Annotated in this window: 55 protein-coding genes, 1 tRNA gene and 1 pseudogene (2 of these 57 running past the window's edge); 21 read left to right on the top strand and 36 right to left on the bottom strand. The window is 54.6% G+C overall.

Annotation, left to right across the window (positions count from 1 at the left end; genetic code table 11):
* Positions 1-775: the 5' portion of a TRAP transporter substrate-binding protein gene (locus ACFQ14_RS03055; protein ID WP_377211222.1), read on the bottom strand. Its footprint begins 218 nt before the window's first position; only the first 775 of its 993 coding nucleotides appear in the window; it begins with the start codon at positions 773-775; its stop codon lies off the left edge, out of view.
* A 125-nt stretch (positions 776-900) separates the two neighbouring features.
* Between ACFQ14_RS03055 and ACFQ14_RS03050 the strand changes: the two genes are divergently transcribed.
* From ACFQ14_RS03050 to ACFQ14_RS03035, 4 genes and pseudogenes are all read left to right on the top strand, one after another.
* On the top strand, positions 901-1,689 hold the full coding sequence (locus ACFQ14_RS03050) for a cupin domain-containing protein (protein ID WP_377211221.1): 789 nt from the start codon (positions 901-903) through the stop codon (positions 1,687-1,689).
* Positions 1,658-2,281, top strand: coding sequence for a hypothetical protein (locus tag ACFQ14_RS03045; RefSeq protein WP_377211220.1), 624 nt, complete (start codon positions 1,658-1,660; stop codon positions 2,279-2,281). The genes ACFQ14_RS03050 and ACFQ14_RS03045 overlap by 32 nt, the downstream gene beginning before the upstream one ends.
* A 279-nt stretch (positions 2,282-2,560) precedes the next feature.
* A pseudogene (locus ACFQ14_RS03040) lies at positions 2,561-2,692 on the top strand (IS3 family transposase); the annotation flags it as partial.
* A 21-nt stretch (positions 2,693-2,713) separates the two neighbouring features.
* Positions 2,714-2,854: a hypothetical protein gene (locus tag ACFQ14_RS03035; protein ID WP_377211219.1), complete on the top strand. Its 141-nt coding sequence runs from the start codon at positions 2,714-2,716 to the stop codon at positions 2,852-2,854.
* 46 nt (positions 2,855-2,900) lie between these two features.
* Here ACFQ14_RS03035 and ACFQ14_RS03030 read toward each other — a convergent pair whose 3' ends face one another.
* The gene (locus tag ACFQ14_RS03030; protein WP_377211218.1) at positions 2,901-3,707 is read right to left on the bottom strand and encodes a hypothetical protein; all 807 of its coding nucleotides are present in this window, start codon (positions 3,705-3,707) and stop codon (positions 2,901-2,903) included.
* Between the two features lie 87 nt (positions 3,708-3,794).
* On the opposite strand from ACFQ14_RS03030, the gene ACFQ14_RS03025 reads away from it, so the two are divergent.
* Together ACFQ14_RS03025 and ACFQ14_RS03020 are read left to right on the top strand one after the other, a co-directional pair.
* The gene (locus ACFQ14_RS03025) at positions 3,795-4,010 is read left to right on the top strand and encodes a hypothetical protein (RefSeq protein WP_377211217.1); all 216 of its coding nucleotides are present in this window, start codon (positions 3,795-3,797) and stop codon (positions 4,008-4,010) included.
* Positions 4,007-5,164: a tyrosine-type recombinase/integrase gene (locus ACFQ14_RS03020; RefSeq protein ID WP_377211216.1), complete on the top strand. Its 1,158-nt coding sequence runs from the start codon at positions 4,007-4,009 to the stop codon at positions 5,162-5,164. Before ACFQ14_RS03025 ends, ACFQ14_RS03020 begins: the two co-directional genes overlap by 4 nt.
* Positions 5,165-5,259: 95 nt before the next feature.
* Here the strand turns inward: ACFQ14_RS03020 and ACFQ14_RS03015 are convergent.
* Positions 5,260-5,334 (bottom strand) — tRNA-Val (locus ACFQ14_RS03015).
* Positions 5,335-5,465: 131 nt separating this feature from the next.
* Positions 5,466-5,828: a cell cycle two-component system response regulator CpdR gene (cpdR, locus tag ACFQ14_RS03010; protein ID WP_377211215.1), complete on the bottom strand. Its 363-nt coding sequence runs from the start codon at positions 5,826-5,828 to the stop codon at positions 5,466-5,468.
* Positions 5,829-6,003: 175 nt separating this feature from the next.
* On the opposite strand from cpdR, the gene ACFQ14_RS03005 reads away from it, so the two are divergent.
* From ACFQ14_RS03005 to hisN, 3 genes are all read left to right on the top strand, one after another.
* Complete coding sequence (locus tag ACFQ14_RS03005) at positions 6,004-6,801, top strand: phytanoyl-CoA dioxygenase family protein (protein WP_377211214.1); 798 nt, start codon at positions 6,004-6,006, stop codon at positions 6,799-6,801.
* Positions 6,802-6,901: 100 nt separating this feature from the next.
* Positions 6,902-7,807, top strand: coding sequence for an N-formylglutamate amidohydrolase (locus tag ACFQ14_RS03000; RefSeq protein ID WP_377211213.1), 906 nt, complete (start codon positions 6,902-6,904; stop codon positions 7,805-7,807).
* Positions 7,808-8,599: a histidinol-phosphatase gene (gene hisN, locus ACFQ14_RS02995; protein WP_377211212.1), complete on the top strand. Its 792-nt coding sequence runs from the start codon at positions 7,808-7,810 to the stop codon at positions 8,597-8,599.
* 2 nt (positions 8,600-8,601) lie between these two features.
* Here hisN and ACFQ14_RS02990 read toward each other — a convergent pair whose 3' ends face one another.
* Entirely contained in the window at positions 8,602-9,588 is a 987-nt protein-coding gene (locus tag ACFQ14_RS02990; RefSeq protein WP_377211211.1) for an alpha/beta fold hydrolase, read from the bottom strand.
* 208 nt (positions 9,589-9,796) lie between these two features.
* On the opposite strand from ACFQ14_RS02990, the gene ACFQ14_RS02985 reads away from it, so the two are divergent.
* Positions 9,797-10,264, top strand: a complete 468-nt coding sequence (locus tag ACFQ14_RS02985; protein WP_377211210.1) for an Hsp20 family protein — start codon at positions 9,797-9,799, stop codon at positions 10,262-10,264.
* Here the strand turns inward: ACFQ14_RS02985 and ACFQ14_RS02980 are convergent.
* Positions 10,261-10,794 (bottom strand): hypothetical protein, encoded by a 534-nt coding sequence (locus ACFQ14_RS02980; RefSeq protein ID WP_377211209.1) that lies wholly within the window; start codon positions 10,792-10,794, stop codon positions 10,261-10,263. The two genes, ACFQ14_RS02985 and ACFQ14_RS02980, sit on opposite strands and share 4 nt — an antisense overlap.
* Before the next feature lie 78 nt (positions 10,795-10,872).
* Here ACFQ14_RS02980 and gltB point away from each other — a divergent pair, with 78 nt between their 5' ends.
* Both gltB and ACFQ14_RS02970 read left to right on the top strand, forming a co-directional pair.
* The gene (gltB, locus tag ACFQ14_RS02975; protein ID WP_377211208.1) at positions 10,873-15,549 is read left to right on the top strand and encodes a glutamate synthase large subunit; all 4,677 of its coding nucleotides are present in this window, start codon (positions 10,873-10,875) and stop codon (positions 15,547-15,549) included.
* An 18-nt stretch (positions 15,550-15,567) separates the two neighbouring features.
* Entirely contained in the window at positions 15,568-17,001 is a 1,434-nt protein-coding gene (locus ACFQ14_RS02970; RefSeq protein WP_377211207.1) for a glutamate synthase subunit beta, read from the top strand.
* Between the two features lie 131 nt (positions 17,002-17,132).
* Here the strand turns inward: ACFQ14_RS02970 and ACFQ14_RS02965 are convergent, their stop codons facing one another.
* On the bottom strand, positions 17,133-18,440 hold the full coding sequence (locus ACFQ14_RS02965) for an SGNH/GDSL hydrolase family protein (protein ID WP_377211206.1): 1,308 nt from the start codon (positions 18,438-18,440) through the stop codon (positions 17,133-17,135).
* A 40-nt stretch (positions 18,441-18,480) separates the two neighbouring features.
* The gene (locus ACFQ14_RS02960; RefSeq protein WP_377211205.1) at positions 18,481-19,704 is read right to left on the bottom strand and encodes a lytic murein transglycosylase; all 1,224 of its coding nucleotides are present in this window, start codon (positions 19,702-19,704) and stop codon (positions 18,481-18,483) included.
* A 240-nt stretch (positions 19,705-19,944) separates the two neighbouring features.
* Between ACFQ14_RS02960 and galU the strand changes: the two genes are divergently transcribed.
* Positions 19,945-20,826 (top strand): UTP--glucose-1-phosphate uridylyltransferase GalU, encoded by an 882-nt coding sequence (gene galU, locus ACFQ14_RS02955; RefSeq protein WP_377211204.1) that lies wholly within the window; start codon positions 19,945-19,947, stop codon positions 20,824-20,826.
* Positions 20,827-20,863: 37 nt separating this feature from the next.
* Positions 20,864-21,835: a KpsF/GutQ family sugar-phosphate isomerase gene (locus tag ACFQ14_RS02950; protein ID WP_377211203.1), complete on the top strand. Its 972-nt coding sequence runs from the start codon at positions 20,864-20,866 to the stop codon at positions 21,833-21,835.
* Here ACFQ14_RS02950 and ACFQ14_RS02945 read toward each other — a convergent pair.
* The 4 genes from ACFQ14_RS02945 to hemH all read right to left on the bottom strand — a co-directional run bounded on the left by ACFQ14_RS02945 (position 21,832) and on the right by hemH (position 25,443).
* Entirely contained in the window at positions 21,832-22,296 is a 465-nt protein-coding gene (locus ACFQ14_RS02945; RefSeq protein WP_377211202.1) for an NfeD family protein, read from the bottom strand. The genes ACFQ14_RS02950 and ACFQ14_RS02945 overlap by 4 nt on opposite strands.
* Positions 22,297-22,299: 3 nt before the next feature.
* The gene (locus ACFQ14_RS02940; RefSeq protein ID WP_377211334.1) at positions 22,300-23,283 is read right to left on the bottom strand and encodes an SPFH domain-containing protein; all 984 of its coding nucleotides are present in this window, start codon (positions 23,281-23,283) and stop codon (positions 22,300-22,302) included.
* 161 nt (positions 23,284-23,444) lie between these two features.
* Complete coding sequence (locus ACFQ14_RS02935) at positions 23,445-24,095, bottom strand: peroxiredoxin (RefSeq protein WP_377211201.1); 651 nt, start codon at positions 24,093-24,095, stop codon at positions 23,445-23,447.
* Between the two features lie 172 nt (positions 24,096-24,267).
* Positions 24,268-25,443: a ferrochelatase gene (hemH, locus tag ACFQ14_RS02930; protein WP_377211200.1), complete on the bottom strand. Its 1,176-nt coding sequence runs from the start codon at positions 25,441-25,443 to the stop codon at positions 24,268-24,270.
* 264 nt (positions 25,444-25,707) lie between these two features.
* Here hemH and ACFQ14_RS02925 point away from each other — a divergent pair, with 264 nt between their 5' ends.
* A complete protein-coding gene (locus tag ACFQ14_RS02925; RefSeq protein ID WP_377211199.1) occupies positions 25,708-27,204 on the top strand; it encodes a bifunctional metallophosphatase/5'-nucleotidase in 1,497 nt (498 codons plus the stop codon).
* A 75-nt stretch (positions 27,205-27,279) separates the two neighbouring features.
* On the opposite strand, the gene ACFQ14_RS02920 is transcribed toward ACFQ14_RS02925, so the two are convergent.
* From ACFQ14_RS02920 to ACFQ14_RS02910, 3 genes are read right to left on the bottom strand one after another with little or no spacing between them, the layout of a single operon-like run.
* Positions 27,280-28,524, bottom strand: a complete 1,245-nt coding sequence (locus tag ACFQ14_RS02920) for a phenylacetate--CoA ligase family protein (RefSeq protein WP_377211198.1) — start codon at positions 28,522-28,524, stop codon at positions 27,280-27,282.
* A 31-nt stretch (positions 28,525-28,555) separates the two neighbouring features.
* The gene (locus ACFQ14_RS02915) at positions 28,556-29,242 is read right to left on the bottom strand and encodes a zinc metallopeptidase (RefSeq protein WP_377211197.1); all 687 of its coding nucleotides are present in this window, start codon (positions 29,240-29,242) and stop codon (positions 28,556-28,558) included.
* Between the two features lie 10 nt (positions 29,243-29,252).
* Entirely contained in the window at positions 29,253-29,723 is a 471-nt protein-coding gene (locus ACFQ14_RS02910) for an STM3941 family protein (RefSeq protein WP_377211196.1), read from the bottom strand.
* 133 nt (positions 29,724-29,856) lie between these two features.
* Between ACFQ14_RS02910 and ACFQ14_RS02905 the strand changes: the two genes are divergently transcribed.
* Together ACFQ14_RS02905 and ACFQ14_RS02900 are read left to right on the top strand one after the other, a co-directional pair.
* Positions 29,857-30,264 (top strand): Lin0512 family protein, encoded by a 408-nt coding sequence (locus tag ACFQ14_RS02905; protein WP_377211333.1) that lies wholly within the window; start codon positions 29,857-29,859, stop codon positions 30,262-30,264.
* Complete coding sequence (locus ACFQ14_RS02900; protein WP_377211195.1) at positions 30,261-30,605, top strand: Lin0512 family protein; 345 nt, start codon at positions 30,261-30,263, stop codon at positions 30,603-30,605. The genes ACFQ14_RS02905 and ACFQ14_RS02900 overlap by 4 nt, the downstream gene beginning before the upstream one ends.
* On the opposite strand, the gene ACFQ14_RS02895 is transcribed toward ACFQ14_RS02900, so the two are convergent.
* The 20 genes from ACFQ14_RS02895 to ACFQ14_RS02800 form a co-directional block, all read right to left on the bottom strand.
* On the bottom strand, positions 30,602-30,967 hold the full coding sequence (locus tag ACFQ14_RS02895) for a hypothetical protein (RefSeq protein ID WP_377211194.1): 366 nt from the start codon (positions 30,965-30,967) through the stop codon (positions 30,602-30,604). The genes ACFQ14_RS02900 and ACFQ14_RS02895 overlap by 4 nt on opposite strands.
* 87 nt (positions 30,968-31,054) lie before the next feature.
* Complete coding sequence (locus ACFQ14_RS02890) at positions 31,055-31,801, bottom strand: amino acid ABC transporter ATP-binding protein (protein ID WP_377211193.1); 747 nt, start codon at positions 31,799-31,801, stop codon at positions 31,055-31,057.
* Entirely contained in the window at positions 31,788-32,597 is an 810-nt protein-coding gene (locus tag ACFQ14_RS02885; protein ID WP_377211192.1) for an amino acid ABC transporter permease, read from the bottom strand. The genes ACFQ14_RS02890 and ACFQ14_RS02885 overlap by 14 nt, the downstream gene beginning before the upstream one ends.
* 21 nt (positions 32,598-32,618) lie before the next feature.
* Positions 32,619-33,455 carry an ABC transporter substrate-binding protein gene (locus ACFQ14_RS02880; protein WP_377211191.1) on the bottom strand — a complete coding sequence of 279 codons (837 nt, stop codon included), beginning with the start codon at positions 33,453-33,455 and terminating at the stop codon, positions 32,619-32,621.
* 83 nt (positions 33,456-33,538) lie between these two features.
* The gene (locus ACFQ14_RS02875; RefSeq protein WP_377211190.1) at positions 33,539-34,369 is read right to left on the bottom strand and encodes an ABC transporter ATP-binding protein; all 831 of its coding nucleotides are present in this window, start codon (positions 34,367-34,369) and stop codon (positions 33,539-33,541) included.
* An 87-nt stretch (positions 34,370-34,456) separates the two neighbouring features.
* Positions 34,457-35,755: an ABC transporter substrate-binding protein gene (locus ACFQ14_RS02870; RefSeq protein ID WP_377211189.1), complete on the bottom strand. Its 1,299-nt coding sequence runs from the start codon at positions 35,753-35,755 to the stop codon at positions 34,457-34,459.
* Positions 35,756-35,889: 134 nt separating this feature from the next.
* Positions 35,890-36,966, bottom strand: a complete 1,077-nt coding sequence (locus tag ACFQ14_RS02865) for a branched-chain amino acid ABC transporter permease (protein ID WP_377211188.1) — start codon at positions 36,964-36,966, stop codon at positions 35,890-35,892.
* 70 nt (positions 36,967-37,036) lie between these two features.
* On the bottom strand, positions 37,037-37,423 hold the full coding sequence (locus ACFQ14_RS02860; RefSeq protein WP_377211187.1) for a hypothetical protein: 387 nt from the start codon (positions 37,421-37,423) through the stop codon (positions 37,037-37,039).
* On the bottom strand, positions 37,423-38,382 hold the full coding sequence (locus tag ACFQ14_RS02855; protein ID WP_377211186.1) for a branched-chain amino acid ABC transporter permease: 960 nt from the start codon (positions 38,380-38,382) through the stop codon (positions 37,423-37,425). Before ACFQ14_RS02855 ends, ACFQ14_RS02860 begins: the two co-directional genes overlap by 1 nt.
* Positions 38,382-38,567: a hypothetical protein gene (locus tag ACFQ14_RS02850; RefSeq protein ID WP_377211185.1), complete on the bottom strand. Its 186-nt coding sequence runs from the start codon at positions 38,565-38,567 to the stop codon at positions 38,382-38,384. The genes ACFQ14_RS02855 and ACFQ14_RS02850 overlap by 1 nt, the downstream gene beginning before the upstream one ends.
* Positions 38,564-39,382, bottom strand: coding sequence for an ABC transporter ATP-binding protein (locus ACFQ14_RS02845; protein WP_377211184.1), 819 nt, complete (start codon positions 39,380-39,382; stop codon positions 38,564-38,566). The genes ACFQ14_RS02850 and ACFQ14_RS02845 overlap by 4 nt, the downstream gene beginning before the upstream one ends.
* A complete protein-coding gene (locus ACFQ14_RS02840) occupies positions 39,379-41,361 on the bottom strand; it encodes an AMP-dependent synthetase/ligase (protein ID WP_377211183.1) in 1,983 nt (660 codons plus the stop codon). Before ACFQ14_RS02840 ends, ACFQ14_RS02845 begins: the two co-directional genes overlap by 4 nt.
* 171 nt (positions 41,362-41,532) lie before the next feature.
* On the bottom strand, positions 41,533-42,570 hold the full coding sequence (locus ACFQ14_RS02835; RefSeq protein WP_377211182.1) for a DUF2332 domain-containing protein: 1,038 nt from the start codon (positions 42,568-42,570) through the stop codon (positions 41,533-41,535).
* Positions 42,567-42,752, bottom strand: coding sequence for a hypothetical protein (locus ACFQ14_RS02830; protein WP_377211181.1), 186 nt, complete (start codon positions 42,750-42,752; stop codon positions 42,567-42,569). Before ACFQ14_RS02830 ends, ACFQ14_RS02835 begins: the two co-directional genes overlap by 4 nt.
* Positions 42,753-42,756: 4 nt before the next feature.
* Positions 42,757-46,275: an indolepyruvate ferredoxin oxidoreductase family protein gene (locus ACFQ14_RS02825; RefSeq protein ID WP_377211180.1), complete on the bottom strand. Its 3,519-nt coding sequence runs from the start codon at positions 46,273-46,275 to the stop codon at positions 42,757-42,759.
* A gap of 160 nt (positions 46,276-46,435) precedes the next feature.
* Positions 46,436-47,971 (bottom strand): TRAP transporter large permease, encoded by a 1,536-nt coding sequence (locus ACFQ14_RS02820; RefSeq protein ID WP_377211179.1) that lies wholly within the window; start codon positions 47,969-47,971, stop codon positions 46,436-46,438.
* A 3-nt stretch (positions 47,972-47,974) separates the two neighbouring features.
* Positions 47,975-48,442, bottom strand: a complete 468-nt coding sequence (locus tag ACFQ14_RS02815) for a TRAP transporter small permease subunit (protein ID WP_377211178.1) — start codon at positions 48,440-48,442, stop codon at positions 47,975-47,977.
* 103 nt (positions 48,443-48,545) lie between these two features.
* Positions 48,546-51,194, bottom strand: coding sequence for a TRAP transporter large permease (locus ACFQ14_RS02810; protein ID WP_377211177.1), 2,649 nt, complete (start codon positions 51,192-51,194; stop codon positions 48,546-48,548).
* A gap of 26 nt (positions 51,195-51,220) precedes the next feature.
* Positions 51,221-52,240: a TRAP transporter small permease subunit gene (locus ACFQ14_RS02805; RefSeq protein WP_377211176.1), complete on the bottom strand. Its 1,020-nt coding sequence runs from the start codon at positions 52,238-52,240 to the stop codon at positions 51,221-51,223.
* Between the two features lie 168 nt (positions 52,241-52,408).
* Positions 52,409-53,506: a TRAP transporter substrate-binding protein gene (locus tag ACFQ14_RS02800; RefSeq protein WP_377211175.1), complete on the bottom strand. Its 1,098-nt coding sequence runs from the start codon at positions 53,504-53,506 to the stop codon at positions 52,409-52,411.
* 309 nt (positions 53,507-53,815) lie between these two features.
* Between ACFQ14_RS02800 and ACFQ14_RS02795 the strand changes: the two genes are divergently transcribed.
* Genes ACFQ14_RS02795 through ACFQ14_RS02780 form a run of 4 tightly spaced genes read left to right on the top strand, consistent with a single transcriptional unit; the run spans position 53,816 to position 56,169 of the window.
* Positions 53,816-54,589 carry a gamma-glutamyl-gamma-aminobutyrate hydrolase family protein gene (locus ACFQ14_RS02795; RefSeq protein WP_377211174.1) on the top strand — a complete coding sequence of 258 codons (774 nt, stop codon included), beginning with the start codon at positions 53,816-53,818 and terminating at the stop codon, positions 54,587-54,589.
* Complete coding sequence (gene nthA, locus ACFQ14_RS02790; protein WP_377211173.1) at positions 54,586-55,200, top strand: nitrile hydratase subunit alpha; 615 nt, start codon at positions 54,586-54,588, stop codon at positions 55,198-55,200. Before ACFQ14_RS02795 ends, nthA begins: the two co-directional genes overlap by 4 nt.
* Complete coding sequence (nthB, locus tag ACFQ14_RS02785) at positions 55,197-55,856, top strand: nitrile hydratase subunit beta (RefSeq protein ID WP_377211172.1); 660 nt, start codon at positions 55,197-55,199, stop codon at positions 55,854-55,856. The genes nthA and nthB overlap by 4 nt, the downstream gene beginning before the upstream one ends.
* Complete coding sequence (locus ACFQ14_RS02780; protein ID WP_377211171.1) at positions 55,843-56,169, top strand: nitrile hydratase accessory protein; 327 nt, start codon at positions 55,843-55,845, stop codon at positions 56,167-56,169. Before nthB ends, ACFQ14_RS02780 begins: the two co-directional genes overlap by 14 nt.
* Positions 56,170-56,332: 163 nt before the next feature.
* Here ACFQ14_RS02780 and ACFQ14_RS02775 read toward each other — a convergent pair whose 3' ends face one another.
* Positions 56,333-57,446, bottom strand: partial view of an amidase gene (locus ACFQ14_RS02775; RefSeq protein ID WP_377211170.1) — the 3' portion only. 74 nt of this gene lie beyond the right edge of the window; only the last 1,114 of its 1,188 coding nucleotides appear in the window; the start codon falls outside the window, past its right edge; its stop codon occupies positions 56,333-56,335.

Here is a 57,446-nt window from a genome sequence, read left to right as displayed (position 1 = left end):
TCTGCTCGTCGTTCAAACCTTCAAACTTCGCACCGCTCATCCAGATGCCGACGCCCGAATGGATGTAATCGAGCGGCATGTAGAACTTCTGCGCATCCGCATAGCCAGCACCCACGAAGTCGATAACGCCGTTATCCTGACCGTCAACGAGGCCCGTCTTCAGCGCGGTGAACAATTCCGATGCCTTGATCGGCGTCGGGTTCGCGCCCCACGCCTTGAATGCACCGATAATCATGGGATGTTCCGGCGTACGGATTTTCATACCCGCCAGATCGTCCTTGGTCTTAACCGCCTTGTCGGCAGTGGTCAGAGCGCGTGGCGGGCGATCACCGGCATAGCCGAGATAGACCACGCCCGTTTTCTCTTCCACGTCCTTCATCATTGTCTTGAATGTGTCGCTTTCCATGTAGCGATGGAAATGGGCCTGATCCTTGAACAGGAACGGCGTCCACATAACGAGGAAAGGCCGCGCTTCTTTCATGGCAATCGTCGCGCCAATATCGATCAAGTGCAGGTCGATCGCACCCGCACGGGTTTGCGCCCATAACTGACCCAGATCGCCCAACACGCCGCCCGGCACAATGTCCACACTCATCGTGCCGCCAGAGGCTTCTTCCAGATTGGCTTTGAAACGCTCCGCCGCCTGCTGATAGGTCGTCTGCGCCGGGGCCACATGGGCGAGCTTCAGCGTGATGTCAGCGGCCTGCGCAACGACCGCGCTCAAGGATAGAGTGGCCGCGCACAAAGCGACGGCAAGCGATTTTGCAATGTTCATTTCGGTGTCCTCCCAAACATGTAAACCAGCGAGAGCAGTGCGCGGTTAACGCGCTTTGCGGCTGGCCATTGTGTCAGCCTATATGTAACATGTGTTACATTGCAATCGAAATTGAGAACGCTGCCATGGTTCAAATTCAGCACAAGCGCGCCAGCCAAGGCGTCCATGCCTATGCCAAGACCGATCTCGTTTGGAACACCACCGAGAAGAAGGGCATGAGCCTCGCCGCCGTTCGCGCCAGCCGCGAGGACGGGCAATTTCTAGGCTATCTCAATTTCGAGCGCTTCGCGGAAACTGGCGTTCATCAGCACCTCGGCCCTGCCTTCAGCTATTTTCTCGAAGGTGGCTTGAGCGACTTTCAAGGCAGTGCAGTCGCCGGCGAAATGGGTATCAACCTTGAAGGCGCAACCCATTCCGCTATCGCCTACGCCTCCACTCTCATGGCGTCGCGTCTCGAAGCGCCGGTGATTTATCCTTCCGAAGAATCCGTTCGTGGCGAGGTTCTTCACACGGGCGCGAAACCGGGTGAGATCGTGAACCACGCGCCGGAAATGATGCCGGATATCAACATCCCGCTGGAAAGTCTCAAATGGCAGGGCACGGTCCATGGCGGTCTGCAAAGGCGTTTGATCTTTGACTACAAGGAGACGGAATTCGACCGCCGTTCATCGCAAATCCGACTGCTACCGTACACGAAGTTGCCGACGTTTTTCACGAACGCGCCAATGGATATTTTCGTGATCGGCGGCGATCTCACCGTGTCCGGCGAAAGCGCCATAGGTGGGGATTTTATGGTGCTTGACGAGGGCGCGCGGGCGGATTTCTCAACCGAATTCGGCTGCCTGGCCCTCATCTGGTCCGAAGCGCCCGTCCGCTGGCACGATGCTGACTTCCCAGACCCCTTCGGTTTTTAAGACCGTGCTGATTTATGGATACGACCCGATTTGTGGCTGGTGCTACGGTGCTGCCCCTGCCGTGCGCGCCGCAGCAGAAATCGTCCCCGTCCACCTGGTCATGGCGGGTCTTGTGGTCGGTGAGCGGGTTGGTCCGGCAGCGGCGATGGAAAGCTATGTGCGCCAATCCTCACAACGGCTGGAAGAGGTCACGGGACGGCGTCCGTCGGAAGCCTTCTACAAATGGATGCGTTCGCCGGGTGCCGTGGCGGCGTCAGGCCCGCCCGCCGTCGCCGTAGATGCGGTCATGCGCCAAAGGCCCGAAGCGGCCCTCGCCTTCGCCCACGCCGTCACAGAGGCGCATTACGCGGAGGGCATGGATCCCAACGATCCATCGTCATACGCACCGCTGTTGCAAGAACACGCCCCCGGCGTATCCCTACCCGATATTCGCGACCCTGCCCTTGCAGAGCGCGCCTTTGAAGAGGGGAAGCGGATAGGTATATCCAGCTTCCCAACCTTCGCGTGGCAGGATGACAGCGGGATGCGAAGTCTGCCGACAATCTACGATCCCCAAGAGATGCAGACGATGGTCAAGCAACTGCTTGGCTAAAATCTGCAGAGAGAGCGATTTCAAAGCGCCTGATAATATGCAGTCCGTTCAATCAAGCTCTTCGAGAACACGTCGTTCCAACGCCTGCTTTTCAAAATCCCAATAGGTGGGCTAATGTCCACTCTGCGGGCACATTCACGAATAGTAGTCAGCCATTACCTCGTGATAGTCTTCCATCGAAACCATATGCACGTTACGTCCTACGCGCCTGAGGTGCATCATCTGATCCTCCCCCTGCGAATTGATCCACTCTATTGCTAAGTAGAAGGAGGTTCAGATATGACCAATAAGCGTCACAAACCCGAAGAGATTGTCATCAAATTGCGCCAGGTTGATGTCTTGGTTGGGCAGGAAATTGTGCGATATAATGGCGTACGGCGGATTGGTATAACGAAGCGAACCTATTATCGCTAGCGGAAGCATCATGGCATCATGGCATCATGGCATCATGGCATCATGGCATCATGGCATCATGGCATCATGGCATCATGGCATCATGGCATCATGGCATCATGGCATCATGGCATCATGGCATCATGGCATCATGGCATCATGGAAGATGCTAGCAACTAATTTGAAACACAAGCACTTCTTTTTCGAATATCGCTTGCCGGAAATTTTATTCGCAATATTTTAGATTAGATTGATTGCAGTCTTGGCTGAGATAAAGAACTTTGTTGGGGACGCATAGATTAGCTCGGCGGATGGCTTCAATTTCGCCAATGCTTGGCTCTCGTTCGTGAAATAAAACAATTACGAAATCATAGTAAAAACAAAATCCTAAGCAGTGTTCAACTCCTGGTTGCGCATCATTAATCCTAGGACCTCCAAGTAATGAGCATACTACCCCCTTAATTCCGAGGTTGCGGTTGGTATCTTCGCTTTGGTATTCGGCGGTATAAATAGACAGAGAGCCGAATGCGTTAAGCAATTGAAGCTTAATTGTCTGAGATTCTGGAATTGCTAGTTGCGATGGCGGATTTAGAGCCAAAAGACTCAATAAACGTTCGCGCCTATCGAATGTCGTGGGTTGCGCGTTTTGTATTTTCTGGGTCTGCTGATGGTACCACTTTTGCCAGTTTTGTAACTCACGAAACGAAAGCTGCTCATCGGTCACCTTTTGGGCCAAATCATAGGCGACCTGACGATCAATTTTGAATATGCGAGATAATTCGTTTACAAATGTGCTGCTCATTTGGCGTAAGCGCACGACAAATTCGGGTGCAGCGTCGGCTAGGCCATCAATAAAACGCGCTGCCATAAGATCTTTATTCAGCGTGGCGGCTGCTTTGCCAAATTTTTGTGCGGCTTGCTCAATGTATGCTTTCTTTTCAGCATGCGGAACTGATTGCAAATCGTGGTGAACTTGCAATGCGTTTTCGAACCAATTTTGATCACGATTTCTCGTCATCCATCCATTAAGCATTAACCTCATCCGCACTCAAGCGGTCGTGGGGTTGATTGTAGACAAATTTGGTTATATAAATTTATATAGACAAATTTGGTGACAATCATGATCGATTTTACGAAACCCGACACACTTTTAAGTCCAAAAGATGCGCAAGAGGCTACTGGCCTGACAGCCTATCAGCTTAAAATCCTCTACGATTCAAATGAGTTAGAACACCGCACTATTGGCGGTCGTCGACTTACATCTTTGACATTCATTGAAAATTACCTGCGCCCGTCCCTCGTGCGCCCGTCCCTCGTAATGGGAAGCGCGTCATGAAGTATGACAAAACACCATTTGCCAGATCCAGCATCTACAAACTCGTAAAATCGGACAATGGTATCTTTTACATCGTTTGGGTCGATACCTTTCTCAAGCGCACGAGAAGGAAATCCACAAAGACCAGGAATGAAACGGAAGCACACACGACATTTCGCATATTCTTGGACCTGACGGATGACCCAACAGTAGATCCAGCGGCAGTAAAGCTTCAAGAAAAACCGTTGTCGCTTTTCGCAATTTTAGATCTGTATCAAGCAAAGGAAGGCTACAAGCTTGCCTCCTTTGCAACAGTCGAAGCATCGATAAAGAAAATCAAAGAGTTTGGCGCGGATTGTCTGGTGCATCACTTCTCGGATGAAAAACAGAATGTTCTTGTTGAATCTTGGAGTGCAAATGGGCTCGCGCGAGGTACGAGTGAGCGCTATCTTGCAGTCATTAGAACTGCGATTAATTGGGCGCACAAACAAAAGTTAATTGCCAATCCCATCGAAGTTCAAACAGTCCAATCCATCGGAGAAAAAGAAATGGTTGAACCGAAGGGTGATCCAATTTCTATCGAACAGATGGCCAAACTGTTGGACAATGTAAAATCATACCACGTCAATATGACTCTACTGCTGCTAATGAACACAGTGTCGCGCGTGAGCGCTGTTCTGGAACTGAAGGCCGACCAAGTGAATTTGGCAACAGGAGTAGTTACACTCAATCAAAGACATCGGGTCCAAACTAACAAGAGAAGGCCTACAGTCCTTCTTACTGAAACCCTGCGGCCTTGGCTGGCGTTTACCGGCAGCACAGGCCACTTCGTGACATTTAATGGACACCCGATTAAATCGAGCAAAAAAGCATTGAAGAGCCTTTCCGATAATGACCCTGCCTTTAAGGGTATGAATATCAACACATATTCGTGGCGCCACTCGATTGCTCGCTATCTTAAGAATCACGGGGTTCACCTCGATGACATCTCACTTTTGCTCGGTCACAAACCCCCAAAAGTAAATCCGACAACACTCATATATGCTATCGACTATGATGAGCCGATCCACCTGGAACATGCAACCAAGGTACTTGAGAAGATGATTTATGAGATCGATTCCCATTGCAAAATTAACAGTCCAATTTTTGAGAAAAGCCCGTGGGCACCAAGGTAAATGTTCACAGCTTGACCAACCCTTGACCAACCTCGATTAACACCAGCAACCAACCAGAAAAGGAGAAGCCTAAGCTACTGAATTTAAAGAAGGAATGGTGGGCGATGGCAGGATTGAACTGCCGACCCCTACAATGTCAATGTAGTGCTCTCCCGCTGAGCTAATCGCCCGTCCATTGAACGGTGGGAGCCTCATACGAAACTGCCGTTCGGGAATGTTGGTATTTTGACCAACGTCGCGCATAGACCATGAAATACGGGGTTTCGTCAACACCGATTTCGCCGCAGCGCATCAAACCATTTTAGGCGGCGTTCAGCATCTTTTCGACTTCGTCGACGAGATCACGAAGGTGGAAAGGCTTGGAAAGCACTTTAGCATCTTGCGGCGCTTCTGCTTCTGCATTCAGCGCGACTGCGGCAAAACCTGTGATGAACATGACCTTGAGGTCGGGGTCCAACTCGGTGGCGCGGCGGGCCAGCTCGATGCCATCCATTTCCGGCATCACAATATCAGTGAGCAACAGATTGAACGGCTCCTCGCGCAGACGCTCATAGGCACTCGCGCCATTGTCGTAGGAAATAACGTCATAGCCGGCATTGGCCAGCGCCTTCGCCAGAAACCGGCGCATATCATTATCATCTTCAGCGAGGAGAATCTTGTTCATGCTGACCCCGGTCCATTTTTACGCAAAACTTTTCTCGGTGATGGCAGTCCAGCCATCCCGTCCACGCTGATTTAAGCGCAGTCAGGTAAATATCAGCTAAACACGCTTGAAATTCCTCAAGCAACAGCGGAACTTGGCTTAGACCAACACAACCCTCTTCACCCGAATGAACACCATGGCACTACCAGACAGCAATCAGATTGAAGAATTTCAGCGCAACGGCGCCGTGCTGTTGAAGGGCGCTTTCGTTGAGCACGTCGGGCCGATGCGCGAGGCGATAGAACAGAACAAGCAAAATCCGTCCTGGCGCGAACGCACTTATCGGCCAGACGATGGCGCGGCTCCTTTCTTTCAAGATTATGTGGTGTGGAACCAGTTCGACGGTTACCGCAATTTAGTAACACGCTCACCGATGGCAGAAATTGCGGCCAAGCTGATGGGTTCAAAGACAGCGCGCATCTTCCATGATCATGTGCTGGTGAAAGAGCCCGGCAATTCGGTTGTCACGCCCTGGCATCAAGATCAGCCATATTATCTGGTTGATGCCACCCAGAGCGTGTCGTTCTGGGTGCCGCTTGATCCAGTTCCTCGCGACCGCACCATCGAATATATTGCAGGCTCACATTTATGGGGCAAAGACTTCAAGCCAACGCGCTTTGACGGCACATCCCTGTTTGAAAACGATACATCAGAAGCGGTGCCAGACGTCGACGCCCTGCGCGATGAACTGGACATAATAGGCTGGGCGGTGGAACCCGGTGACGCTGTGGCGTTCAATTTCAGAACACTCCACGGCGCACCAGCAAACGCCTCTCCCAGTCGCAGAAGAGTGGTGTCATTCCGTTGGGTGGGAGACGATGCTCGGTTTGTTGAACGCCTTGGAACCACGTCTCCAGCTTTTCCAGATCTTGAATACGAAGCAGGAGCCCCCTTCGAAGCGGACATCTTCCCGCAGCTATATCCAAGGCCATAAACACTTGGCCGCACGGCCAGCGCTGGACAGCGGCGGCTGCGCCTGCCAGTTTTGCGGCTTCAAAGATGAATCGTGACGCGCAAGTCATGGGGAGCCATCGTTGACGACAAACGCGACCATGAGGGATTTTGCAACGCCCGAAGACCCGCCCTTCACGGTGGCGGCTCCAGCGCAGCAGCGCGTGCCTTATGTGTTCAACTCGCCCCATAGCGGAAATGCCTACCCACAATCGTTGGTGACACGTTCTGGCCTCACCGCGCACGAACTGCGCCGTTCTGAAGACTTTTTGATCGATGAACTCTTCGCACCCGTGGTGGAAATCGGCGCCCCGTTGCTAGCGGCACGTTTCCCCCGCGCTTGGCTGGACGTAAATCGCGAGCCCTATGAACTCGACCCGCTCTTGTTCCGTGAGCGCCTGCCCGCCCACGCCAACACGCGAACGATGCGCGTTGCCGGTGGTTTGGGCACAGTTCCCCGTTTGGTTGCTGAAAACCTGCCGATCTATCAGGAACCACCGAGTTTGGAGGAAGGCTTGGACCGGGTTGAGTGCATCTATCGCCCTTATCACGATTGCCTTCGCAAGCTCATCGCCACCACTTCGGTAACGTTCGGCTATGCTGTGCTGGTAGATTGCCATTCCATGCCTTCTCAGGGCAGCAAGCGGGAGAAAGAACCACGGGCAGATATCATCATCGGAGACCGCTATGGCACGTCTTGCAACAGCGCTATCAGCCATGAACTCATCGATCGGTTTCGCGAGCTAGGTTATAGCGTAGAACGCAACAAACCTTACGCAGGTGGCTTTATCACCGAACATTATGGTCGCCCCCTCAAAGGCTTTCACGCCGTGCAAATCGAGATTAACCGCGGCCTTTATATGAATGAAAGCACTATCAGCAAAGCCGTAGGTTTCGATCGGCTCCGCGACGATATTCGCAGCGTTGTCTCTCACCTTGTCAGTCTGCCAGACAGCGGTCTGCCGGCGCTTTCGGAAGCAGCTGAGTAGATGCACGATAATCCCAAACAACTTGCCGCCTTCTTCGACACACTGTGTGCGGCAGCGGCGGAACAAACACTGTCCCGTTTCCGTTTGCCACTCGATATCGCTAACAAACTCGACTCCGGCTTTGACCCCGTCACTGAAGGAGACCGCGAGGCGGAAAAGGCGATCCGAGCGCTGCTCAAAGAGCACTTGCCCAACGATGGCATCGTTGGCGAGGAGTTCGGCAGGGAAAACGAAAACGCTGCCTTCCAGTGGATCATTGATCCGATTGACGGAACCCGCGCTTTCATTTCCGGCATTCCTGTCTGGGGTACTTTGATAGGGCTTTACAAAGATGGCGTGCCTTATGCGGGGGTTATGGACCAACCCTTTACCGGTGAACGCTATGTGGCGCTGCCCGGCTCGCAACCGACGCTGTCGCTGCGCAACAGCGCGCCGCAACCACTCGCCACCAGAGCGACGGAAAATCTTGAAGCTGCAACCTTGATGACAACGTCGCCTAACATATTTCCCACCGACCACAAGCCCCGCTACGACGCATTAGAGCGCACGACCAAACTCGTACGCTACGGATGTGACTGCTATGCCTATGCGATGGTGGCTTCCGGTCAGGTTGATATGGTCGCTGAATCGGGACTATCGAGCTACGACATCGCCGCCCTGATCCCGATAATCGAGGGCGCTGGCGGCGTTGTCTCCACTTGGGACGGCGAGAGCGCGGCCCAAGGCGGCACGGTGCTCGCAAGCGCCAATCGAACGCTGCACGAGAAAGCACTGAAAGCCCTGTCCCCCTGAATCTAGTTTTTCAGATCGTCATCCGTGCCGGGAATGAAAGCGTCAAACGCCGATAGAAACTGCTCGCGATAGGCTTTGCGCTCCTGCAGAATTTCATGCTTTGAGCCAAAGATGGTCAGGAATGAACCAGACCGCATTTTGTCGCCAAATTTCTCCACCGCCTGCGGAGCCACAACCGGATCATTGCCTGCTGCCACAAGCAGCGTTGGAATATGAATTTTGCCCGCATAGCCAGGCTCATTGATGCGGTCCATTGCCCGACAGGCGGCAAAAATCCAATTGACGGTGGGGCTGGAAACGGCAGATTCCCCCTGCTTCGCAAGCATCGCAGTGTTGCGGGCAAAACGCTTGGTGTCGGACGTCAAGTTGTTGCCAATGAAGCTCCGGCTTTCCGCCGATCGCCCACCCCATCCTACTGAGGTGCGACCAAAGCCGAGAAAGCTCAAAATGCCGCCAATGCGCTGCACCCAGTTTTGCGAGATCGGCAAACCACGCAGCGAAAGCAGAGGCGAAATCAGGACCATCCTGCGAATCCGATTACCCAAAGCTGGCGCAGCCAAAAGCGCGATCAAACCGCCTGTCGAATGTGCCAGGAGATAAAATGGAGCAGGACAATCCGGCAGCGCCACATCAGTCAAAATGGTATCAAGATCGGTAAGATATTGATCAAAATGATCCACATGGCCTTTCGACCCATCACCAATCAAACGCTCGGAACCGCCCTGCCCTCGCCAATCAAAACACAAAACCGCAAACCCACGCTGGCGAAGCTCAGTGACCGTTTCGAAATATTTCTCGATATACTCCGCCCGTCCCTGCAGGATAATCACTGTGCCCAGCGTGGGCCGCTTCTCGGAGTTCCAGAACGAATAGCGCAACCGCATACCATCGGGTGTTTCGGCATAGTTCACCCTTGCCCCTTCAGGGATCGGGTTGCCATCAACCTCAATCAGTCGGGCTTTGGAGGGGGTAACGGTCTGGCTGGCCATAGTCTTGGCGTATCGTGGCTTTGGTGCAGGCTCAAGCGAAATAACTGCGTTGGCAAATTTCGCAACGCTTCTTCTTGAAATAATTGCCGATCATTTCCATATTTCCACTGCGGACGCCGAATTCGGGTCCGTTGCCGGACAGGCCTGCCAGATGGAGGTCGAACGAAGGTATGAATCGCAAAAATCGCTCAAACACGAGGATACAACCATGCGTCACGTAGATTTTTCACCCCTTTACCGTTCCACAGTTGGTTTTGATCGCCTGTTCAGCCTGCTCGATTCCATGGGTCAGCCGGAGCAGTCTGCTCCTGCATATCCGCCCTACAACATCGAGCGCACGGGCGAAGATCAATACCGCATTACAATGGCAGTTGCTGGTTTTGCGGAAGCTGATCTGGAAATCGAATCGAAAGAGAACACGCTGCTCGTAAAAGGCAGCCAAGAGAAGGCTGACGACGAAGGCGTCGAGGTTCTTTTCCGCGGCATCGCAGCAAGAAACTTCGAGCGCCGGTTCCAGCTGGCCGACCACGTTGAAGTGCGCAGTGCCCACCTGGAAAACGGATTGCTTCACATAGAGCTTCTTCGTGAAATCCCTGAAAAGATGAAGCCGCGCAAGATTGCCATTGCAGCTGACAAATCCAAGCAGATTGAAGGCAAAAAGGCCACGAGAGCCTAAAAAGCCCGTCCAAACTGACAGAAAAGAGCGCGTCCGAGACTTCGGGCGCGTTTTTTTTGTTTTAGACATAAAAAACCCGGCTTCGGAAAAGGGTTCCGAAGCCGGGCATTGGTCGCAAGTGAACAAATGTGTCGGCCCAAAAATGCCACCACCGGGGGCGACGGTTTGATGGCCAGGCAAACAATTTTGCTACAATCAAGACCAATAAGTCTTGGAACACAGCTATCATTTCGGCTCGAAAGCCGAATTTTCGTGAATGAGTTCCGCCGTGCCAACCATAACTCACTTTTTGCGTTTGTAAAACCGAGAAGTGTATCTGCGACTTTATCAACCGTTTCTGCGACCTTGCGTTTCACCACCATGCCGCCCGCCCCTTGATTTTGCCTAGCAACTAAAATAGGACAGCGATGCTGACCCAATTGCGCTTGCTTGTCCTGCGCCATGTGTCGCATAGAAAGGCTGACGCCCCATGCTCCATAAGTGCGGGCGGGCATTCCACAGCACGACAAAGAGCTGAGCATATCAGCCATCTACAGAGTTCCTGTTGAAAAACGGGAACACCCATGACCGACCCGAAACACGGATGCGGCCGGACGAAGGAGAACACGATGACCAAGGCACAACACACCTCTCTGATGGAGAATGGCCGCCTCAAACGCGCGCGCGCGGAAGGTCTCTACAACCCTTCGAAAGAACACGACGCTTGCGGCCTCGGTTTCATTGCCAACTTGAAGGGCAAGAAATCCCACCAGATCGTCAAAGACGGCATCAAGATCCTCGAAAATCTGGAACACCGTGGCGCAACCGGCGCAGACCCGAAATTTGGCGACGGCGCAGGCATGCTCGTTCAGATTCCACATGAATTCTTTAAGGCTGTGGTCGATTTCGACCTGCCAGAACAGGGCCAATACGGCCTCGGATATTTCTTCCTGCCACAGGAAGACGAGGTGCGCGCGAAAACCATCGAGGTGATCGAGCAAGTCGCTAAAGACGAAGGCACGCCGATTATCGCATGGCGCGATGTGCCGACCGACAATTCAATGTTGTCGACCGACCCGGATATTGCGGTGACCGAGCCTGTCCACATGCAGGCTTTCTTTACCCGTCCTGATGGCATCAGCGATGATGAATTCGAGCGCCGCCTCTACATAACACGCCGCGAGCTCTCCAATCGCACGATTGAAGAAATTTCGTTCCGCGATGACATCTATGCCGTGTCGATGTCCCACCGCACGGTGATTTACAAAGGCATGTTCCTCGCAGATCAACTTGGCCCATATTATGCGGATTTGCAGGACGAACGCTTCGTGTCCGCGCTCGCACTTGTCCACCAGCGCTTTTCAACCAACACTTTCCCATCATGGAAACTCGCGCACCCGTATCGGATGGTCGCGCATAACGGCGAGATCAATACTTTGCGCGGCAACGTCAACTGGATGGCAGCCCGTCAGGCGACCTTGTCTTCCGAAGAGTTCGGCGACGATATCGAGAAGATCTGGCCTGTTTCCTACGAAGGCCAATCCGACACTGCCTGTTTCGATAATGCATTGGAATTGCTGGTTCAGGGCGGTTATTCGATGACCCACGCGATGATGATGCTCATTCCTGAAGCTTGGGCCGGAAACCCGCTGATGGAGGCCGACCGCAAGGCATTTTACGAATACCACGCTTCCCTTATGGAGCCATGGGACGGCCCCGCCGCTGTCGCGTTCACCGATGGCCGGCAAATCGGTGCCACGCTGGACCGCAACGGCCTGCGCCCTGCCCGCTACTTCGTTTTGGACGACGATACCGTCGTTCTTGCTTCCGAAGCCGGAACGCTGCCGTTTGACGAAAAGCGCGTTGTGAAAAAATGGCGCCTCCAGCCCGGCAAAATGCTGCTGATCGATTTGGAAAAGGGCAAAATCGTCTCAGACGAAGAGATCAAGAAAGAACTTTCCAACGCCAAACCCTATGACAAATGGCTCGCTTCCAACCAAATTGTTCTCGAAGAGCTTGACGGTCCAACCGAGACAGCGCGTCGTTACAAGGGTGAAAAACTGCTCGATGGCCAACAGGCCTTCGGGTACACGCAAGAAGACTTACGCGTGCTGATGGCTCCTATGGCAATCACCGGTCAGGAAGCCCTCGGTTCCATGGGCACCGACACGCCGATTTCCGCTATCTCGGATAAGTCGCGCCTGCTCTACACCTATTTCAAGCAACTCTTCGCGCAGGTGACCAACCCGCCAATCGACCCTATCCGGGAAGAATCGGTGATGAGCCTTGTCTCCTTCATCGGCCCACGCGCAAACCTTTTCGACCAAAAAGGCAATGCAACTCAAAAACGCTTGGAAGTGCGTCAGCCAATCCTGACAAACGCCGATCTGCAAAAAATTCGTGATATCAGCGACATAGGCGACAACCAGTTTGTCTCCAGAATGCTGGACATTACTTACAACGTTGAACGCGGCCCCGAAGGCGCGAAATTCGCGCTCGACCGTCTGTGCGAAAAAGCTGAAAAGTTCGTCCGCAACGGCGACAACATCATCATCCTGTCTGACCGCCAGTTCGGCCCGGACCGTATCGCCCTGCCAGCCCTATTGGCAACGGCAGCGGTCCACCACCACCTCATCCGTAAAGGTCTGCGCACATCGGTCGGCCTGGTGGTCGAGTCCGCAGAACCGCGCGAAGTCCATCATTTTGCAGTGCTCGCCGGCTACGGCGCAGAGGCAATCAACCCCTATCTCGCCTTCGAAACCCTCGCCCAGATGCACGAAGATGGCCGCTTCCCACCGGAAGTGGACGACAAAGAAGTCGTTCAGCGTTACATCAAAGCCATCGACAAAGGCTTGCTAAAAGTCATGTCCAAAATGGGCATCTCGACTTATCAGTCCTATTGTGGCGCACAGATTTTCGACGCTGTCGGCCTGAATTCCGAATTCATCAACGCCTACTTCACCGGCACTTCTAGCCAGATTGAAGGCATTGGCTTGGAAGAGGTCGCGCAAGAGACATGGGAGCGCCACCGCGCTGCCTACGGCGATGTGCCAGAACTTCGCAATGCCCTTGCTGTGGGCGGCGACTACGCCCTTCGCCATCGTGGCGAGGCGCACGTGTGGACGTCCGACGAGGTCACAAACCTTCAACACGCCGTGCGCGGCAACAGCCAAGAAAACTACAACGCCTACGCCAAATCGATAAACGAACAAGCCGAACGCTTGCTCACGATCCGTGGCCTCTTCCGCGTCAAACCAGCCGAAGAAATGGGCCGTAAGCCCGTGCCTTTGGATGAGGTTGAGCCAGCCGCCATGCTGGTGCGCCGTTTCTCGACGGGTGCCATGTCCTATGGCTCGATTTCGGCTGAAGCGCACGAAACACTGGCACTCGCGATGAACCGCATCGGCGGCAAGTCCAACACCGGCGAGGGCGGCGAAGAAGTCGAACGCTTTACGCCTATGGCAAACGGTGACAGCAAGCGCTCGGCGATCAAACAGGTCGCTTCCGGCCGCTTCGGTGTCACGACTGAATATCTCGTCAACGCTGACATGATCCAGATCAAAATGGCCCAGGGCGCCAAGCCCGGCGAAGGCGGACAACTGCCCGGTCACAAGGTCGATGCCGTCATCGCAAAAGTACGCCATTCGACCCCAGGTGTTGGCCTCATCTCGCCACCACCCCACCATGATATCTACTCCATCGAAGATCTGGCTCAGCTAATTTACGATCTGAAAAACGTCAATCCGGCCGCCGATATCTCCGTCAAACTCGTCTCCGAGGTGGGCGTCGGCACGGTTGCCGCCGGTGTCGCCAAAGCGCGCGCCGACCACGTGACGATTTCCGGCATGGAAGGTGGCACAGGCGCATCGCCGCTAACGTCAATCAAGCACGCAGGTTCACCGTGGGAAATCGGCCTTGCCGAGACCCATCAGACGCTGGTGAAAAACAAGCTGCGTTCGCGCATCGCTGTTCAGGTCGACGGTGGCCTACGCACGGGCCGCGATGTGGTCGTCGGCGCGCTGCTCGGAGCCGATGAATTCGGTTTCGCCACAGCGCCGCTGGTTGCAGCCGGTTGCATCATGATGCGCAAGTGCCACCTCAACACCTGCCCTGTTGGCGTTGCCACACAGGATCCTGTGCTGCGCAAGCGCTTTAACGGCCAGCCTGAGCACGTAATCAACTATTTCTTCTTCGTCGCCGAAGAAGTGCGTCAGATCATGGCGGAACTTGGTTTCCGCAAATTGGACGAAATGGTTGGCCAACTGGATGTTCTGGACCGCGATACCGCAATCAACCACTGGAAAGCAAAGGGCTTGGACTTCTCCAAGCTCTTCCACAACCCGAATATGGGTCCGGAAGTTGGCATCGTTCACACCGAACGCCAAACGCACCACATCCACGACATTCTTGATCGCAAGCTCATCGAACTGGCCGAGCCCGCGCTGGAGCGTCAGCAGCCGGTCGAAATCGACCTTCCGATCACCAACGTGAATCGGTCGACCGGAGCCATGTTGTCTGGCGAAGTTGCCAAACGCTACGGCCACAAAGGCCTGCGCGAAGACACAATACACATCAAGCTTTCCGGGACGACCGGTCAGGCATTCGGTGCATGGCTTGCAAACGGTGTGACCATGGAAGTGGAAGGCGAAGCCAACGACTATGTCGGCAAAGGCCTCTCGGGCGGCAAGATCATTGTCTATCCGCCAAAAGATGCGACACAGATCGTGCCAGAGGAATCCATCATTGCAGGCAACACTGTTCTCTACGGTGCCATTGAAGGCGAATGCTATTTCCGTGGCGTAGCAGGAGAGCGCTTCGCTGTTCGTAACTCTGGCGCAATTGCCGTGGTGGAAGGCGTTGGCGACCATGGTTGTGAATACATGACCGGCGGCGTCGTTGCTGTGCTCGGCTATACAGGACGCAACTTTGCGGCAGGTATGTCCGGCGGCATCGCCTATGTGCTCGATGAAGACGGCACGTTCGCAAACCGCTGCAACCTTTCAATGGTAGAGCTGGAACCCGTGCCGGAAGAGGAAGATATGATGGAGCAAGGCCATCAGGTCGGCGACATCGAACACCATGGCCGTGTTGATGTGTCGTCAGACATGACCCGTCACGACGACGAGCGACTTCGTCAATTGATCGAAAACCACAAGCGCTACACAGGCTCAACACGCGCGGCCGCCATTCTGGACAATTGGGAAGAGTACCGCCCCAAATTCGTGAAGGTAATGCCAACCGAATACCGCCGCGCTTTGTTGGAAATCGAAGCAGCCCAGAACGCCGCCGGCGTTGCAGCAGAATAATTTCAGGAGGTTTTTGAAATGGGAAAAGTCACAGGCTTTCTGGAAATTGATCGGCAGGACCGCAAATACCGTCCCGCGTCTGATCGCATCCGCAATTACAACGAATTCGTCATTCCGCTGAAGGAAACCAACCTTCAGGAGCAGGCGAGCCGCTGCATGGATTGCGGCATCCCCTTTTGCCATGACGTGAAAGGCCAGAAGGGCTGTCCGGTCAACAACCAGATCCCAGATTGGAACGATCTGGTTTATCGCGGCGAATGGGAGGAAGCCTCGCGCAACCTGCATTCCACCAACAACTTTCCGGAATTTACAGGCCGCATCTGCCCTGCTCCGTGCGAGGCGTCCTGCACGCTCAACATGGTCGACAGCCCGGTGACGATCAAATCCATCGAATGCGCCATCGTCGACAAAGCGTGGGAGAACGGCTGGATCAAACCGCAGCTTCCCGAGCGCAAAACAGGCAAGAAAATCGCTGTTATTGGTGCTGGGCCGGCTGGAATGGCCGCTGCGCAACAGCTTGCCCGCGCTGGCCACGCTGTCGATCTCTACGAGAAAAACCGCAAGGTCGGCGGACTGCTGCGCTACGGCATCCCCGACTTTAAAATGGAAAAGCACCACATTGATCGCCGCGTCGAGCAGATGGAGGCCGAGGGCGTAACATTCCATACCGGCGTCAATGTTGGCCATGATGTGAAGATTGAAGATCTGACGCAGAGCCATGATGCAGTCATCCTGTCAGGTGGCGCTGAGCGTCCCCGCGATCTTCCCATCGAAGGGCGTGATCTGGACGGCATTCACTTCGCCATGGACTTCCTGCCTCAGCAAAACCGTCGCGTCGGCGACGAGCAGTTGGACAACGTCACTCCCATTCTCGCGGGCGGCAAGCACGTGGTTGTCATTGGTGGCGGCGACACGGGGTCGGATTGCATCGGTACATCAATTCGCCAAGGCGCACTGTCAGTGACGCAGTTGGAAATCATGCCAGCGCCACCAGAGAAAGAAGACAAGCTCCTCACATGGCCAAACTGGCCGTTGAAAATGCGCACATCTTCCAGCCAGGAAGAGGGCGCCGAACGTCAATTCGCCGTCATGACCCAGCGCTTTGAAGGCGAAGACGGCAAGGTGAAAAGCCTGCATTGCGTTGAAATCGACAGCAAGTTCCAACCCATTGAAGGCACCGAATTCGTTCTGAAAGCCGATTTAGTTCTGCTGGCGATGGGCTTTCTTGGCCCTCTCAAAGACGGCATGGTTGAAGAACTTGGCCTTGAACTGGACGAACGCGAGAACGTGAAAGCCAATCTGGTTACCTACCAAACCAGCCACTCGAAAGTCTGGGCAGCGGGTGATATGCGCCGCGGTCAATCACTGGTGGTCTGGGCCATCCGAGAGGGACGCAATTGCGCACACGAAGTTGACCGCGCCTTGATGGGCGAGACAACACTGCCGCGATAAGCAAGGAAGTAACGCCGCCCAGTCTGACCGAACAAAACCTCGATTGCGCCGTTTCAAAGCTGGAGCGGCGCATTTGGTGTTTTGTAAAGATGAATTCAAACCGAGTTATGAAACGGGCCTGATTGATACGCTCAGTTCGCTGAAGCGACAGCGCCCTGCCCAGTAGGACCCAACGGCACAGGCGGCCACTGAAACGCATCCACTCGGCCAACAGGCGGAGAGCTTGCCGCATCAACCGTCAATTGCACCGCACCATCTGTTGCAAGGCTTGAAGAACGGTCCAGCTCAGCTCCTGCAAGCTCTCCCACGCCATCGTTTGCCGGATCATCCAAACTGATCACCTGAGTCTTGCCGGTCTTAGCCGGATCGTATTCCGGTGCGCGGTTGGACAGCGCTGCAACGCCGGAAAAATCATCCAACGCGGAGGTTGGTAGCGTTGACCCTATATCGCGCCGAATAGCGCCTTCAACGTAAAATGCCAAGCGGCGCTTACCAGCCTTTGTCAAATTGATCCCGTCCTTAGGCCGCAGAAGCACGATCTGACCGTTAATATCCGGCCCTGAGCGCGTATATGCACCATTGGCGTCGGAAAAACCGTCCCAGATATCGACGAAACGCCCGCGCGCGCTGGTGGCAGCATTGCGATACCATTCGTTGAAAACGAGGAAATCGGTGTTCATAGAATTAAACCGCACCGGCGGTAGGCCAAGCCATGTGAACGGCTTGCCGGTTTGTTTCAGCGCTTCACCAACAGCCTGAACCCGCTTCTGATAGGCAGCATCCCATTCAGGTGTACGTTTCTTGAGATTTTTTCCTCCATCCCGCATCAATTGGCGATCATTTGAGCCAACCATGAGCACGATATAATCAGGGCTGAATTCAACATTCAGTTCAGCAATTTTTGTCGGCCACTCAACGATATCCGTACGAACAAGGCCGCTATTACCGCTGGCTTTTTCAATCACAACAAGCCCTGCATCATCGGCAAGCCCAACCTGCAAACCATCGGCCAGCCCATTGGCATAGAAATCGCCAATCACGAGGATTTTCTTTGCGTCCTCCAGCTTTTGCACCACCGCTGGCGCGGCAGCTACTGCGCGTGCTGAAGATGCAGCCCTAACTTTGCGTGTGCGCGTCTTTGTACGCTTCTTAGCAACGGCTCTTTTGGTCTTCCGCTTCTTCTGCTTGGTAGCTGCCCGTTTTCGAGATGGTGCAGCCTTGGTGCGCTTTTTCACCTGTTTCTTGCGAACTTTGCGTTTGCCAAAGAGAATTTTGAATAGGCTGCGGCGCTTCTTCTTTGTCTGCTGAGCCTGCGCTTCACTTATGCCCACAAATGGACCACCGCTTTGGCCGACAAGTGGCAATTCCACGATTAAGAACACAATCGCCAGCGCGAACGTCATAACCAGTTTGCTAACGGGTCTTGCAAGTTGGGTCACAGTGATGCGGGTCCTGTCAATCGGCGCCCGTCTTGGGCAACTATCCGTTTCGGTTCAGGCGTTGCAGCAATTTGGGCGATTCATACCCATCTGGCCGCATGCCCAGTCTGTCTTGCGCCTTGCGGATTGCAGCGCGTGTCCCCGAACCTATTTTTCCATCTATCTCGCCATCATACAACCCCAATTGGGCTAATCGCTGCTGAAGCAAGATGCGCTCATCTTCGCTCAAACGGCGGTATGGGCGAGGTAATTGGTTAGCAAAGTCGCCATATCCTGCGATCTGGTCTGCCAAATGCCCTACAGCGAGCGCATATTTGTCTGCATTGTTGTAGCGCTTGATAACAAAAAAGTTTTTCGTCATTAGGAATGCCGGACCATTTGCCCCCGCAGGCAGTTTCAGCGTTGCGCGAACATTGCCGCGTTTGAACCGCTTTCCCTTCACCCTCTTAACGCCTAGCTTCGCCCACTGCGAAACAGTTCGCGTCTTGCCCGCCTGACGGCGCACCGAACGTGGGATATTGACCTCGTAACCCCAGGTTTGACCCGTGCGCCAGCCATTGCGGCGCAATAAGTTAGCGGCAGTTGCCAAAGCGTCGGGTATCGAGTTCCAAATATCAGCGCGACCATCGCCATCAACATCCTGGCGATAAGCCAAATAGCTTGTCGGGATAAACTGTGTATGCCCCATCGCGCCGGCCCAGGAACCACGAAGGTTTTGCATTGAAACATCGCCGCGTTGTACCATTTTCAATGCGCCAATCAGCTGCGAGCGAGCAAACTTGCGGCGGCGGCGGTCTTTATAACCGAGTGTTGCCAGCGAACGAACAACGCTGCGCATGGCGCGATCTTTTTCCAGCGCCTTGCCGTAGCTTGTCTCCATCGACCAAATGGCGAGCAGGATGTAGCGGCTTACCCCGTATTTGCGCTGCAACTCGGTCAGCCAGCGATCCCACTTGGCGTTCATCTCTTTGCCGCGCGCAATCGAGTTTTCGTTCACACGGCTGTCGAAATACTGCCACATCTCTTGTTTGAACTCTGGTTGAAAGCGCGTCAGCTGAATCACTTCCGGGTCCGGTGCGGTCACGCCTTTGAAGGCTCTGCGATAAACGCTACGCTTAATGCCATTCTTCGCCGCAACATTTTCGAACTGGTTCACCCATTTGCGAAAGCCCGCATCAGCGGAAGCCGGAAGCGTCATCACAGCGAGTGAAGCGCCTGCAACGGCGGCGGCTACAAATGTTCTCAATCCCTGAGTGAAAGTCATGATGGCCATCCTGGAGCTTTGAAAAAACGATCGGGCGATACCACGCTTGAAAAATCGAACCAGCCCGAAAATACATAGTGCGCCTACGTGTGCACCACTCAACCTCAAGAGTGTTAACACTTCGTTTACCATGTTTGAGACGAACAAAAGGTCGCATTCGTGGCAGGAACCGATTAACTGCTGTCTCGTCTCACTGTTACCATAGAGCAAAGCGCTAAGCGTAATGAAAGGCACATTCCAATGCCCCAAGTAAAGCCGGTAAGAACCGCCGTATTCCCCGTAGCAGGCCTTGGCACCCGCTTTCTGCCCGCCTCAAAAGCTGTTCCGAAGGAAATGCTGACAGTCGTTGATCTGCCGGTTATCCAATACGCTGTGAACGAAGCTTTGGAAGCCGGAGTCGAGCAATGCGTATTCGTAACGGGGCGCGGTAAGCACGTTATTGAAGACTATTTTGACATCCAGCCGGAACTCAATGCAGCACTGGCAGAGCGCGAAAAGCATGATCTTCTGCAGCTTTTGGACAGCTATCAGCCAGAAGCGGGCATGATAAGTTTTACCCGCCAGCAAGAACCGTTGGGTCTTGGCCACGCCGTATGGTGCGCGCGTGAGATCGTTGGAAACGAACCCTTTGCCTTGCTGCTGCCTGATATGGTGATGCAGGCGCAAAAAGGTTGCCTCGCATCCATGATGGAAGTCTATCGTGAGACCGGCGGCAACATTATTGCTGTTGAGGAATGCGCACCCGACGAAGTGTCAAACTACGGCATCGTCGCTGCTGGAGAAGCCATCGGAAAAGGCTTCAGAATCGACGGCATGGTGGAAAAACCATCGCAAGATTCTGCGCCGTCCAACTTGATGATCAACGGTCGCTACATCCTACAACCCGAAATTTTCACACTCTTGGCCAACCAGCAAAAAGGCGCGGGCAACGAAATACAACTAACTGATTCGATGTTGCGGCTGGCGGACGAGCAAGATTTTTACGGCTACACCTTCACGGGCAAGACTTTCGATTGCGGCTCTAAAGAGGGCTTCATCGCCGCCAACATTTCCTTTGCCTTGGAGCGGGATGACATTGGCCCTGCAGTCAGAAAACTGATCTTAGACGCACTGAAGAATTGACCTTCATTCCTACGGTTAATCAGAGTAGAAGGCGGCCATGACAAGCACATCTTCCTTGCGCTCCGCGCTCAAAACCCTGTCCGTTGAGCAAGCTGGGCTCTCCGCCCTGCATGATGCTTTGCAAGGCCCGCTCTGCGATGCCTTTGTTGAAGCCTGCAAGATCATGGGCGACATCAAAGGGCGCGTTATCGTCACCGGTGTGGGCAAAAGCGGCCATATCGGCGCGAAAATTGCTGCGACCCTAGCTTCAACCGGCACGCCTGCTTTCTTCGTGCATCCATCAGAGGCCAACCACGGCGACCTTGGGATGATTGCGCGTGACGACGCCATTCTTGCGCTATCATGGTCGGGCGAGACAACAGAACTGCGCGGCACCATTGCCTATTCCCAGCGGTTCTCCATTCCGTTGATCGCGATCACCTCTAGCGAAACATCAACGCTCGCGAGTCACGCGGACGTAGTACTCGCATTGCCCAAGGAAAAAGAAGCCTGCCCACACAACCTCGCGCCTACCACGTCATCGCTCATGACACTCGCTATGGGCGACGCCCTAGCGATCGCACTGTTGGAAGGCCGCGAATTCACAGCGGATAATTTTGGCGTTTTCCACCCCGGCGGACAATTGGGTGCCAAACTTATGCATGTACGCGATCTGATGCACACCGGCGAAGAAGTCCCGATTGTGCAGACGGGTACACTCATGACGGATGCGATTTTGCAAATCTCGCAGAAGGGTTTCGGTTGCGTTGGCGTCACCAACAAAAACGGCGATCTCATCGGTATCATCACGGACGGTGATCTCGCCCGTCACCTCAGTCCGAATCTTTTGTCTGAACGTGTCGATGATATTATGACACGCGATCCAAAAACCGTTTTGCCCGATGAACTGGCCGCAGCCGCACTCGAATTCATCAACAAGAAGTCAATCAGCGCCCTGATGGTGACGGAGGGGCCGAAACCCGTCGGCATAATCCACCTGCACGATCTTCTACGCGTAGGCGTTGCTTAAGCGATCGGCTCAACGATCAGTGTCTGCTCTTCCACGGCAACAACGCGAACTTTAGCCCCCGCAGCAGCGTCCGCACCGCGCACGCGCCATACGGTATCGCCAAGTTTCACGCGGCCAACACCGTTCTCAATGGCCTCGGAAACGAGCGCATCACGGCCAACAAACTTAGCGAGCGGGTCGTTCATTTTCGATGCCTCGTCGTCCTTGCTGTTGGATGGGAAAAGTCGGTTTCCCACGAAGACCAGCACGAGCGACAAAACACCAAACGCGACCAACTGCACCTGCCAAGGCCACCAAGCAACATCGGCAAATGGCAGCAACGAAAGACCGCCGATCACGACACCGGCAATGCCAAACCACATGAGGAAAACACCTGGAACCACCGCTTCACCGACCAGCAAAAGCAAACCGACGATCAGCCATGTCCACGGTCCGAGCGAAGATACGGTATCAAAAATCATTGCTTAACCTCCGCGATTAGTCGTTGGAGGTACCGAGCGGCTGCGGGGCGCGGCAGGTTTTGAAGGCTTAGTATCGGCACCAAAGACTTCCTTCGAGATTTCACCAATGCCAGCCAACGTGCCCATAAGCGCAGTGGCTTCCATCGGCAACATCAGCACTTTTTGGTTGTTGGCTGAACCGATAGTCGACAGCGCTTCGGTGTATTTCTGTGCGATGAAGTAGTTGATCGCTTGCGAATTACCGTTGCCGATTGCTTCGGAGACAACCTGAGTGGCCTTGGCTTCAGCTTCGGCCTCACGCTCGCGGGCTTCGGATTCCCGGAAGGCCGCTTCGCGCAAACCTTCCGCATCCAGAATAACCGCCTGTTTTGCGCCTTCGGCTTTCAATATAGCAGCCTGACGTTCGCCTTCCGCCTCCAGAATGAGCGCACGCTTTTCGCGTTCCGCCTTCATCTGACGCGCCATAGAATCTACCAGATCACGCGGCGGATTGATGTCCTTAATCTCAATGCGGGTCATCTTGATGCCCCAAGGCGATACAGCGTCATCGACAACATGCAGGATACGGGCGTTGATTTCGTCCCGTTTGGACAGCAATTCATCCAGATCCATCGAACCCATGACCGTTCGGATGTTAGTCATCGTCAGGTTCAGAATCGCGTTTTGAAGGTTGGAAACCTCGTATGAAGCCTTCGACGCATCCAGCACCTGATAAAACGTCACCCCGTCAACGCTACAAGTGGCGTTATCTTTGGTAATGACTTCTTGCGTTGGAACATCGAGCACCTGCTCCATCATGTTCATCTTAGTGCCAACACGCTCGATAAACGGCGTGATGATCGACAGGCCCGGCTGTAAAGTCTTCACATAGCGCCCGAACCGCTCAACGGTGTAGTTGAACCCCTGCGGCACAATTTTGATCATCGACAAGATCGTGATGACCAACAAGAAGCCCAGAATAACGATAGTAATGTCTGCAATAGTCAGCATGAAAATCTCTCCATTTCGCCACTTCATATGGTGATGGTTCGGCCAATTTTCAAACAAACTGCGCGCAATCGGTAAGCGCACGGTTAATTAGGCGAAAACGAAAAAGGCCGGAAAACCGATGGCTTTCCGACCTTTCGAAAATATGGCTTTTCACGCCCCTAGTTGGGCGCTTTGACCGTGCGCAGATACGGCAAAACCACGTTTACTTTGCCAAATTTGGCTTCAGCATCTTCGGTAGACACGGTCGCCGGAACAATAACATCTTGCCCTATTTCCCAGTTAGCTGGTGTTGCCACGCCTTTGGTTGACATCTGAAGGCCATCAAGCGCTCGCAAGATTTCAGCGAAGTTACGACCAACCGTCATGGGATAGGTCATCATCAACTTAACCTGCTTGTCCGGGCCAATAATGAAGACCGAACGCACCGTTGCGCTATCGGCAGGCGTACGACCATCTGGCAGCACGTATTCAGCAGGCAGCATGTCAAAGGCTTTCGCCATTTCCAGGCCGTCATCAGCGACGATCGCAAATGTCGCCTCTGCACCGCCAACCGCTTCAATGTCTTTTTTCCATTTTACATGGTCTTCCACGCCATCCACCGAGACGCCAAGCACCTTCGTGTTCCGCTTAGCCCATTCATCGGCAAGCTGCGCGACAGCACCAAATTCAGTGGTGCAAACGGGGGTGAAGTCTTTTGGGTGTGAGAAGATCACCGCCCAGCTATCGCCAACCCAATCATGCAGCGAAATTTTGCCGTGATCGGTGGTGACTGTGAGATCCGGAATCGTGTCGTTGATGCGCAAGCCCATAATAGGTTCCTTTCGAATGTCTCGGCAAAAATTGTTTCGGTGTTGCCGCTCGACTCGAATATAGGTCGCTACAAACCCGAAAACAGAGCGCGAAGTCTAATTAGCACCCGCCTGGGGAAAACCTGTTCCACTCAAGCGCTTTATTGAGAAACGCAATCTCGCAGAACAGCGATCAAATCCAGCCCTGCAATTCGCGGCGCACGATCTGTTCAATCAGGTCCATGCCCTCGGGGCCATCGTTCAAGCAGGGGATATGGCTGAATTGCTCGCCGCCATTGTCTTCAAATTCTTCGCAGACTTCGCCGGCGATCTCTTCCAGCGTCTCCAGGCAATCGGAAGAAAATCCAGGGTTCACGACGCAGATGCGTTTGATTCCGTCTTTGGCGAGCTGCTCCACGGTCTTGTCAGTATAGGGCTGCAGCCATTCTTCCGGCCCGAAGCGAGACTGGAAAGTGGAGATGAGAAAGCCATCCTCCCAGCCCATATGCTCTTTGAGCAGTCGAGACGTTTTCAAGCAGTGGCAATGATAGGGGTCGCCCTTGCGGAAATAGCTTTTTGGAATGCCATGGTAAGAGGCAACAATGTGCTCCGGCTCAAAATCCAGTCCGTCTAAATGCTTCTGGATCGACTTCGCCAGAGCCTCGATATACGCCGGATCATCGTGATAAGGTGGCACGGTGCGCAAAGCAGGCATCCAGCGCATTTTCATGAGCGATTCGAACGTCTTGTCGTTCACGGTCGCTGTGGTCGCGGCGCTGTATTGTGGATAAAGCGGAAACACCAAAATGCGCTCGCAACCAGCATCCTGAAGTGCCTTCATGCGGCTTTCGATGGAGGGATTGCCGTAGCGCATGCCCCAGTCGAACACGATATCCGTGTGCTTGCTCATTCGCTCAGCCAGCTGATCAGACTGCGATCGTGTGAAGGTGCGCAGCGGAGACTCGTCCATCTCCTCATTCCAGATTGACGCATAAAGAGCGCCAGATTTCTTCGGACGGACGTTCAAAATGATGCCATTGAGGAGCGGCCACCAGATGACGCGCGGTGTTTCAATCACGCGACGATCTGAAAGAAATTCTTTCAGATATTTGCGCATGTTCTTTTTATCATGGCCGTCCGGCGTTCCAAGATTGACCAACAAAACGCCAATTTTGCCGAATGCGACTTTTGGGTGTTCGGGCGGAAAATGCTCGGCAGAAACATCTCGCGAAAACGCCAATGAGCCGGATGTCTTTGCTGGAGCAGGTTTGGGCACAACCGTTTTCTTGGCCTTAGCCTTCGGCGCAGGGCCGCTTTTCGCGGCTGGCGCGTCAGCCTTCGAGGCCTTGGTCTTTACGGCTTGATTCATGCTTCACCAAATAAAGCGGCGCTGGACACCGATTGCGTTGCTGGAAGGTATGTACGCAAACGGCCTACAAATTCAATGTTGTGAAAGCGCATCACTGTCGCACCCACAGAGATAATTATGCACAGGCCGACAATTTGATCGCCAGTGCTGGTGACGCTGTTTCACATAAGTGCAAAGCTGCACGAACGAATTTCGGGGCACAAACAGCAACCACCGCGTGATGCCACGCACAGCATCAACACCGCGTTTTATCTGGAGAAAAACATGACGAAACTCCTCAAAAGCCTTGCCGTAACGGCAGGTCTTCTCGCCGCTTCCATGACAGCGGCCTTAGCCGAAAAGGTCACCGTGACGTTCATCACAGCCAGCGATATGGACACCATGTCTGGCAAAGACCGTGGCGGTGTTGCCCGATTGGCGGCCGTGGTGAAAGCCGAACGCGCCAAAGGCGGCAATACCGTCTTTGTCTATCCCGGCGATTTGCTCTCGCCCTCGATTCTAGCAGGCTTCGACAAAGGCGCGCATATGATCGAATTGCTGAATATGACACCGCCGGATGTTCTTGTCCCTGGCAACCACGAATACGATTTTGGCCCAGACGTGTTCATTGAGCGAATGCAGGAAGGCAAATTTCCAAAACTCGCCACCAACACCCGCCGAAACGGCGCGCCTATTCCCGGTTTTGACGATACCAAAATTCTGGAATTCGGTGGCGTCAAAATCGGCATGATGGGCCTAACCACAGCCGATACGCCGCAGCTTTCATCGCCCGGTGACATCACCTTTTTGCCAACGCTAGAAACCGCGCAAAAAACTTCCGCCATGCTGAAAGAACAAGGCGCGGACGTTGTCGTCGCCGTGGTGCACACCGCGCAGCAGATGGACTTTGATCTGCTGTATCAAGGCGGCGTCGATATCGTTCTTTCAGGCCATGATCACACACTGCACGTCTTCTACGATGGCCGTCGTGCACTGGTGGAATCGAAGGAAGAAGCCGAATACGTGACCATGATGGACGTCGAATTCGACATTGGCGAAAGCCGTGGTCAGCGCCGCGTCCGTTGGTGGCCAAACTTCCGCATTGTCGATACGGCCACAGTCGTGCCGGACAATGAAGTGCAGGCAAAAGTTGGTGAATACGAAGCCACATTATCAAAAGAACTCGATGTTCCACTTGGGCAATCATCGGTTGAAATGGATTCCCGTCGTGCCTCCGTCCGCGCTGGCGAAACCGTCATCGGCAACCTGATCGCAGACGCCATGCGCGTTGCGGTGGACGCTGAAATCGCCTTCACCAACGGCGGTGGCATTCGCGGCAACACAGTCTACGACGCAGGTCACACTGTTACGCGGCGCGACGTGCTTACCGAACTGCCTTTCGGCAACGTCAACGTGAAACTGGAAGTGACCGGCGAAATTATCAAGGAAGCGTTGGAGCATGGCGCTCGTACTGCGCCGGAGCCAACCGGTAGTTTTCTGCAGGTTTCCAATTTAAAATATGAAATTGATACGGCTAAGCCGGCTGGCGAGCGGGTCAGCAACGTTATGGTGGGCGGCGCACCTCTGGACATGGCAAAAACCTATACGCTTTCGACCAACGACTTTATGGCGAGGGGCGGCGACGGTTACAGCATGTTGCGCAAGGGCAAAACCTTGATCGACGCAGACAGCGCCAAGCTGATGGCCAACGACGTGATGAGCTTCATTCGCGATCAGGGCGGTGTGAAATCAGCAATTGAAGGCCGTGTGACGATCAAGTAGAGATCGTCAGATCAATCAAAAAAGGGCGGTTGGAACATTCTCCAACCGCCCTTTTTTGTTGCCTCAACGGACAAACTAGCTCTCGTAGTCACGTTGATCGTCGATCACCTTGCCATCATTCGGCAGCGTCTCGACCAAGATGACTTCTCCGCCCAGCTTGGTGATTTCCCGCAGCGATGCCTGCAATGCGGACGGATCAACATCACCCTGCCCTGAGGCCACAACATCCAGCCGCATCGCATCGCTGTCTCCATCGCGCACAACGCTCAACCGAGCAGCAGCGATTTCGTTATGACGCTTCACCAGCATGTCGATCTGCTTCGGATCAACAAACATGCCTTTGACTTTGGTGCGCTGGTCAGCACGGCCCATCCAGCCCTTGATGCGCATATTGGTGCGCCCACAAGCGCTTTCGCCGGGCAAAACCGCTGATAGATCGCCAGTCGCAAATCGCACGAGCGGATAGGCGAGCGAGAAATTCGTCACCACCAATTCACCCACCTCGCCTTCGGCCACAGGGTCGCCCGTGCCGGGCCGACATATTTCGACGATCAAATCCTCATTGACGATCATGCCCTCACCTGGGGCACTGCCGACGAGGCTTTCATAAGCAATCGTGCCCAAATCAGCGGTCGCATAACATTGCAGCACGTTCACCCCGCGCTCGCGATAAGCGTCACGCATGGAGGGAAACAGCGCCCCGCCCGAAACGAGCGCCTTAGTGATGCAAGATAGATCAACTTGCATCTCGTCAGCTTTATCGAGAATAACTTTTAGATAATCCGGTGTGCCCACATAAGCGACAGGCTGAAGATCTCGCGCCGCTTCAACTTGCATTTCGGTATTGCCGATGCCCGCCGGAAAAACCGTGCAGCCAACCGCCAAAGCGCCGGAATCAAGAATAAACCCGCCGGGCGTCATGTGGTGAGACAGCGCATTGTGCACCACATCACCGCGCCGAAACCCAGCTGCATAGAGCGCCCGCGCACTGCCCCAAGGGTCTGCGCCCAAGCCTTGTGGCTCCCAAATAGGGCCGGGGGAGAGGAATACGCGGTTGCCTTCAAGCGCCTTCACATTGGCGAAACCACCGAACGGAGGTTTCTTTGCTTGCGCTTCCATCAAATCCGATTTTCGCAATACGGGCAAAGCGGCCAGTGCTTCGCGCGACGATACTTTGGCCAAGTCGTGCCCGGCCAAATGCGCCGCCAATCCCTCCGAAACAGCCACAGCCTCACTCACATAGCCAGCCAAACGCCCGAAAAGCGCCGCCTCTCGCTCGCCGTGGTTCACCGCTTCGCGGTCCTCAAAAAACTCGCTCAAAACATCCCCTCCTGCACGCGCCGCAGCGGCGCTATCTCAAAATTCTAATCCAACGTGCCAGATCAATCAGTCCCATCAGCGCTGCTGAAACATAAGTCAAAGCAGCCGCTTTCAACACCGAACGGGCGGCTGGCAAATCCTCTTCATGTAGATAGCCGCCTTCCTTCAATATGGGCAGCGCCTTTCCAAAACTCGCATCGTATTCCACCGGCAACGTAACCAGATGCACTAACACTCGCACCGCAAGCAGGCTGATACCGATAGCTGCCAGACCGAAGAATGCAGCTGGCGTGCGAGCAATCACGCCCAACACCGGTGCGGCGATGAAAAAGATGGTCGCGAATTTGTCCGTCATCATCGCAAAACGCACCAGCCGGTTGCGCCATGTCAGACCACGCTCCTGCCGATAATCTTGCAAGGCGTGGCCAACCTCATGCGCCGCAATAGCCACGGCGGTGAGGCTGCGGCCTTCAAAATGCTGCGGAAGCAGACGAACCATCTTCGCTTCGGGATCATAGTGGTCACCGCGATCGGTGGTCTCAACGCCCACACCTTCAATGCCGTAATGCTCAATGAGATGCTCGGCCAGTTCGCCGCCCGTGCCAGGAAAATCCGCGCGCTCGACAGAGTTCACGCGCATCTGCTTTTTCACCCAAAACTGCGGAGCAAAGATCAGCAAACCGATCACCAAGACGCCCAATAAGCCTAGAATTGCCACAGCGCGCGTCCTACTGGTTCGGCACGGTCACGGGCTTATGACCCGATACCACGTCCAAAACCTGTTCGATGCCAGCGTCAAGCGGCGCGAGATCAATCACAAATCCCTGCTCCTCCGCATCGGCCTTCAGTTCTCGTGGCCAAAGATAGACCGAGAGCTGAAAATCGTTTTCAACCCGCCCCAGACGAATGTCCTTGATCGCATCCCACGGCACTGGCTCGCTGGAATAGCGCGCATCAAACAACCCATCAGGCCGCACCGCCAGCACAATGTCTTTGCGCAAATACCGCCAGATCATTGCCGCCGAGCAGAAGCCAAAAAATATCAGGCCAGAAACGAATGTGACGGTGTTGTAGTAACGTAGGCCAAACAACTGGGCGAAAAGCCAGACCAGAAAAGTCACAATCAGCGTCAAGCCCAAAGCGGCCAGCACCGATTTGCGAAACGAGGTTTGGGAATAACGAAATTGCGTTTTACTCATGCCGTATAAGATAGTGTTTCGCGCAGCGGCTGTGTAGAGCGCAAATGCGCCAACTTGTATCCAACAGTCGCGCCATAACGTCCGCACATCAAACTGTAAGTATTCAGGCCAGGCAAGAGATCGGCAGTTGCCAGTGCTGGAAATGGAGGGCAATGCTAAAAACTCACTAACGGAGATGCCGACAATGCCGCTTAAACGCATGGTTATGGAATTGGGTATGGGTACCGATATTCGGGGCCAAGATTATACCAAAGCCGCCACACGTGCCGTTCACAATGCGCTTCGACAGAACTCACTGGTTGTGGCAGACGCATTCGGCGTGCCCCGCGAGGAAATGGTGGTCGATATCATCATTGGCGTGGCCGAGCCCGATAAGGTCGACAAACAAGCCGTTGCCGACATGCTGCCATACGGGCGCGGCGAAGTACGGGTCGAACGCGGTGGCATGGACACACCGAAAGACGATGGCAGCCGGGGAACGATCATGGCGAACGCAGCGCTGATCGTCTACCTCGATTTGCCAGATGGAGCGGGACAATGAGCAAGCAGCTGAAACGCATTATTCTGGAAATGGGCACCGGCAACGACCTTTACGGAATGGACTATACAAAAGCTGCCCGCCGCGCTGTGCAGGACGCTATCCACCATTCATCGCTCACCCTGTTCAAAAGCCTAGATATCGACCCCGATACGATGGAGATCGAACTAAATGTGGCAGCGCAGGAGCCAGAAAAAATTGACCTTCAAGCTGCAGCAGCAGAGTTGCCGTATGGAAGAGTGACGCCAAAAGCCGTGTTTGGCGGACTAAACATTTATGACGACGTGACCGACCGCACCAGTGTGATCGTCAACGTCGGCATCATCGTGCGGCTGCCGCTCTAGTTCACGCGGAACGAAACGCCCGCCGAAGTGCGATAGCTGTTGGCGCCGGTTTTGGTGTAAGTGGCGCAAGACGTGCCCTTGGCGGGGCCGCTTGGAAACGTGGTGCACACCCGGTTGGACCCGGAATAACGCCAGGTTCCATTGATGGTACCCAAAAGCGACTTGGCTGAAACCGTGCCGTTAGGCTTGTAGCGCATAGTGATACGCATCCCGAACCGACGGGTTGTTATCGTTTTGTTGATCATCGCCGCGCCTATTTCGGAACGGCTCAAAGTCTTCGCAGCTGCCGGTAAGGCCGTGAGCGAAGTTGCGGCCAAGGTCAGGCCAAGAGCAATAGCGGTGGATTTCAGGGCGCGTGTCATGAGAACTCCGAAGTGCAATTTCTGGCTGAGACCACCATGCTGCACAATGCCTGCGGCGTCATCGTGGCAATTCATCGCTGCACTTGGTCACAGTCTCCGCTCCAGCACACTACGCAGAAACGCCCGGGTTCGATCTTCTTTCGGCTCGCTGAAAAGCACGTCAGGACTTGCTGCCTCCACAATCCGTCCACCATCGAGAAAACAAACGCGATCTGCGAGTTCACGTGCAAAACCCATTTCGTGAGTGGCCAGCACCATCGTCATGCCTTCATCACGCAGCGCACGCAGGGCGTCCAGAACCTCACCCACCAATTCGGGATCAAGCGCAGAAGTTATTTCATCAAACAGCATGATTTCCGGCTTCATCGCCAGAGCGCGAATTACAGCCACACGTTGCTGCTGACCACCCGAAAGCTGATCAGGAAATTTCATCATGTGATCACGCAAACCAAACCGCTCAAACAACGCTTCCGCCGCCGCCAGTCCCTCGCCCCCGGTTTTGCCCAATACCCGCCTGGGCGCTAGCAGGACGTTGTCCATCGCGTTCATATGCGGAAACAGGTTGAACGACTGGAACACGATCCCGATGCGACGCCGCACGGGCGCGAGGTCTATGCCGGGTTCCGCGATATCAAACCCGTCGAGCAGGATCGCGCCATCATTCACCGGCTCAAGACCGTTCATGCAGCGCAACAATGTGGACTTTCCCGAGCCGGAAGGGCCGATGAGGCACACCATTTCGCCCGCAGAAACATCCATGCTGACCCCGTCCAACACAATGTTCTCGCCAAAGCGTTTGACCACGCCTGAGAGTGAAAGTTTAGCCTCGTTCATGGCGTTGCTTCGACATTAGGTAATCCGCGTAGCGGGTGGCAGGCACAGTGACACAAAGAAAAATAGCTGCTGCAACAACATACGGAGTGAAGTTGGCAAGCAGGCTCTTAAACACCCCTGCTTGGCGCAAAATCTCCACCGGCCCGATAAAGCTCAACAAAGCCACATCCTTTTGTAGCGCTATGAACATGTTCATGTTAGCTGGCACCACGCGCCGGACCGCTTGGGGCAAAATCACATATCGCATCGCGTCTCGCTCCGACAACCCAAGACAGATCGCCGCTGCCCGTTGGCTGGGGTGGATGCTCTCGATGCCAGAGCGCAATATCTCGGCCACATAAGCACTATATGTCAGCACCAGCGCTACGGTTCCCCAAATATAAGGACTGTTCCAAGGCCGCGGCAGACCAAGGCCCGGAATGCCAAAACCGATCAGGTAGATCGTCAACACCACCGGAATACCCCGAAAAACATCAGTGTAGAAAACAGCAAATATGCGCAAGGGGAACAGGGCTGGTGCACGCACGCCCCGCGCCAGAGCGACACCCAAACCAACCAGCGCAACCAGCGGTGCCGACCATGCGAAAATTGCAACATTCAGCATGAAGGCTTCTAACAGGCGGGGAAACGTGCGCTGCGCAACTTCCCAGTTGAAAAAGCTATCGCGAACCCGCTCCCATCCGGGGGTGAGCGGAATGAGGAAGTAGATGGCGAGCAACACAAGTAACGTGCTGACGCCAGCGATCAGGCCAGAACGCCGCCGCGCTTTGGCCTCATAAGCCTCGCGTCTGGTCATAGCCTGCCCCTGAATGTGCTTCTACTTGATCAGCGGAACGCCTGTGGCTTCCTGTAGCCAACTGGCCTCAAGTTTCGCCAGTGTGCCATCCTCTTTAAGCGCGGTGATCGCGGCATCCACGCATTCCTTCAACGGATTGCCTTCTGTCATCAACATGCCGAACTGATCGGGGTTCTTTGACAGCTCTGGCGCAAACTGGCCAAGCAGCGCACCATCTTCCACCACGACAGCAGACAGATAGAGCGCTGTCGGCAGATCGAAAATCGCCGCATCAATCTGGTTCGCTTTCATGGCTTCAGCAACGTTTGCGGTATCATCATAAAGCAATGGATCATTGTCCGGCTTCACCAAGTCAAACAAAACAGGCACAGCCGTTGTGGTGCCGACTGCACCCCATTTCAATTTTTTCAGCGAAGCGATATCCGGCTTCAAGCCGCCTTCAATAGTCTGCTTGCGCACCAGAACGGCCATCGCTGCTGTGTAATAAGGCACCGAGAAATCAACCACTTTCTCACGGTCCTCAGTGATCGAATATTGCTGCATGTTGAAGTCGAAATTCTTCTCGCCAGGCTGAATGGCCTCGTCAAAAGAAGTGCGAACCCAAGTCACTTGATCGGCTGCAAAACCCATTTGCTTGGCTACGGCATAGGCAACCGCCGCCTCAAAGCCTTTTCCTTCCTCCGGCTTGTCGTCGATCACCCAAGGATAGTAGGCCGGATTGCCTGTAGCGATCGTTAGAACGCCATCTGTCAGAGTTTTACCCTGAGCGCATTCGTTTGCAGCAAGTGCCGGCGATGCAATTAAGCTCGTGCTGAGAAGAAGGCCACCGGCCAACAAACGTAAGAATGAGAGGCGCATTGGGTATCTCCGTGGAACAACTAAATCGTCCCATCACCTTGGCGAATAATGCGTGCCGGAGTCCATAGTTTTAGTTGACGCGCTTAGGCCAGCCAGCGTTTGCGCCGCTTGTAGTGTTTCACATCGCGGAAACTCCTGCGGCCTTCACCGCCAACACCGAGGTAGAATTCCTTCACATCCTCGTTCTCGCGCAGGGCAGCACCTTCGCCATCGAGAACCACGCGACCGGATTCCAGAATATATCCATAGGTCGCATAACGCAGCGCGATGTTGGTGTTTTGCTCGGCCAGCAAGAAAGAGACACCTTCTTGGCTGTTGAGCTTTTTCACGATGTCGAAAATTTCTTCCACAAGCTGCGGCGCAAGCCCCATGCTCGGCTCGTCCAGCAGAATCATCTCTGGGCGAGACATGAGCGCGCGACCGATGGCGCACATTTGCTGTTCACCGCCAGACGTATATCCCGCCTGCGAAGAGCGTCGCTCTTTCAAGCGCGGAAAATAGGTGTAGACGAGTTCAAGATCGTCCTTGATAGCCGCAGCACCATCCTTGCGGGTAAAGGCACCTGTGAGCAGATTTTCTTCAATCGTCAGATGACCGAAACAATGGCGGCCCTCCATTACCTGGATGCAGCCGCGCCGCACCAGATCGTTGGGTGAAAGGCTCTGAACCTCCTCGCCCTTGAACAGGATATTGCCCTTTGTCACGTCACCACGTTCCGCACCCAGAAGATTGGAAATCGCTTTGAGCGTTGTGGTCTTGCCAGCACCGTTCGCACCAAGAATTGCGACAATACCACCACGGGGCACGGTCAACGAGACACCTTTGAGCACCAAAATCACATGATCGTAGATCACCTCGATGTTGTTCACTTCGAGAATGGTTTCAGCAGGCGAGACTTGTTCGGCAGTAGACATGGACGAGCTCACATTTAGCGCGGCAACGGAAGGGAGAAATGGGCGCGAGCAATGCCGCGCCCATCGAGTGTTTAGAGACGCAAAGCCTTACCCGCAGGTTTGGCCTTTCCACTCTGGCTTGTCAGCGATGTAACCAGCAGCCGCTTCTTCAAGCAGCGGACGCACAACGTCCGTCATCGGCGGGATAAGATCGGAGACTTTCTCCCAGTCGGAACCGTTCCACTGCTGGATGAAGACAGCACCGCCGCCCTCGTGGTCCTTGCAGTCGCCTTTCAGATCGCCAGTGAAGTTTGGCAGACCAAGCTCAGTCAAACGAGCTTGATCGAGAATGAAGTTCTCAAGGCCCATGCGCATATCAGCGCCGCTAATGACCTTTTTGCCAGTCATTTTCTGCGCCGTTGCAATCGCTTCAGCCACGATCACAGCGTTGTAGAGACCACGGTTGTAGAGAACATCGCCAACCTTTTCAGGATCGACTTGGCTTTTGCCTGCATCAACAACCAGCTTTTTCACGTCCTGAAGCGCAGGGAAATCCGCGCCGATACCGGAGAAGTTGGCCGCCTTGTAGCCTTTGCCTGCTTCGCCAACTGCATCGAGGTCTGCATGAGCGCCAGCCCACCAGTTGCCGATGAACTTATCGAGTGGAAAGCGGATTTTAGCGGCTTCTTTGACTGCGGTCGCGTTCATCGCGCCCCAGCCCCACATGATCATCCAGTCAGGACGCTCTTTGCGCACGTTGAGCCACTGGGCGCTCTGGTTTTGCATGTCGCGACCAGCGACTGGAAAGCCAACCCATTCAAAGCCCAGCTGCGGTGCAAGTTTATCAAGCAGCGGAATGGGTTCGCGGCCATAACCGGCATCAAGATAGATGAAGCCGATTTTCTTGCCCTTCAGGCCACCGTTGGAATCAATGTATTTCAGAATCGATGAAAGCTGGCTCCAATAAGACGTTGGGTATGTGAACGTCCATGGAAACTTCTCGCCGATACCGGCAGCGGAAAGACCATAGCCCATCGAAAGAACGGGGATTTCGTCGACCGGAGCTTTTGGGATCAGCTGGAGCGTAATTCCGGTTGAAAGCGGGTTGTAGACCAGAGCGCCTTTGCCCTTGGTCGCTTCGTAGCACTCCACGCCCTTTTGAGCATTGTAGCCTGTTTCGCATTCTTCAACGACGACTTTCACGCCACCAATGCCACCGTCACGCTCGTTGAGCATGTTGAGGTAGTCGGCAAAGCCGTTGGCGAATGGAATACCACCGCCAGCGAATGGACCAGTGCGATAGGACAGCGATGGCACATACAGTTCTTCCGCCTGAACCATTGATGTGTAGCCTGCCATGGTAATAACCGTGGCTGCCGCACCGGCAATGAGTGATTTGAGTTTCATTTTCTTCCTCCAAAATGCAGCGCGATACGCGCCGATTGCGAAACCTTGTTTTAAAGCTGTTGGCGCGGTCTCGAGTGCCACCAGCATTCTCTCTCCGATCCCTCCCGGACCGGACAGCCATTCCCCATCTTAGATTAGGTATAGGGGAACGGCCAAGTTCTGAGCTTCTCCTTGGTGATCTGCCAAAGTCGCGCGAAACCGTGCGGCTCGACAATCAGGAACAGAATAATCAATGCGCCGATCATCATGCGCGAGATGTGGTCAACTGTCGCTGCGCCAACATCAATGCCAGCCAGCGTCGGCACGACACGGATGATGATCGGCAGCATCCAGATAAATGCCGCACCGAGGAAACACCCAATCAACGAACCCATGCCACCAATGATAACCATAAACAGAACCTGGAAAGAGACGTTGATGTTGAAGCTCTCAACCTCCGCTGCGCCAAGCCACATAAACACCATGAGCGCACCGGCAACGCCGCAGATATAAGACGACAGCGCAAAGGCGGAGAGTTTGGCGTTGAGCGGCTTAATCCCCATTAGTTCAGCCGCAATATCCATATCTCGGATCATCATCCAAGACCGGCCAATACGCCCACGAATGATGTTTGAAACGATCCATGTCAGACCGATGACAAACGCAAGCACGACATAGTATCGCGCCATGGGCGACGCAGCTGCGCCGGTTACGGTGACGCCCAAAAGCTCTCTCTGCGGCACTTCGATAGCGCCGGAATCGTTGTAGTTGTAGAGCCACGGAATGCGAATAAAGCACCATTCCAGAAAGAACTGCGCCGCCAAAGTGGTAATGGCAAGATACAGCCCCTTAATGCGCAGGCTCGGTAAACCAAACATCATGCCGATAATTGCTGCGAAAAAGCCCGACAGCAAAACGTGAATGAGGATGTTTACGTCCGGAAAAATCGTCGTCAATTTATAGCAAGAATAGGCACCAACTCCCATGAACGCACCCGTGCCTAATGAAAGCTGACCCGCGTAGCCGGTCAGAATATTCAGCCCCATTGTCGCCAAGGCAAAAATAAGAAACGGGATCATGAGAGAGTTGATGAAGAAGTCTGTCCCAAACAAGGGCAGTGCAAACGCTGCGATAATAATCAGCGTCAGCCCGATACGATCCTGCAAAATTGGAAAGATCGCTTGGTCAGCGGCGTAAGTCGTTTTGAACTGCCCGGCTTCACGGTAAAACATATCTTAGCCCTTCCCTATGCAGCAGCAGTGACTGTCGCGGCATTTAGACATTTGATCTTCGTTGATGCGCTCATTTGATGCCCACAGTGTCAAAGACAGCCCGGCATTTTTTGGCCTCGCCATTCAAGTAATCCACTGATGCCAGAGTGCGCGGATTGTTAGGGTCGGCCAGCAGCATTTGGTGTTTTTCGTTCAAGTCTCGATACTGTCGGACGACCCGATTGCTGATATCAGCAGAGTGTTCGGCAGTACGTTCGACCAGAATCTTCATCAATTCCTCATGCTGAACGCTGTTAATGACTTTATCATTTGGCTTGATAACCCCAGGTTTGGAATTGAGAAGCAGCCGCAGCAGGCCTACACACCGTTCCATCGACGCGACAGAAACCTCCGAAACAGAGGCGTGCGTGGGGCTACCAAAGAGAACTCCCATCGAAATTAAGGCGGCCATGCGCATTACACCCTCTCAATAATCTTCTCTCCGAACAGCCCTTGCGGACGGAACAGCAGGAACACGAGAGCCAGTACATAGGCGAACCAGGCTTCGACGCCGCCGCCGAAAATGCCGCCCCAGTAAACTTCGAATACTTTCTCGCCGATGCCGATAATCAGACCGCCGACGATGGCGCCGGGGATGGACGTAAACCCACCCAAGATCAGCACCGCCAGTGCTTTCAACGCGATGACTTCCAGCGCGAACGACACGTCTGAGCGCGCGCCCCACATGATGCCCGTCACCAGCGCTACGATGCCAGCGGCAAACCACACGATCACCCAGATCTGGTTCAGCGAAATACCAACCGACAGCGCAGCTTGGTGATCATCCGCCACAGCACGAAGCGCCCGTCCGATGCGGGTCTTGGAGAAGAACACGGCCAGCGCCGCTACCATCAGCGTGGCGATAACGACCGCTGCGATATCAATATGCTGGAACGTCACCCGCCCGCCAAAGACTTCCCAGTCGCTCGCGCCTGTCGGGAGACCCAGTTCTTCCGTGATCATCGGCTGCGGCTCACCACCAAAAATCGTCTCACCAGCGCCTTGCAAGAATAGCGTCAGGCCGATTGTTGCCATCAACAATATCGCATCGTGCTGCCCCACAAGCGGCCGCAAGACCAGCCTCTCGATCCCCACCGCCAATACACCCATCAACGCGATTGCCAGCAACAGTGCAAGCCATGCGGGTAGGCCGAATTTTGTGTGCAGAGACACCAAAGCGAGCGCGGCAAACACCACCATAATGCCTTGCGCGAAGTTGAACACGCCGGATGCCTTGAAGATCAGCACGAAACCGAGAGCGATCAGCGCATAAAGGATACCACCCACAAAACCTTCCCATAGCGTCTGCAAAAACAGATCGGGAATTTCGTAGATGAGCGTAAACGGCTCGACAAAAATTGAGTTCAAAAGATCCATCAGGTCTGCGCCCCCTCAGGCAAGCGAACCCCAAAAAGGTCCGGATACAATTCATTCACACCAACAAAAATCAGCCCCAGCGCGATCACCACACGGATCCATTTCGGCACCACCAGCAGCGCAACCCCGGCACCAATCAAAAGGCCGGGCGAATAGGATCGCAGGAAATCGAGAACTTCGATCAATACGGCACTCCCAGATAAGCATCGATCACCTCTTGGCTGGCCTGCACCTCTTCCGGCGGGCCATCAGCGATCTTCTTGCCATAGTCCAGAACCACAACACGGTCAGCCAGATCCATCACCACGCCCATATCGTGTTCAATCAGCGCAATCGTCGTGCCAAATTGTTGGTTCACATCGATAATGAAACGGCTCATGTCCTCTTTTTCTTCAAGGTTCATGCCGGCCATTGGTTCGTCCAGCAGCAGCAGATCCGGCTCCAAAGCCAAAGCGCGGCCAAGCTCAACCCGCTTCTGCAAACCGTAAGGCAGCTTTCCAACAGGCTGGCGGCGGATATGCGCGATCTCAAGAAAGTCGATTATCTCTTCAACCTTCTTGCGATGTTCAATATCTTCGTTGCGCGCAGGACCGTAGTAGAACATCTGCTTCAGAAAACTTTCCTTCATCGCCAGCGACCGGCCAGACATGATGTTGTCCAGCGTCGACATTCCGGTGAACAACGCCACATTCTGAAACGTGCGCGCAATGCCTGAAGCAGCAGCCTCATAGGGCTTCATCTTGGTGCGCGTTTCGCCCCGAAACCGAATTGTGCCTTCCTGCGGATGGTAGAACCCGTTGATTACGTTCAGCATTGAAGTCTTGCCAGCACCATTCGGGCCGATAATCGCCCGCACTTCGCCTTTGAGAATATCGAACGAAATATCCGAAATCGCCGTAACCCCGCCAAAGCGAAGCGTGACGTTATCAACGCGCAGAAGTTCGGCGCCCGGCGCTATGCCATCGTCTTTGGCGTGAAGGGTAGAATCGTGCGCGTTCATTCCGCAGCCTCCTTCATCGCTTGTGGCGCATAGATTTTCGTGTCCGCGATTTTCACTGTCGCGGAAATCTTGCCCTTCCGTCCGTCTTCGAACGTAACTTCGGTTTCAACGTATTTCTCGGTCGAGCCATCGTATAGCGCGTCGATAAGCGGGGCGTAGCGTTCGTTGATGAGCGAGCGGCGCACTTTCATTGTGCGGGTAAGTTCGCCGTCATCAGGGTCCAACTCTTTGTGCAGCACAAGGAAGCGGGAAATCTGCGCGCCAGCTACGCGCTCTTCTGACGCCAGATCGCGGTTCACTTCATCCACATGCTCGGACATCATTTTGTACACGAGCGGGTGGTTGGCGAGTTCCTGATAGGAGCCATAGGCGATGTTGTTCCGCTCAGCCCAATTGGCCACAGGTTGCAGGTCGATATTCAACATCACCGCCACGTAGTCACGACCATCGCCGATGGCGACGGCCTCTTTGATGTTAGGAAAGAACTTCAGCTTGTTCTCGATATATTTCGGCGGGAACATCGAGCCGTTGTTCAGTTTGCCCACGTCCTTGGCGCGGTCGATAATCCGCAAATGCCCGTTGGCATCCAGGAAGCCAGCATCGCCCGTATGCACCCAACCGTCTTTGGTTTTGGTGTCCTTGGTTGCGGCATCGTTCTTATAATAGCCCATGAACACGCCCGGTGAGCGATACATGACTTCGCCATTGTCAGCGATCTCGATTTCCACATCCGGCGATGGCGTGCCGACGGTATCGGCGGAAATCTGCCCGTCGGGTTGTGCAGTCACATAGACGCTCGCTTCCGTCTGCCCGTATAGTTGCTTCAGGTTCAGCCCCAACGAGCGGTAGAAGCGGAAAATTTCTGGCCCGATGGCTTCGCCAGCCGTGTAACCCACCTTCATACGGCTCATGCCGAGACGGTTTTTCAAAGGGCCATAAACGAAAAAATCGCCGAGTTTGTATTTCAGCCTGTCAAGAAAACCCACGCTATCACCATTCAGCAGCTTTTCACCGACTTGGTTCGCGACGCCCAAAAAGTAATGAAACATCTTCTGCTTGAAAGCAGATGCGTCTTCCATTCTCACCATGATGTCAGTGAGCAGCCCTTCGAATACACGCGGCGGTGCGAAGAAATATGTGGGCGCAATTTCGCGGCGGTTTTCCGTCACCGTCTCCGGGCTTTCCGGGCAGCAAACACAATAGCCTGCGGTCATGGATTGGCCGTAGGAGAAAATATGATCGCCGACCCAAGCGAGAGGCAGGTAGGCGATAATCTCATCATTCTCGTCAAAATTGTCGAACGCATTGGCATTCCGCGACGAGATAACCAGATTGTCGTAGGACAACATCACGCCTTTCGGCTTACCCGTCGTGCCGGATGTGTAAAGCATGACGGACAAATCTTCGCCCTTACCCTTGGCAATTTCATCCAGCCACTTTTCCTTCAGCGATGGATCAGCCGCGACAGCCTTACGCCCCATTTCTTGAACGTCTTTGACGGAGTGCAGGAACGGCTCGTCATAGTCGCCCAATCCACGCTCCCAGTCGTAAATGATCACTTCCAGATTGGGCAGTTGGTCTTTGATAGAGAGCAGTTTGTCGACCTGCTCCTGGTCTTGAACAACGGCAAAGCGCACTTCCGCATGCTCCAGCACGTAGACCATCTCGTCCGCTACGCTGTCGGCGTAGACCGGGATCGGCACGCCACCAATCGCCTGCACGGCGGCAAAAGTCCAATACAGTGCCGGGCGGTTGGAACCCACCACTGCAACCTTGTCACCCGCCTTGAAACCGAGCGTGCGAAGGCCGTGAGAATAGTCTTCAATCTCACGAGCCATTTCGGCCCATGTCCACGTTTGCCAGATCCCGTAATCCTTCAACCGCATGGCTGGACGGTCCGCAAATCTCTTTGCGTTGTTCAGCAGCAGTTTTGGAAACGTGTCGAGCGATGCGTCGCTTTTACGAACTGGCGCATTCATGGCCTGGAATTTCCTCCCCGGGTCATTGTTGAAAAGCGTTCGTTGCCGAACATTCATTGACCTGTATCACCGATAAAACTCCCACTTCATCAGCGACATACAGTCTTTCCCAGCCAGAACAGATTCGCAAGGGAGTCTTTAGATGAAGAGCGTGTTTTTATGCCGCGCCCTCTAAAGCCCGTGCCACTTCAGCCATCTTCCATGGAAATCCACCCGCCCAAGCTTGGCGTCAACACCGTCGGGCCAGAGTTTTAGGGTTATCGCAGCACCGGGGCTTTCACCATCACCTTCCATGTGAACCTGCGCCAACGGCTGATCGGCAGTCGCAGCCTCACCAGCCGCTCGGATCATCGCTTCACCCTGCGCCTTGGCAGCATCGGGCAAATATTGCCAGGCGATCGTTGTATAGATCACCGTGCAAGCATCAGGCTGGCGATGCGCCAAGCGCTCACGCAACCATTCGATGGCGTCCATCTTTTCTACCACCACCGGATGCGCTTGCGCCAAAGACAAAGCGCCCGCAGTGCGTCTTTTCCGGTCTTCTTGGTCTGGCCAAAGATACGACATTAAGCGCAATTGCGCCTGCTTGTCGGCGGGATCAAGCGGGTTCAAATCACAAGCTGCTTTGTCGATAATCTCCACACGCTGGTTGGGTGGCACAGGTCCATCCCAATTGGGCCTCAAGAACACAGCACTGTCTGCTGTGCCACTCATTTGGCCACCATGGTCAAATGCGAAGCGATCCATCTGAAGGTTCAAACCTGCGCTTGCACCAATTTCCCAAAGTGCGATTTGTCTTTTTGTTGTCGCAGCAATTGTTTGCAGCGCAGGCCAGATCGCGTTTGAGCGCTGCACTTCATTGGTTTGCGGCGGCGATTTCATCCAGTCTAGCAGGAACGCTTCGTGATCGTTTAACACCCGTTCAATGAGCGCCCAATCGGGTATTTTAATACAACGCGGCGGGTATGCTGAGTGCAGTTCTCCATCCCGCTCCAGCAAAACCAAGGCGTGCAACCCTCCGCACAAGCGCAGCGGCACTGCATCGGCGCGATAAGAAGGATTTCCCGCCCAAGAATTAATCAGCCTACCGACAGCCGTTTGGCTATCGAGATTTTTACCAAAAGCCAAACACAGATCGGCGGTGAAAGGAGAACCAAGGTCGCGGCAATGAAAGGCCTGTTGCTCGAATATGTCCGCAGCCGCGCTCAAGAAGCGCCGCCTTCGCGCTTTCCAAGCATGATGGCAGCAATCAGCGCCAACACCGAAACCGCAAGCGCGACGTTGCCGAACATCGGCATGCCATTGGTGTAGCCAAGCAGCGTAAAGACCAGTGCGACGCTCCAAATGCCGATAGCGACGGCCCAAACAAAATAGAAATATACCGCTCTCATTGTCTTACTCCGCTGCCTGCAACATGCCGCCATCATCGACATTCTTGAACGCAGCGCGCAAGCGGCGGCGTTCGTGTTCGGTCTTCTCCACATTACCCTCTTTTACGTGACCGAAACCTCGAATGAGTTGCGGATAATCTGCCAATGCAACGGCTGCAGCGAGGCTCTTCTTATCCAGACCATCTAGAATTTCGTCCAAAACAGTCTCGTAGTCAGCCAGCAGACGGCGCTCCATTTTCCGCTCTTCAGTATAGCCGAACACATCCAGCACGGATCCGCGCAAAACCCGCATGCGCGACAGCAGTCGATAGGCTTTCATCATCCAAGGGCCATAGGGCTTTTTGATCAATTCGCCCTTATCGTTGCGCTTGGAAAACAGCGGCGGTGCGAGATGGAATTCCAGCGAATCCCAGCTTTCAAACTGGCTCTTGAGTTGCTCTTCAAAGCCGCCATCAGCGTAGAGCCGAGCAACTTCATATTCATCCTTGATTGCCATCAGCTTGTAGAGATTGCGCGCAACGGTCTCGGCCAAACGTCCTTTACCGCCAACAGCTTCTTCAGCCGCGCGAACAGCCGCCACACGATCCTCAAACCGCTTGGCATAGGATGCGTTCTGATAAGCCCTGAGTTGAACCACACGGCGTTCGACCATCTCCTCCAGGCTTTGAGATATTTCGCGATGCGGCAAGACAGGCGATGTCTTCGGATCAGCGGTCGGCACCAAATCAAGATCGTGCGCCGCAACGCGGCCCCATTCGAACGCTGTCTGGTTCATCGGAATTTGCACACCGTTCAACTCGATAGCCTTCAAAATGGCATCGCGCGAAATCGGCACTGTGCCCTGCTGCCAAGCGTAGCCAAGCATGAACATGTTGGACGCAATGGCATCCCCCATCAGCGCGGTTGCGATTTTCTCGGCTTCAACGACCGAGCAATTGCCCTGGCCCGCGGCTTTGTCAAGCGTCTTCAGGATGCGCTGCGTTGGGAATGAGAAATCGACATTGTGGGTGAACTCACCCGACAATTTCTCATGCGCGTTGACCACAACCCGAGTGCGGCCCTGTTCAATCGAACCCAGCACTTTTTGCGTTGATGCTGTGACCATATCGCAGCCCAAAATTAGGTCTGCACCGGAAGCGGCGATACGGATTGATTTTATGTCGTCAGGTGTGGGCGCAATGCGCAGATGGCTCGCGACCTCGCCACCTTTTTGGGCAAGTCCCGCCATGTCGATAATGGCCGATCCCTTACCTTCCAAATGCGCCGCCATGCCCATCACAGCACCGACAGTCACCACACCCGTGCCACCAACACCCGTAACGATTATGCCGTAAGAACCTTCCAGCGCGGGCAGCGTTGGCTCCGGCAATTCCGGCAATGGCGCTTTCAGGCCCGGCGCACTGGCACCAGTCTTCAACTTGCCGCCGTGGACGGTTACGAAACTGGGGCAGAAACCGTTGATGCAAGAGAAGTCCTTGTTGCACGAAGACTGATCAATCTGCCGCTTGCGGCCAAATTCGGTCTCCACCGCACCAACCGCGACGCAGTTAGATTTCACACCGCAATCGCCGCAGCCTTCGCAAACCATTTCGTTGATCACGACACGCTTGTCGGGATCAGGAAACAGACCCCGCTTGCGCCGTCGCCGCTTTTCACTGGCGCAGGTCTGATCATAGATCATGGCGGTTAGGCCCGGCGTTGCCGCCAGTTCTTTCTGCACCGCATTCAACTCCGAGCGATGGTGGATTGTCGTGCCCAGTGGCCACGAAATTGTGCTTGAATATTTCTCCGGCTCGTCAGTCACCACGACCACACGCTTGGCCCCTTCAGCGGCGACCTGGTTGGCGATCTGCCAAGGCGTCAAACCACCTTCATTCGGCTGGCCGCCCGTCATCGCAACCGCGTCATTGAACAGAATTTTGTAGGTAATGTTAGCCTTCGACGCAGCCGCCGCGCGGATGGCGAGATAACCGGAATGATTGTACGTGCCATCACCCAAATTCTGAAAAACGTGGTCGCGCTTTGAGAAGTGATGCTCGCCCACCCAGTTAGCGCCCTCGCCACCCATCTGGGTATAGCCCTCGGTTTCGCGGTCCATCCACTGCACCATATAATGGCACCCAATGCCTGCATAAGCGCGGGAACCTTCCGGCACATGAGTAGACGAATTATGCGGACAGCCAGCGCAGAAATAAGGCACACGCTGCGCCACGCTCTGAGTTTTCTTCAGCGTCTCTTGCGCGTCTTTCAAACGGGTCAGCGCATCTTTTAGCTTTTTGGAACGCGAAACCTTGCTAAGTCGCTCCCCTATGGCAATCGCAATCTGGTTTGAATCAAGCGAACCTTTGACGGGGAACAACCATTCGCCATTCTCGTCTTTCTTGCCCACAACAGTCGGGCGGAAGCGCGTGTCATAAAGCTCTTCACGCACTTGAACTTCAATTAGCGCACGCTTTTCTTCGACCACGATGATGGTATCCAGATCCTTGGCGAAAGACCGAAGCTCAGCCCGCGACAGCGGCCAAACACAACCGCATTTATAGAGCCTCAGACCCAGATTGTTGGCGGACACTTCATCCAAGCCCAAATCGTCCAGCGCTTGGCGCACATCGAGATAAGACTTGCCCGCAGTGATGACACCAACGCGCGGCTTCTTACCGCCAGAAAGCACGGTCTTGTTGATCTTGTTCGCCGCTACATAATCAAGAATTGCATCGCGCTTTTCTTCGTGAAGGCGCGCTTCTTGGGCCAAGATCGGGTCGTTCGGGCGGATGTTCAAACCGCCCTTGGAACGCTTGTCAGGCTCCGGCTCAACAAGTTTAACACGGTCAACCCGACCATCGACCACAGCAGTCGATTCAATCGTGTCCTTGACGCATTTGATACCAACCCAGACGCCAGCATAACGCGACAGGCCGTAGCCGAAGACGCCATAGTCGAGGATCTCCTGCACACCCGCAGGCGACAGAATGGGAATCATGATATCAAGCAAGTGAAATTCGCTCTGGTGCGCTGTGGTGGAACTTTCCGCTGTATGGTCGTCGCCCATCAGCGCCAGCACGCCACCGTTTTTCGATGTCCCAGCAAGGTTGGCGTGACGCAGCACGTCGCCTGAGCGGTCAACGCCCGGCCCTTTGCCATACCACACCCCAAAGACACCATCGTGCTTGCCCTCGCCGCGCATCTCCGCCTGTTGCGTTCCCCAAAGCGCGGTGGCGGCAAGGTCTTCATTGAGGCCTGGTTCGAAGACGATATCGTTCGCCTTCAAAGTTGCCTCTTCCTTCCACATAGCCATATCCAGCCCACCAATGGGCGAACCGCGATAGCCGGACACGTAACCGCCGGTGTTCAAACCAGCTTGGCGGTCGCGCTCCTTTTGCATCAGCGTAAGGCGCACAACAGCTTGCGTGCCGGTAAGGAAAACACTGTCTTTGGAAAGATCGTAACGGTCTGCAAGCCGCACATCGGCAAGCGCCTTCTGCACGTTGGTTCCAGTTGATTTGGTCGAGTCAGATTTGGCCATGTCAACGCGCTCCCTTTCGCTACACTTACCACCAATGTCGGGTGCGAAGGGGCATGCCGTCAAGATAAACACGGCGATTTCATCGCTCTTTGCAACGATACGAAATCACTTAGCTTTCTGACGCAAGAAATGGAGGCTCTGCGCGCAAAAACTGCACACTTTAGTTGGCGAACAACAGCACCGGCAGGCCCGTTGCAAGCCAAGGGAACACCAAGACCAACCCCAGCGCTACAAGTTGGATCGCAACAAACGGAATCACTCCGCGGTAGAGCGCGATGGTCGTAAGTGCCGCTGGGGCAACGCTGCGAAGATAAAAGAGTGCAACCCCGAAGGGCGGGGTCAAAAACGATGTCTGCAATACGAGCGCAATAGAAACACCCAGCCAAAGCGGATCGACTGTGGAGCCATCGGCAAACGGAGTCGCCAATAGGACGGGAACGACGATGGGAACAACAAGATAGGTGATCTCAATAAATTCGAGAAAGAAACCCAAAAGGAAAATGATCGCCAAAACGATCAACACGCCGCCCAACGCGCCACCAGGCATGTCAACAAACAGCGATTGCACACTTTCATCACCGCCAAGCCCACGAAACACGAGCGCAAAAAGCGATGCGCCGATGATGATCAGGAAAATCATCGACACCAGATGCACGCTCTCCTCCAACGCAGACTTCAGTACCCCGTTACGCCACAGCCGAGACAAACTGACAGCAAGACCGCCGACAAGCACCAGCGCCAACACTGCGTTCACAGCCACTAGAGCAGCGCCACCACCCAGCAAACCACGCAATAGCAGCATAATCAGCAGGCAGTACAACGCCACCGACGGCAGATGCGCCATCGCGTCCATCTGCTGCGCAAAGTTGCGTCGGGCGGCGAGCAGCAGCGCACCGGCAACACCTACACTTGCAGCTTCAGTGGGCGTCGCAACACCGCCTAAAATAGACCCGAGCACCAAAGCGATAAGCGCAAGCGGCCCAAACACTGCTGATGCAAAACCAATTTGAGGCCCCTCCTCTTGCTCCTCCAATGGCCGTTCTGCGCCTTTGAACCACTGGTAAACAGCAATCAGGGCTGCCAACAGAACACCCGGCAGGAGTGCTGCAGCAAACAAATCGGAGACAGACACTGTTTGCGGCGCAAAATTGCCTTGCTCCAATTGCACTTGCTGCCAAGCGTTCGACATCTGATCTGACAAGACAATGAGCACAATTGCGGGCGGAATTATCTGCCCCAAGCTGCCCGCCGCAGCGACCGAAGCCCCCGCGTAACCGGGCTCAACACCGCGCTTCAAAAGCGTCGGCAGCGCCAGCAAGCCGAGCGTTAGAACGCTTGCCCCCACAATACCCGTCGATGCCGCCAATAGCGCACCGACGAACGTGACCGAAAGTGAAAGCCCACCGCGCCGCGTCGCCAGCTTCTGGTTGAGCGCGGCAAACATGTCATCGGCCAAGCCGGCGCGCTCAACGATCAGTCCCATAAACACAAAAAGTGGAATCGCCAGCAGAACGGGGTTGGTCATGATGCCGTAAATCCGCGAAGGCACCGCACCCAGCAACGCACCATCAAAGGCACCAAACAGATAGGCAACGCTCGCGAAAGCCAAGGCGACGCCACCCAGCGTGATGCCAACGCTATACCCCAGCCAAAGGGCTGCAAAAGCAAAAATCACCAAGAGCAAGTCGAGCGGCACAGATCAGCCTTTGGTGCTGCGGCGGGTTGCTGACCAACCGCCCAAGAGCAACAGCAATGCAAAGATCACAAGCAGGGACTTCAGCAAAAATACTCCCGGCAAACCACTCACCGCGGCGCTGCCTTCCAGAGTTCGCCAACTCGCGCTTACATAGGGCAACGACAGCGCCAAGATGCCCACCGTGAGCGGCACAAGAAACAGCACAGTGCCAATTTGCGCAGCCCGCTCTTTCCCACTAGGTCCAAAGCGATCGCTCAACACATCAATCGCCACGTGGCGACCTTTCGCTAACGTCCAACCGGCGGCCAGCATGAAGACCGCACCGTGGGCAAATACCGCACCTTCTTCCAACCAAGACAGGCTCGCTCCGAAACTGTGACGTGCCAGTACGGCAGTGAATTGAAATCCAACAACCAGCATCAGTGCAACCATCGCAATGCGGGACGCAATTCGGTTCAAATTCTCGATCAACAGATGTGCTCCAGCTCTGCACTGCCGTAAAAAGACAATGCACCGGATTTCGCGTCAGACGAAACCCGGTGCAATTCTTTTGTTAGCCGCAACGCCTTACCGATCAGAAGTTCAAAGAGATATCCCTGTGATCTGAAATGCAGCTTGCCATATAGAGCGCTTGATCGCGCGTCAGGCGACGCTGGGCACGGATACCAAACGTATCACGGGCAAACTCTTCATAAGCAGCAAGACCGGGACCAAGTTTTTCTGCAGCCGATGCACGCCAAGCCTTTTGTTCGGCATAAGTTGCAAGAGCGGCATCCATTGAACCCATCACACGATCCATCCTTGGATTGCTGCGTCGCAATTCGCGACGAGCTTTGGACAACTCGCTGCGAATGTCAGAAGCTCCCTCCACGTCACCGAACTTCTTCGCAAGTTCATTCAATGCTTCCTGCGTTTCATCGGGACTGCCCGTCTCAACAGCCGAACGCATTGCCTGCAACTCAGACTCCAGCGGAACAAACGCTTCATTGGCCGCAAGCACAGCCTGTAGCTCTTGAATCTTCGCATAGGAACCATCCGCAGCACGGCGGAACTCTGTTCGGGCTTTGGCTTCTTTCTTGGTCAACTCTTGAAACGTTGACTGGCGCTCAGGCCATTCGGCAGGAATTTGCGCCAGAAGCTCTGCGCGCTCAGCTTTCAGGTTCTCCACACGCTTCTCAAGCCGCGCCTTGCGTGCCTCATTTTCGCGCTCGCGGCTGATCGCGGTTTCCAACTCTTCCACCACCTCATCAATGTGGCGCATGTCTGATTCCAGACGGCGCACAACGCTGTGGAAAGGACGGTATTCAACTGCAGCCGCCTGCACATCGGCCTCGAACTGCTTCGCCTGCGCCAATAATTCGATCGACTTTTCAGCATCGGCAAAACTCTGCGGCGCATCACGCGAAAGATCGCGCGGCAGAACGGAGAAGTCGAGGCCTTTGGCAGTCGAAAGAGCAGCGTCTATTGCAGCGCGATTCTCGCTGAATTGCTGAACCGTATATTCCTCAATGCAGTATTGCAGACGCGGATTGCGCGGCGGTGGCGCGGTATCCGAAAGCAACGCCACTCGGTTTGGCAGATAGTTCACCAGCGGAGGATACAGACCCACAATCACCAGCGCCGTGATCTGCAAACCGATAAACGCAATCACGCCCTTGTACATATCGATCGTCTTCACAATCGCAGGCGCGACCCCTCGTAAATAAAACAGAGCAAAGCCGAACGGCGGCGTTAGGAACGACGTCTGAATGTTCAAACCGATCATCACGCCAAGCCAAACAGCGGTGATGTTTGCTTCCGGATCAGCCAACAATATGGGTGCCACAATCGGTACGACCACGACTGCGATTTCAATGAAATCGAGGAAGAAGCCGAGGACGAAAATCACCAGCATCACGATGATGAATTTCGTCCAGAAACCACCAGGCAAACCTTCGAGGAAGCCTTTGACCAATTCCTCGCCACCAAATGCGCGGAAGGCTGCAGTCAGCATGGCTGCACCGAGCAGGATGATGAACACCAGCGACGTGGTTTTTGCCGTCTCAATCATCACGCCTTGCAGCGTCTCATCAATTTTGAATGTACGCCAAGCAGACCAGCCCAACGCGAACACAAGCAGTGCGACACCTGCAAGCGCGATCATAACACCCGTAGAGCCAGTAGCAGCAGTGTCGCGAATGTTGGTGTTGAATGTGGAGGTAGCAAACACAATGATCGCCATCCCAATCAACGCTAGGATTGCGGGGGTGAACGAATTTTTCTGCCCCTCTGTCAGGCGGTAGCTGGCCATGAGAAGCGCACCAGCCGCGCCAATCGCGCCCGCTTGGTTCACCGTCGCAATGCCCGCAATGATGGAGCCGAGAACGAGGAAAATCAGCGTTAGTGGGGGCACCAGCGCAAGGCCGAGCTTGAAGAAGAATTCGCGGTCAAACCAACCTTCGCTGCGCACAGGCGGCGCGACATGGGGACGGATCAGCGCGTAAATGAGGATATACGCCATGTAGAGGCCAACCAGCACGAGGCCGGGCACCAACGCTCCAAGGAACATCTCACCAGCAGAAGTGGACGTTACGTCGAAGGGCGAAGGCATGGAAAGCTCGCCGGTCGATTCTTTATAAAGCGCCTTACGCGCAGTAGACGCTTGGTCGGTCGCGCTCGCCAGTTGGTCGGCCAGAATAATAAGGACGATGGAGGGCGGAATGATTTGTCCAAGCGTGCCCGAGGCAGCAATAGTCCCCGTCGCAAGCGACTTCGAATAATTGTTGCGCAGCATGGCAGGCAGGGAAATAAGGCCCATTGCAACAACCGTTGCACCGACGATGCCTGTGGTGGCCGCAAGCAGCGCACCCACGAATACCACCGAAATGCCGAGGCCACCGGGCACGGGGCCGAACAATTGAGCCATCGTCACCAGCAGGTCTTCAGCAATCTTGGAACGCTGAAGCATGATTCCCATGAAGATAAACAGCGGAATGGCAATAAGCGTGTCTCGCTCAACCTCCCAATACACCCCTCGCAGGTTAGTTACCCCGGCCGAAAGCCATTGGCTTGGCCCCCCTTGGGCAAAATAGGCGTCAGGGCTGCCTGCAAACAAGTAGCCGGAACCAGCAGCAAGCAAGATGGTTATGATCGCCGAACCGGGGAGCGCGAAGGCCACCGGAAAGCCGGAACCGAGTGCCCAAGCCATGAGGGCAACCAAAAGTGCGAGAAACAGAATTTCCATGATATTTTACTCTCAAGCCAGCGACGTTAGTGAGCCGCTGTGCTTTGGCTCCCCAAACGTGTTCCTGGCTCTTCACGCCAGTCGGCAATCGATTCCAGCAGATAAGATATGAACTGGATCATCATCGTGATGGCAAAGAAAGCGAGAAAGCCCGCCATCATATACTTCACATACATCCCGAAGCCCGACTGCGAGACTTCGAAATTAGCCACCGGCGAATAGACAATCGCGGATTTGTTACCCAAACCCATAAGCAGGATTGTCCAGCAAAAGCCGATGCCCAAAACCAATGAACCAACGGCGTTCACAATGCCCTTGGTGCGGTTCTTGAAAGTTGAATAGAACACGTCAACCCGTACATGCCCCTCTTCTAGCAACGTGTAGGCTGATGCGAACAGGAACAGCGCTGCATACCAAAAGCGCACCAAATCTCCCATGAAGCTTTGCTCATAAGAAAAGACGAAGCGGGTCAGAACAATCGCCAACTCCGCGCCGACAATCAGCAAAGCCAGCCAGTGAAAACCCAACGTCCGGCTGAAACAGGCGACCAAAATACCAAGAGCCATCAACGGCATATGGACGTAAACACCGCGCACCTGCGCACGGCCAAAATCTTTGGCCAACTCGCTGCCCACGACCGCGTCCAACATGCCTTCAACGCGCAGAAACGAGATAACCATGTCGCCAATGCCGACGAACAGCACGACGAAAAAGGCAGCGCGAACGAGAAAAGTGTTGATGCCGGATATGGTCGCCGCATCTTGGCGCAGTGTCGTATTGGGACGGCGTTTAACGAACAGGATTGCCACTGCAATTGCCGCCACCACGAAAACCGCCTGCGCCAGCGAAGCGCCGACATTCTGTCCCGTTAGAAACGCAGCCGCACCCGGCCAGTCGAACGACAATTTCAAGATATTGTTGATGAACCAAGCGAACAAAAACGCCAGCAGTGACCAACCAAACATACGCGCCAGAGCGGATTTTCCATCATTGGCTGCGCCTGCATTCTCCAGGTCGGAGTTGGATTCCAAACTTGTCGAACTCATAGCACCTAGGGCTCCCCATCGTTGGCGGATCCAGCATTCGTAACGTCCGGAAACCGCCTGCAATCATCCATGTTCATGCATATGAAAATGGAAAAGTGCAGATTTTGGGGGGAAGGAGTGGGGGAGAAGCCAAAGCCCCTCCCCCGGTATCCGTCGAAACATTAGCGCTTAGTCTTCCAGACCAAGCACGCGGTTACGTTTTTGCATGTAGGCAAGATCAGACTTCGCCATCCACGTGCCGATTTCCTGACGGGCGGCAACGGTCGCGTCCATGATCTTTGCAGCCAGCGGCGAGTGATCGCGGGCTTCTTCCAGCACTTCTGCGGACGCTTCACCGAAGGCATCATAGATGTCATCGTTGAATTCGCGCAGCTGAACACCGTTTTCGGTGATGAGCTTGGTGAGATATTCGCCGTTGTTGGCATTAGTCTCGGCCATTGTGCGGGAGTTTTCTTCGTTACAAGCGGCCTCAATGATCGCCTGTTCTGTGCTCGACAACGTATCCCACCATGCCTTGTTCATGCCCATGGCGAGCTGTGCGCCCGGCTCGTGCATGCCCGGGAAGTAGTAATACTTCGCAGCTTCGTAGAACTTCATGAAATAGTCGTTGTACGGACCAACCCACTCAGTCGCGTCGATAGCGCCGGAGACAAGGTTTTCATAAATCTGACCGCCTGGGAGAGAAACAGGCGAAGCGCCGAGTTTCGCCATGACGTCGCCGCCCTGGCCCGGAATACGCATTTTCAGACCTTTCAGATCGTCAGCGGAGTTGATTTCTTTGTTGAACCAACCGCCCATCTGCACGCCGGTGTTACCAGCAGCAAATGCTTTCAGACCGAATTCTGCGGAAAGCTCATCCCAGAGGGCTTGGCCACCACCATACTTAATCCATGCGTCCATTTCCGTGTATGTCAGTCCGAATGGAATTGCGGTGAAAGGTGCGAAACCGGCGTGCTTGCCGCGCCAGTAATATTCAGCACCCAAATACGCCTGAGCGTTGCCGGAAGCGACTTCGTCGAACGAGTCAAACGCACCAACACGCTCGCCAGCGGCGAAATATTTGGTGGTGATTTTGCCGTCGGTCAACTCGGTGATACGAGCAGCCAGACGCTGCGCTGGCAGGCCAAGGCCCGGAAAGTCACGTGGCCATGTGGAAACGATAACCATTTCCTTCATGCCCTGCGACAGTGCAGGTGTCGCGAGCGCGGCTGCGCCTGTTGCTGCGCCGGCAAGACCAGCTTTTTTGATGAATGAACGTCTATCCATGGAAAACCTCCCGTTTTGGATATACCGCCGTTCTGTTCAGTGGAACGTACGGCTTACAATAACTCTCTATACCCCCACGGGCAGGCCGACAGACGGTCCTCCCCCGAGTGTGGGCGCATACTGACCATTTGACGCAGAATCGCAAGTGGTAAAGAAAGTTTACCTGTTAAATGCCTGTCATCCTTTCGGCGTATATCCGTCAGTTCCTTTGGCCGCAGCAGCATTTTGACGAAACAATTGCCAATTTGCGTTGCCAATGGCATTTCTCACGTTGAGATTTCGCCATTTCACACCTTGAAAGCGCAAAACATGACCACACCCCTTGTTGCCGTCACAGCAGATAACAAATTTGTGGAACCTTACAATTGGCACGCTACGCCCTCGCCGTATATCGACGCAGCCATCGCAGCAGCCAAAGCGCTGCCCGTGATTGTCCCAAGCGTTGGCGACAAACTGGATATCGACACCCTGCTGGACCGTGTCGATGGCGTGCTGGTTACAGGCTCACGTTCCAATGTTCATCCCTCGCACTATGGCGAGGAACCAACCGAAGATCATGAACCCTTCGACCCGGACCGTGACGCAACCACACTGCCACTCATTCGCCGCGCGATTGAGCGTGGCGTGCCGCTGTTAGCGATCTGTCGTGGCATTCAGGAATTGAACGTGGCGCTCGGCGGCTCCATCACCGCCGCTTTTCAGAAAAATCGCGCCATCGAAGGGCACGGCTATCCATGGGAAGGCACGCTGGACGAGCGCTTCTCGCTTGCCCACGAGGTACGCGTCGAAGCTGGTTCATGCCTAGCTGACATTCTGCAAAGCGATGTCGCAAAAGTGAACTCGCTTCACACCCAGGCGCTCGAACGTGTTGGTGAAAACATCATCATCGAAGCCCGCGCCGAAGATGGCACAATTGAAGCGGTGAGCGTCAGCGGAGCACGCGGTTTCGTGGTTGGCGTGCAGTGGCATCCCGAATACTGGGCGCAGACCGACACCGCTTCCAACAAAATCCTCCACGCTTTCGGCGAGGCGGCTCGCGCTCACCTTACAGCGAAGTCCAGCGCCGCGATTGCTGCCGAATGAGCGGCGACCACGATCATGATCACGACCATTCCCATCTGGACCCGATGGATGCCCGTGTCCGTGCACTCGAAAGCCTGCTGGCCGAAAAAGGTTACATAGAGCCCACCGCGCTGGACGAGATCGTACAGATTTATGAAACCCGCATCGGTCCGCGCAACGGCGCTCATGTGGTTGCTAAAGCGTGGACTGAGCCAGATTTTGCCCAAGCGCTAAAAGACGATGCAACCGCAGCCATCCATGCGCTCGGTTATACATCGCGGCAAGGCGAACACATGGAAGCGGTGTTCAATAGCGACAGCACGCACCACATGGTCGTTTGCACACTCTGCTCATGCTATCCGTGGTCTGTGCTGGGTTTGCCGCCCACATGGTACAAATCCCCGCCCTACCGAGCCAAAGCCGTGATTGACCCGCGAGGCGTGCTCGCTGATTTCGGCACTGTGATCGGCGAGGACGTAGCCATCGAAGTCCATGATTCGACGGCGGAGACACGCTATCTGGTAATTCCTCAGCGCCCTGCCGGAACAGAAGGGTGGAGCGCCGAACAACTTGCCGCCATCGTTACCCGCAATTCGATGATTGGCACTGAAACTCTGGCGGTTCAATCGTGAATGGCGGACAAGACCTCGGCGGCATGCAGGGCTTCGGACCCGTGGTGGAAGAGATCAACGAGCCGCAATATCACGCCGATTGGGAAGCCCGTGCTATGGCAATTGTCGTCGCGTTGGGCGCGTGTGGCCAATGGAACATCGACCAATCCCGACACGCCCGCGAAACGCTGCCACCAGCGGATTACCTCTCATTTCCCTACTACCGCATCTGGTTTGAAGGGGTGCAAAAGCTGATGTTGGAGCGCGGGATGATCCATGCCGAAGAACTCGACGGCAAATTGCGCCACCAGCCGATTGCGGTGAAAGGCAGGCTGGAAAAAGAAGATGTATGGACCGCCCTTCACGCCCTTGGCGGCGCAGCAGAGCGCCCCGCAGACAGCAAGCCAGCCTTTGCGCAGGGCGATGCCGTGACGACAATTAACATCAACCCGACAACCCACACCCGCCTGCCCCGCTACGCTCGCGGCAAAACCGGAACCATCACGAAAGTTTTGGGCCACCACGTCTTCCCCGACAGCGCAGGCAACGGTTTGGGAGACGACCCGAAATGGCTCTATCAGGTGCGCTTCAGCGCGCAAGAATTGTGGGGAGAGCAAGCCAACCCGCGCGACTGCGTTACGCTCGATCTGTGGGAGCCTCACTTTGTCCGCGCCTGATCTTAACACGCTGGAAGGCATGGTTCTCGACCGCAATGAGCCTGTCTTCAACGAACCGTGGGAAGCGCAGGCCTTCGCAATGACCATCGCGCTTTATGAACAAGAGGTATTCACCTGGGAAGAATGGGCGGCAGCGTTATCGGCGCAAATTCATGGCGGTGAGACGCGCGACTATTACCAACACTGGCTGGCAGCCCTCGAAGCGATAACCCAAGCAAAAGGCATCACCAGCGCCAGCGCGATAGACCAACGGGAACAAGACTGGCACGCAGCCGCCGCCCGAACGCCCCACGGCGAACCTATAGAATTGTAGTTTAATTTAATGGCAATGGTATGGCTTAGAACCGCCATGGCAGCACTGGGGAAGTGTGGCTTTGCGGCATCCACCACTATGGGCCTCAGCAACAGAATTATAACCAAAGCTCAAGACAGACACGGCTAATAGAATCGTTAAAACTTGCTTCATACTCATTTCCTCATCCAACAAAAATTTCTTCAGCAATAGCGATCAGACGTTTATCGCTGCCGCGCGGCCCAATTAGGCTCACACCCAACGGCGCACCGTAAACCTCAGCCAGAGGTAGCGTGATTTGCGGCAAGCCGGAAAGCCCCGACAAACACAACAATTGCAGCGCCTGCTCGCGGAAAGCTTGCAGAGTGTCATGATCTTCAGTTTTGAGCGGCGCACAGCTTGGCACAGTCGGGAAGACCAGCAACCCGTCATCTCCGATCATATCTTCCAGCGATGTTCGCATCGATAGCCGCATGGCGACCGAACGTTTGTGCTCGTCATCACTTACTTCGCGACCGAACTCGAAACGATCTTTCACACCTGGTCCAAGATCAGGCTGATGCTCTTCAATCCACGGCCCCAATGCACGCCAAGCCTCATACGCCTGCCCGATCCGAAAGGCCCAATAGCCATCTACCGTTCCAAATGGCAGCGAAACGAATTCCCGCTCATCGTCAAAATGCTTCTCAACCCGCTCCGCACCCTTCGCATAGGCCATATAGTCAGCATCCGACAAAAGCAGGCCATCCAGTTCAGGACACGCAATCAAGCGTCTCAAAGGCGTAGGGCTAGCATCATCGCCAAGAACAACATCACCAACCTTGCGATAGGTTTCCGCATCCTTGGCGAACCATCCAAATACATCGTAACTGCCCGCAAGCGGCATTGTGTGATCCAGCGCCAAGCGACCGTGCGTGGGCCGAAGCCCGATCAACCCGCAATAAGATGCCGGTGCTCGCACCGAGCCGCCAGTGTCTGAGCCGGTTGCAACATCAACAACGCCGTTTGAGACCAGCGAGGCAGAACCGGAAGACGACCCACCAGACACCCGCTCCGGCGCAGCACCGTTCACAGGCGCGCCATAATGGTGGTTGATGCCCGTTAGCGAGAAACACAATTCCTCGCACTGCGCCTTGCCCTTTACCTCAATTCCAGCATCCAGCATTTGCTGGATTACGCTTTGAGTTTCAGTGGCGACCTCTGCAGTTGCCAATCGCGTAGGCTGGCCCCAACCGCTTTTATATCCCGCAACATCAAACAGGTCTTTCACCGCAAGCGTCAGCCCTGCAAGCAGCCCT

Source organism: Pseudahrensia aquimaris (genome assembly GCF_042676045.1).
GTDB lineage: Bacteria > Pseudomonadota > Alphaproteobacteria > Rhizobiales > Rhizobiaceae > Pseudahrensia > Pseudahrensia aquimaris.
Note: the sequence above shows the minus strand (reverse complement) of the source record. Positions and strands in the feature narration are given on the sequence as shown.

What these genes read in the sequence shown, in the direction of transcription:
- ACFQ14_RS02795 (WP_377211174.1), top strand. Translation starts at nt 53,816, where the DNA reads ATGACCACACCCCTTGTTGCCGTCACAGCAGATAACAAATTTGTGGAA.
- ACFQ14_RS02840 (WP_377211183.1), bottom strand. Translation starts at nt 41,361, where the DNA reads ATGAATGCGCCAGTTCGTAAAAGCGACGCATCGCTCGACACGTTTCCA.
- ACFQ14_RS02950 (WP_377211203.1), top strand. Translation starts at nt 20,864, where the DNA reads ATGACAAGCACATCTTCCTTGCGCTCCGCGCTCAAAACCCTGTCCGTT.
- ACFQ14_RS03045 (WP_377211220.1), top strand. Translation starts at nt 1,658, where the DNA reads ATGCTGACTTCCCAGACCCCTTCGGTTTTTAAGACCGTGCTGATTTAT.
- ACFQ14_RS02810 (WP_377211177.1), bottom strand. Translation starts at nt 51,194, where the DNA reads ATGGAAATTCTGTTTCTCGCACTTTTGGTTGCCCTCATGGCTTGGGCA.
- ACFQ14_RS02845 (WP_377211184.1), bottom strand. Translation starts at nt 39,382, where the DNA reads ATGAACGCGCACGATTCTACCCTTCACGCCAAAGACGATGGCATAGCG.
- ACFQ14_RS02800 (WP_377211175.1), bottom strand. Translation starts at nt 53,506, where the DNA reads ATGGATAGACGTTCATTCATCAAAAAAGCTGGTCTTGCCGGCGCAGCA.
- ACFQ14_RS03035 (WP_377211219.1), top strand. Translation starts at nt 2,714, where the DNA reads ATGGCATCATGGCATCATGGCATCATGGCATCATGGCATCATGGCATC.
- ACFQ14_RS02960 (WP_377211205.1), bottom strand. Translation starts at nt 19,704, where the DNA reads ATGACTTTCACTCAGGGATTGAGAACATTTGTAGCCGCCGCCGTTGCA.
- ACFQ14_RS02890 (WP_377211193.1), bottom strand. Translation starts at nt 31,801, where the DNA reads ATGAACGAGGCTAAACTTTCACTCTCAGGCGTGGTCAAACGCTTTGGC.
- ACFQ14_RS02860 (WP_377211187.1), bottom strand. Translation starts at nt 37,423, where the DNA reads ATGCGCATGGCCGCCTTAATTTCGATGGGAGTTCTCTTTGGTAGCCCC.
- ACFQ14_RS02825 (WP_377211180.1), bottom strand. Translation starts at nt 46,275, where the DNA reads ATGGCCAAATCTGACTCGACCAAATCAACTGGAACCAACGTGCAGAAG.
- nthA (WP_377211173.1), top strand. Translation starts at nt 54,586, where the DNA reads ATGAGCGGCGACCACGATCATGATCACGACCATTCCCATCTGGACCCG.
- ACFQ14_RS03050 (WP_377211221.1), top strand. Translation starts at nt 901, where the DNA reads ATGGTTCAAATTCAGCACAAGCGCGCCAGCCAAGGCGTCCATGCCTAT.
- ACFQ14_RS02880 (WP_377211191.1), bottom strand. Translation starts at nt 33,455, where the DNA reads ATGCGCCTCTCATTCTTACGTTTGTTGGCCGGTGGCCTTCTTCTCAGC.
- ACFQ14_RS02865 (WP_377211188.1), bottom strand. Translation starts at nt 36,966, where the DNA reads ATGTTTTACCGTGAAGCCGGGCAGTTCAAAACGACTTACGCCGCTGAC.
- ACFQ14_RS03005 (WP_377211214.1), top strand. Translation starts at nt 6,004, where the DNA reads ATGGCACTACCAGACAGCAATCAGATTGAAGAATTTCAGCGCAACGGC.
- gltB (WP_377211208.1), top strand. Translation starts at nt 10,873, where the DNA reads ATGACCAAGGCACAACACACCTCTCTGATGGAGAATGGCCGCCTCAAA.
- ACFQ14_RS02805 (WP_377211176.1), bottom strand. Translation starts at nt 52,240, where the DNA reads ATGAGTTCGACAAGTTTGGAATCCAACTCCGACCTGGAGAATGCAGGC.
- ACFQ14_RS02990 (WP_377211211.1), bottom strand. Translation starts at nt 9,588, where the DNA reads ATGGCCAGCCAGACCGTTACCCCCTCCAAAGCCCGACTGATTGAGGTT.
- ACFQ14_RS02970 (WP_377211207.1), top strand. Translation starts at nt 15,568, where the DNA reads ATGGGAAAAGTCACAGGCTTTCTGGAAATTGATCGGCAGGACCGCAAA.
- ACFQ14_RS02945 (WP_377211202.1), bottom strand. Translation starts at nt 22,296, where the DNA reads ATGATTTTTGATACCGTATCTTCGCTCGGACCGTGGACATGGCTGATC.
- galU (WP_377211204.1), top strand. Translation starts at nt 19,945, where the DNA reads ATGCCCCAAGTAAAGCCGGTAAGAACCGCCGTATTCCCCGTAGCAGGC.
- ACFQ14_RS02870 (WP_377211189.1), bottom strand. Translation starts at nt 35,755, where the DNA reads ATGAAACTCAAATCACTCATTGCCGGTGCGGCAGCCACGGTTATTACC.
- ACFQ14_RS02855 (WP_377211186.1), bottom strand. Translation starts at nt 38,382, where the DNA reads ATGGATCTTTTGAACTCAATTTTTGTCGAGCCGTTTACGCTCATCTAC.
- ACFQ14_RS02925 (WP_377211199.1), top strand. Translation starts at nt 25,708, where the DNA reads ATGACGAAACTCCTCAAAAGCCTTGCCGTAACGGCAGGTCTTCTCGCC.
- ACFQ14_RS02900 (WP_377211195.1), top strand. Translation starts at nt 30,261, where the DNA reads ATGAGCAAGCAGCTGAAACGCATTATTCTGGAAATGGGCACCGGCAAC.
- ACFQ14_RS02935 (WP_377211201.1), bottom strand. Translation starts at nt 24,095, where the DNA reads ATGGGCTTGCGCATCAACGACACGATTCCGGATCTCACAGTCACCACC.
- ACFQ14_RS02830 (WP_377211181.1), bottom strand. Translation starts at nt 42,752, where the DNA reads ATGAGAGCGGTATATTTCTATTTTGTTTGGGCCGTCGCTATCGGCATT.
- hemH (WP_377211200.1), bottom strand. Translation starts at nt 25,443, where the DNA reads ATGAATCAAGCCGTAAAGACCAAGGCCTCGAAGGCTGACGCGCCAGCC.
- ACFQ14_RS02910 (WP_377211196.1), bottom strand. Translation starts at nt 29,723, where the DNA reads ATGAGTAAAACGCAATTTCGTTATTCCCAAACCTCGTTTCGCAAATCG.
- ACFQ14_RS03020 (WP_377211216.1), top strand. Translation starts at nt 4,007, where the DNA reads ATGAAGTATGACAAAACACCATTTGCCAGATCCAGCATCTACAAACTC.
- ACFQ14_RS02875 (WP_377211190.1), bottom strand. Translation starts at nt 34,369, where the DNA reads ATGTCTACTGCCGAACAAGTCTCGCCTGCTGAAACCATTCTCGAAGTG.
- ACFQ14_RS02985 (WP_377211210.1), top strand. Translation starts at nt 9,797, where the DNA reads ATGCGTCACGTAGATTTTTCACCCCTTTACCGTTCCACAGTTGGTTTT.
- ACFQ14_RS02980 (WP_377211209.1), bottom strand. Translation starts at nt 10,794, where the DNA reads ATGGCTGATATGCTCAGCTCTTTGTCGTGCTGTGGAATGCCCGCCCGC.
- cpdR (WP_377211215.1), bottom strand. Translation starts at nt 5,828, where the DNA reads ATGAACAAGATTCTCCTCGCTGAAGATGATAATGATATGCGCCGGTTT.
- hisN (WP_377211212.1), top strand. Translation starts at nt 7,808, where the DNA reads ATGCACGATAATCCCAAACAACTTGCCGCCTTCTTCGACACACTGTGT.
- ACFQ14_RS03025 (WP_377211217.1), top strand. Translation starts at nt 3,795, where the DNA reads ATGATCGATTTTACGAAACCCGACACACTTTTAAGTCCAAAAGATGCG.
- ACFQ14_RS02895 (WP_377211194.1), bottom strand. Translation starts at nt 30,967, where the DNA reads ATGACACGCGCCCTGAAATCCACCGCTATTGCTCTTGGCCTGACCTTG.
- ACFQ14_RS02885 (WP_377211192.1), bottom strand. Translation starts at nt 32,597, where the DNA reads ATGACCAGACGCGAGGCTTATGAGGCCAAAGCGCGGCGGCGTTCTGGC.
- ACFQ14_RS03030 (WP_377211218.1), bottom strand. Translation starts at nt 3,707, where the DNA reads ATGCTTAATGGATGGATGACGAGAAATCGTGATCAAAATTGGTTCGAA.